Genomic DNA, 57,671 nt, shown 5'->3' with positions numbered 1-57,671 from the left:
TGCTCTATCTCATTCCAGCAAAACGTATTTGCCTGCCTTCACAGGTGTACGGGCCCTGGCCGCGTACCTAGTATTTCTGCATCACTTTAATCCCTTCCACGATGACCCTGAGTGGCCCCGGCTTCACGCCTGGATTCTGGAGTTTCACGTGGGAGTGCCGCTATTTTTCGTCTTAAGTGGCTTTCTAATTACCCTGCGCTATGGCCAGCAGGACTTAACCAAGTTGGGAGGATGGGCCCAGTACATGCGCCGCCGTCTTGCACGCATTTATCCGCTGTACTTTTTGCTGACCCTGGCTACCTATTATGCCTTCTGGCGGGCGCAGCACTTCCTGCCACATCACTTTTTCTTTAGCCTCACGCTCACGCAAGCGTTTTTTTCCGATGCCAAGTACGCTGGCATTGCGCAAGCGTGGTCCCTGACCGTGGAGGAGAGCTTTTACCTAGCTGCTCCGCTTGCGTTTTGGCTGTTACGCCGACGCGTGCCGTTATGGGTGCAGCCGTTTGCATTATTAGCCCTAGGTTGTGGCTTAGTGCTGGTGCTCAGCCCTATAACCAATCAGCTTTACGGCTTTTTTGGCTCATTTCGGCTGATGCTCCTCTTCTCCTTTTTTGGCAGATGTTTTGAGTTTTATGCCGGGATGCAGCTAGCGCGCTGGTACCAACAAGGACGCCTGCGCCGCCACCACGTACCGGGCTTGCTTACCCTAATAGGTAGCGCCGTGATGATAGCCGCCGTCAGTGGTATGGTCTGGACCAAAGGAGGTTACACTTATGGGCAGGAACATGCCTTTGGGGTGGCACTCAATAATGTTGCCTTGCCGGGAGGTATTATAATTTTCTTTGCCGGACTGCTCACAGAACGCACGTGGCTGCAGCGCCTACTCTCCACCCAACTTTTCAAGGTGCTGGGAAAAAGCTCTTATGCTTTCTACCTCATTCATTTGGGCTCCGTGCGTGATTGGCTAGCCCTGCACCTCACCCCACACAATGGAATCTTGTTTATTGGGTTGAACCTGCTGGCTATTGTGCTACATTATGCAGTAGAAGAACCATTGAATCGTTTTTTCCGACCTGCGCCTATAGTTGCTCCAGGCCGTTGACATCTCTCGTCTTTTTCATTTTCCACGCCATGTTGATTCCCCGTTTACCTTTTCTGTTCTGTTCGGGGCTGTTAGTATCGGCGTGCACACTCGCCCCACACTCGTACCGGGGCCGCACTCTAAATCCCGACCGGGAAATGGCCGCGCCAGCAACCCGCGCTACTGACTCGCTAACGATGCCAGCTGATTCCTTGCCTAGTCCTCGTCCCTAAAACAAACGGCCGCCCCATTTCTGAGGCGGCCGTTGTAATAAAAATGACTGCTTACTTAGTCCACGTTGTCGTGCAAGAAGCGGTTGTCGCCCAGCAGTTCATTGTCGTCCGAAAGGTTAAACCGGCTGATATTTTCCTCCGACGAAGGCACCACGTTCTCCAGCTTTACCTGGCGACGCAGGTAAGCAGGCGTTTCTAACTGGTCCTTAATGGCATCATTGGTCAGCCCATTGCTGAGCGCCTGCAGGCGCTGACGGCGCTCCTCAGCTCGTGCATCCAGCGAGGGGCGCGGTAGCGCATGGTGCGTTACCGCTGACGGAGAAGTCGGAGCTGGCGCCGTAGCCTGCTGCTGGTAGAGCACCGGTTCGGGCGCCGGAGCCGAGGGAGCAGCCACAACCGGCGGTACGTAGCCCACAGGCGCCGGCGAGGTTTCCAGGTCAAACTTTACCGGCTGAGGTTCGGGAATAACTGGCACGGGCGAGCCGAACGTGGGTACTACCGGCGCTTCCTGACGATCTTTATCAAAGATGTTGATTTGTGGGTCTGGCTGCGTACTAGCGGCGGATTCTGACTCGCCACCGCTACGTGCTATTACGTTGGTAATGTTGTGCGCGTCGCGGGCGAAGCCGGTAGCAATAACCGTTACCCGAATGCTCTGACCCAGGGTAGGATCAATGCCATGCCCGAAAATTACTTCGGCGTTCTGACCAGCCTTATCCTGAATGTACTCCGTGATTTCCGTGAGTTCATCCATTTCCAGCTCGGCCTGGTCACCAGACATGATGCTGAGCAGAATTTTCTGAGCTCCGTGAATATCGGTGTTGTTAAGCAGCGGCGAGGCCAGCGCTTCTTCGGCCGAACGCTTGGCGCGGTTCTCTCCTTCGGTAATGCTGCTACCCATTACGGCGGCACCCGAGTCCTTCATGACGGTCTTCACGTCTTCAAAGTCCACGTTTACATCGGCCGTAACGGTAATGATTTCCGCAATGGATTTGGCTGCTGTGCTCAGCACGTTATCCGCCTTGGCAAAAGCCGAGCGGATGGGCAGGTTGCCGTAAATCTCCCGAAGCTTGTCGTTGAGAATCACCAGCACCGTATCACAGTTGTCGCTCAGCTCCTTGATGCCGTGCTCCGCCTGCTGGCGCTTCTTTTTCCCCTCGAACATGAAGGGCGCCGTTACGATGCCAACCGTGAGAATGCCTAGCTCCTTGGCTACTTTAGCAATAACCGGGGCCGCACCGGTACCCGTACCGCCACCCATACCTGCTGTGATAAACACCATTTTGGTGCCGTTGCTCAGCAGTTCCCGGATTTGCTCCCGGCTTTCAATAGCAGCTTGCTTGCCCCGCTCCGGGTTGGCACCAGCGCCAAGCCCTTCGGTCAAGTCGGCCCCGATTTGCAGCCGGTTGGGCACCGTAGAGGAAGCCAAAGCCTGCTTGTCGGTGTTGCAGATGACGAACTCCACGTCTTTGATGCCCTGGCTGAACATGTGGTTCACGGCGTTAGAACCGCCTCCCCCACACCAATCACCTTAATGATGGACTTAGACTGGGCCGGAATATCGAAAGTAAAATTCATGAGTGAAGGTCTTAGGGACTTGGGGACTTGGGGTCTTGGTATTGGGCACTTGCAGCCTGGTTACTCTTCATGCGGAAGAAAACCAAGACCTCAAATCCCCGAGACCCCCATCACCTAATATTGCTTGTCGTCGAAGTCATCAATGAGCAGCCCTTTGGTGCGGCTGATGATCTTCTGGAAAAAGTCGCCGGCACCCGACGATTTTTTGGCTTGCTCCGGCGTAGGCTGCGGAGCGGGTTGAGGCGCCGGCTGCTGGGCAACTGGCTGGGGCGCTGGGGCCGGCGTAGGGCGAACCTCCGGCGCCGGCGTCCGGTAGTAATTCTGCTCGGGCTCTTCGTAGCCGCGCTGGGCTACCCGGTCATCGATGGAGCGGTAGCCGGCCAGCACGAGGCCCACCGTGGTAGCGTACATCGGCGACTTAACGGCCTCAATCTTGCTCTTGCCCAGATGCTCGTTGGGGTAGCCGATGCGAGTGTCCATACCCGTTACGTACTCCGCCAGCTGCACTAGATTCTGAAGCTGGGAGCCGCCGCCGGTTAGCACGATGCCCGCAGCCAGCTTGTCCTGGAAGCCCAGGCGCTGAATTTCGGCGTACACTAGCTCAATGATTTCCTCCATTCGGGCCTCAATAATGTAGGCTAGGTTTTTCAGGGAAATTTCCTTGGGCGCCCGGTCACGCAGACCAGGGATGCTTACGATTTCGTACTCCGAGGCTTCTTCGGCAATAGCTTTGCCGAACTTCACCTTCAGCTGCTCGGCCTGGTTTTGCATAACCAAGCAACCCTGTTTGATGTCAGAAGTGATGATGTTGCCACCGAAGGGCAGCACGGCCGCGTGCCGAATGATGCCATCCTTAAAGATAGCCAGGTCCGTAGTGCCGCCACCGATGTCAATCAGGGCCACACCAGCTTCCTTTTCCTCGTCGCTCAGCACAGACATGCTGGATGCCAGCGGCTCTAAGATGAGGTTATCGATTTCCAGGCCCGCCTTCGTGACGCACTTGTTGATGTTATTGATAGCCGTGCTTTGCGCCGTGATGATGTGGAAGTTACCCTCCAGCCGCACGCCCGACATGCCCACCGGATCCAAAATGCCCTCCTCGTAATCCACCTTGTAGTCCTGGGCATTACGTGAATGATCTCGGAGCCGGGAGGGGTTACCAGCCGGTACATATCGTTGGTCAGTCGGTTGACGTCGTCCAGCGTAATTTCATTGTCGGCCGAAGCCCGGGTGATGCTACCGTTGTGCTGCAGGCTCTTGATGTGCTGGCCCGCAATGCCCACGTTTACTACCCCAATATTGATACCCGACTGTTCCTCCGCCTGGCGGATTGCCTTTTTAATGGCATCTACCGTCTTGTCAATGTTCGATACGATACCCCGCACAACGCCCTCCGACACGGCTTTACCCATGCCCAAAATTTCGAGCTTGCCAAACTCGTTCTTGCGCCCCACGAGGGCGCAGATTTTGGTAGTGCCGATGTCGAGGCCGACTACAATCTTATCGTGTTGCATGGGAGGGAAAGCGAGAGAGTTGCGGTTGGTTGCAGGTAAGTGGCCGCCTAATGCGCTATAAGGTAGCGTTTTAGGCGAATAATTTTATTCGCAGATGATCTGATCCTTGAACTCGACATTGACCCGATGGTAGGTATCCCAGCCGAGGACAGGTGGAATTTGACGGTAAAATACCATCAGTTTCGCAAATTTTTCTGAAATATTCTCAGGAAAGCCAAATTCAATACGTTGGTCGCCTACTTGCTGGGTAAAGGAGAGCTTTCCGTTAGCTCCCACAAATACCTCCGCTACTTGGGCGCGCCAGAACGGTTTTTCATCGATGTAGCGCAGAAATTCTAGGTAGCGCTGGCCCGTACTATCCTGGAAAAAGCTAGCGGCCAGCGGCTGGCCGTTCAACCGCGAAATGGGTACTACCCGCGCCGTAAACAACGGGGACAGGGGTAGGCGGTGACCATCGGCATCCAAGTAGCTGTCCTGCCGGGAGTCGCTGTGCACGAGGCGAGCAATCGGGCGGTTCTGGCGCACATCGGCGTGCAGATTGCCGGCTAGGTCGCGGTACACCTGGGCTTCCTTAACGAAGCTGTGCGCTTTCAAGCGGGCTTCTAGGTCTTTCAAGTCAACGTCGGCGGGGTCAGCACCTTCCAGTTGGTCCTCGCCGTGCCGGGAAAGCAAACTGGCTACTTCTCGCTCACTGATAAAGAAGTTGTTAAACTCGTTGCTAATGGACACGATAATCCCGCCCACGGGCCGGTGGGCCTGCCGCACGGCGGCAAACGCACCCAGGCCAACCAGCAGTAGTAGGCAGGCTGTGGCAAATAGCAGGTTATTGGCTTTACGCTTCAGCTCCATTCCAACGAATATTCAAAATATTCTTTAATCTAGGCACCAACTGATCAATATCTCCGGCCCCGACTGTGGCTAATACGTCAAAATTGGCATTGGTTTCGGCGTTCCGCAAAATTTCTTCTTTGGTCTGCAGCGATTTTTCGGTTGCAGTAATTTGGGATAATATCAACTCCGACGTAACGCCGGGCATAGGCAACTCCCGGGCCGGGTAGATGTCGAGCAGTACTACCTGATCGGCAAGGCTCAGACTCTCAGCGAATCCGGGGGCGAAGTCGCGGGTACGACTGAACAGGTGGGGCTGGAATACTACCCGCAGCCTACGGCCGGGGTACAGGGTTCGGAGGGAACGAAGAAAGGCCTCGATTTCGCGTGGGTGGTGGGCGTAATCGTCCACGTACACGTGGGGTTGCTCGGGGCTGCCGGCCGTCACGATGAACTCAAAGCGGCGTTTCACGCCCCGGTAGGCCGCTACGGCCGCGCGTAACTGCTCCGAAGTAAGACCATACGCTTGCGCTACACAGGCGGCAGCCAGCATATTCTCGACGTTGTGGTGCCCTGGTACGGCCAGCTCCAGCGCGTCAACGGCTCCTTGCGGACCGTGCAGGGCAAAGCGAAACGTGTGGCCTTGCGCCGTGATATGGCTGGCGTACAGCTCCGGGCCTTGCTCGGGCGAAAGACCGTAGCGGACTACCCGCACGCCGGCTGGAGCCGCCGCCGCTACACTCGGGTCGGCAGTATGGTTGATAATCAGGGTCCCACCGGGCTGAATCTGTCCCACAAACTGCCGAAACGACTCTATCAAGGCTTCTTGGTGCCCATAAATATCGAGGTGGTCGGCATCGGTGCTCGTGATGATGGCCACCGTGGGAATAGGGTCAGGAAGCTCCGGTCGTACTCATCGGCTTCCACCACTACGGGCGTCGTTTCGGCCGGCGCGGTGGCTGGGGCAGTAGTAGGTTAGAACCCAAGTTCACGGCAATACCGCCCAGGAAAGCTGCGCAAGGCACCCCAGCGTGGTGAAGCAAGTGGGCCACCATGCTGCTAGTTGTCGTTTTGCCGTGCGTGCCTGCTACGGCAATGGTGGGGCGCCCCTGAGTGAGAAGCCCTAGCACTTGGCTGCGCTTGCGGATATCGTAGTCCTGTTCCCGAAGCCAGGCCCATTCCTGATGATCTTTGGGAATAGCGGGGGTAAGAATTACGAGCACCTGCGCGCGGTTTTCCCGCACCTGAGCGGGAATATTGGCCACGGCATCCTCGTAATGCACCGCAATGCCTTCCGCAGTCAGGGCTTCGGTTAGGGGCGTTACGGTTTTGTCGTAGCCGCTTACGGAGTGGCCATTGGCTTTAAACCAGCGGGCCAGGGCCGACATACCAATGCCACCGATGCCGAGGAAGAAGACGTGGGGAAATGCTGCTACCGGATTCACAACGGCCGTAGGTTAAAGCGTACTTAGTTAGGAGTTTTTGCGCGGATGGATCAGCGTCAGCAATTCATCTACAATAGTAGTGGTAGCGCGGGGGTAGGCCATCTGGTGGGCGTTCCGGCTTAGCTCAGCTAAGCGGTTGGGGTCGGCTAGCAGCGCGAAGGCTTCGTCATAGAGCCGCACTGGAGCTTCCGCGTCGGTTACCAGCAGAGCCGCGTTGCGCTGCACCAGGGCCAGCGCGTTCTTGGTCTGGTGGTCCTCGGCCACGTTGGGCGAAGGAACCAAGATGCTAGGCTTGCCCGTGAGGCACAGCTCCGACACGGAAAGCGCCCCAGCTCGGCTAATTACCACATCGGCTGCGGCGTAAGCCAAGTCCATGCGGCGCACAAACTCCAGGGCCTGCAGGTTGTGACTGGCAAAAGGGGCGGCCTGCTGCTGGGCCTCTGGAAAGTACGCCTTGCCGGTTTGCCAGAGCAGTTGCACGCCAGCTTCCCGGAGCCGTGGCAACGCTGCGGCCGTGGCCTGGTTGAGCGTACGGGCGCCTAAGCTCCCTCCTATGACCAGCACCACGGGCCGGTCGGGAGCCAGGCCAAAAAACGATAGGGCCTCGGCCCGTTGCCCGTCCGCAATTTCGGTGCGCACGGGGTTGCCGGTTAGCACCAGTTTTTCAGCTGGAAAGAACTTCTCCATGCCCGGATACGCCACGCAAATACGCTCTACCCGCCGGGCCAGCAGTTTATTGACAAGGCCCGCGTACGAATTTTGCTCCTGAATAAGGGCAGGGATGCCGCGGGAAGTAGCAGCCAGCAGCACTGGGGCCGAGGCGTAGCCCCCTACCCCTACCACGGCATCGGGCAGAAACTTTTCAATCAGCTTGCCGGCTTTGCGCACGGCGCGCATTACCCGGATGGGAAATAGCAGATTCTGGGGCGAGAGGCGCCGCTGCAAGCCGGTAATGTCCAGCCCCACGATTTCATAGCCGGCCTCGGGCACCCGCGTCATTTCCATGCGGCCGTTGGCGCCCACAAACAGAATTTCTGCTTCCGGATGCCGACGGCGCACTTCGTTGGCAATGGCTACGGCCGGAAAAATGTGGCCGCCAGTACCGCCGCCGCTGATAATTAACTTCATGAGTAAGCTCTTAGCTACTGGGCCGCACCGCCGTTATGCGTATTGAGATACCCGGGGGATGCGGGCAGTATCTTCGGGCTCGCCCACCATCGGGCGGATTTCCCGCTCCCCGCGGCTTACGGCCAGAATAATCCCGATGCTGATACCGGTGAAAATTAGGGAGGTGCCGCCCATGCTTAGCAGGGGTAGGGGCAGGCCGGTAATGGGGCCCAGCCCCACGGCCACGCCCATATTCACCATGGCCTGCAACACTAGGCTAAAACTTAGCCCCGCCGATAGCAGCCCACCGAAGGCGCCGTAGCTGTTTATCACCGTTTTCAGCCCGCGGTACAGAAAGGCGAGGTAAAGAAACAGCACAATGGCCCCGCCAAATAGCCCGTACTCTTCAATGATGATGGCATAGATAAAGTCGGAGTACGGGTGGGGCATGATGTTGCGCTCCGTGCTCTTGCCGGGGCCTTTGCCAAACAGGCCGCCCGTGGCTTCGGCAATGTAGGCGTGCTCTAGCTGGAACGGCACCGGCTTGCTCTTATCGGTGAAGTTCTCGATGCGAGAAATAACCGTTTTGTAGCGCTGTCCGGCCGTTAGCCCTACTCCACCGACTACAATGCCAATAACTACCATTACTGCCATTTGCTTAAGCGGCACCCGGCCAATGAACATCAGCAGCAGGCAGGTAGCAAACAAGAGCAGGGCCGTAGAGGCATTCGACATAATAATTAGACCGCAGATAGCTCCTACCCAGAGCATTACGGGCAATAGCGTCGTCTTAAAGTCATCGACGTGCTGCTGGCGGCGACTGAGCATTGACGCCAAGTGCGAAATCAGGGCTAGCTTGGCTAAGTCGGAGGGCTGGAAGGTTTGATTAATAATGGGAATCGTGAGCCAGCGCGAGGCATCGTTGAAGGTGGTGCCGCCGAAGAAGTAGGTAAACAACAGCAGCGGTACCGAAATGAGCAGGGCGTAGAGCGACAGGCGCGAATAGTAGCGGTAATCAATGCGGTGCGCGAGCCACATGAAAAACAGGCCCACAAAAATCAGGCTGGTGTGCTTAAATAGAAAATACTCCGTGTTGCCACCCATTTTCTTGTAGGCCAGCGTACCCGTAGCCGAGTACACCACCGCAATAGAAATAAAGGAGAACAGCAACACGATGCCCCACAGCACGGGGTCACCCTTCAAGTTTTGCCGAAGCCAATTGGTAATAGGTTCCATGGCGGTGAAATGGTGAAATAGTGAAGTGTGAGTTGATAGGCAGACTACTCAATGGCTTCTGGGGCAGATTGCGCGTGTTGCAGCTCGCTTACGGCCGCCGCGAACTGCCGCCCCGGTCCTCATAGTTGCGGAACAGGTCGAAGGAGGCACAGGCCGGGGACAGTAGCACCACGTCGCCAGGAGCAGCCAGCGCGGCAGCCCGCCGGACCGCCGTGACGACGCTCTGCGTTTCTTCCACGTGTGGCACTACTTCGCCGAAGCTGGTTTTCAACTTTTCATTATTAACTCCTAAGCACACCAGGGCTTTCACGCGGGAAGCAGCCAGCGGAATTAAGCTGGAGTAATCGTTGCCTTTGTCGGTACCACCGGCAATCCAGATGATGGGCTGCCGGATGCCGTCGAGGGCGTACCAGGCGGCTTCGACGTTGGTGGCCTTGCTGTCGTTGATGAACTTGACACCACCTATTTCGCCCACGGGCTGCAGGCGGTGGTCGGCATTCCGGAACGTTCCCAGGCCAGCTTCAATCTGCTCCGCCGTTAGCCCGGCAATACGGGCGCAGAGCACGGCGGCTAGCATGTTCTGGCGGTTATGCTGCCCAATCAGGGGTGAGCTGGCCACGCTTACTTCTTCCCCATCCAAGCCCATGCCGGGTACCAGGTTTGTGCAGAGGCAGTCTTCGCGGGTGTAGTAGCCAGCCAGTTGAAAATCGGGGCGGCGGTGCAGGCTGAAGGGCAACTGAATAACGGGACGAAGCGCCGCCGGGAAGTAGCGCTGAATATTCTCGTCGTCGGCGTTATAGATAAAGTACTGCTCACTGTCCTGGCTTTGGGTGATGCGCAGCTTGGCTTGGGCGTAGCTTTCCAGGGAGTAACCGTACCGGTCGAGGTGGTCGGGGGTAATATTGAGCAGCACCGAAACCCAAGGCTGAAACTCGTAGGTATCATCGAGCTGAAAGGAGCTGAGCTCTACCACGTAGTAGTCGTGGGCATCGTCCATTACCTGCTCGGCCAGGGAGTAGCCCACGTTGCCCGCCAGCCCCACATTCAGGCCCGCTTCCTTAAGCAAATGATAGGTTAGCAGGGTGGTCGTCGTCTTGCCGTTGGTGCCAGTAATGCAAATGCATTTAGCCTGCGTGTAGCGCCCAGCCAGCTCGATTTCCGAAATGATGGGCGTGCCTTGGGCGCGCAACGCCTGAATAACGGGGGCTTTTTCAGGGATGCCGGGGCTTTTCACCACCTCATCAGCTTTCAAGACCTGCTCTAGCGTGTGCTGATTTTCTTCGAACGGAATACCGGCCTGGCTTAGCTTCTGCTGGTAGCGCGGCTGAATGGCACCTCGATCCGACACAAATACGGTGTGGCCTTTGGCTTGAGCCAGCAGCGCAGCCCCTACCCCACTTTCCGCAGCGCCGAGAATAACATAGTGCATGGTATGGGTCAGGTTATGGGGTGAAGGATGGGGTAGGAAGTAGCGGCACAGAAGGCAGGCGGCTTAGCGCAGCTTCAGGGTAACCAGCGTCAAGACGGCCAGCATGATGCTCACAATCCAGAAGCGCGACACAATTTTGGATTCGTGGTAGCCTAGCTTCTGGTAGTGGTGGTGCAGGGGCGACATGCGCAGCAGCCGGCGGCCTTCGCCGTATTTGCGCTTGGTGTACTTAAAATAGCTCACCTGCACCATAACCGAAAGATTTTCAATTAGAAACACGCCACATAACACCGGAATTAGCAGTTCCTTACGCACGATGATGGCCAGCACGGCAATGATGCCGCCAATGGCCAGCGAGCCGGTGTCGCCCATGAATACCTGAGCCGGGTAGGAGTTGTACCACAAGAAGCCCACGCAGGCCCCCACGAAAGCGGTGCAGAAAATTACCAGCTCCCCCGAGTTCGGGATGAACATTACATCCAGATAATCAGCCAACAGGGCGTTACCGCTCACAAAGCAGAAGATAGCCAGCGTGATGCCAATGATGGCCGAGGTGCCGGCCGCCAGCCCATCGAGGCCGTCGGTGATGTTGGCCCCGTTGCTGACGGCCGTGATAATCAGGATGACAATGGGGATGTAGAAGAAGGCGTAGTACTCGTTGAAAAAGTCGCCGGCGGTGGCAAACAGGTCACCGTAGTTGAGCTCGTTGTTTTTCAGGAAGGGCACCGTGGTAATCATCAGCTTCACATCCTGGTACACGGTGCTGGCGTCCACAGCCGAAAAGGCCCCGTTGGGCAGGGCGTACTGGCGCACGGTCACGTCGTTGGAGAAGAACAGCACCCAGCCCACCGTAATGCCGAGGCCTACCTGGCCTAGCACCTTGAAGCGGCCAGCTAGGCCTTCCTTGTCCTTCTTAACTACTTTAATGTAGTCATCCACGAAGCCGATGAGGCCCAGCCACACGGTGCTCAGCAGCATGAGCACGATGTAGATATTATCGAGTTTGGCAAACAGCAGCACTGGCACCAGAATAGCCAGCAGAATAATCAGGCCGCCCATGGTAGGCGTCCCTTTCTTCTCGATCTGTCCCTGCAGGCCCAGGTCGCGCACTGTTTCCCCAATTTGCCGCCGCTGCAAGGCCCGGATTAGTGGGGCCCCGAAGAATTGCGCAATAATCAGGGAGGTTACTACCGCCAGCGCCGCCCGGAACGAAATGTACTGGAAAACACCCGTGCCCGGCAGGTGATGCACTTTGTAGAGGTAGTTGAAGAAGTAATACAGCATGGGCGCGGGGGTCAGCAGTTGGGGTTCAGAGGTAGTCCAAGCTGCAAAGGTTCAGTTTTTTGGATTGGGGTCAAACGTTGCGTTTGTGCAGATTTTGGATTATTCAGCGCTATTTACCCAGCAGGCTAAACATGTCGGTGAGTACCCGCTTATCATCGAAGTCGGTTTTCACGCCCTTGATTTCCTGGTAGGTTTCGTGGCCTTTGCCGGCTACCAGCACAATGTCACCGGGCTGGGCCAGGGCTACGGCTGTTTTAATGGCTTCCCGGCGGTCGGCAATGGTCAGGACTTTTCCCTGATCCTCGGTGGGCACGCCGGCCTGCATTTGGCTCAGGATATCGTTGGGGTCCTCGAAACGGGGGTTATCGGAGGTCAGCACGGCCCGGTTGGAAAGTTGAGCGGCCAAGCGGGCCATAACGGGGCGCTTGGCTCCGTCGCGGTTGCCCCCGCAGCCTACTACTGTAATCACCTGCTGGCTGGGCTGGCGAATGTCGGCAATGGTTTGCAGTACGTTTTCCAGCGCGTCGGGCGTGTGAGCGTAGTCCACGATGCCGGTAATGCGCACCCGCTCCGATACCACCGGCTCAAACCGCCCCGGCGCCGAGGTCAAGCCCGACAGCACCGTCAGCACCTCGGTAGGCTCCTCACCAAGTAATACAGCCGTACCGTAAATAGCCAGCAGGTTGTAGGCATTGAACACGCCGATCAGCCGGAACTGCACTTCCCTACCGTCTACTTCCAGGTGCAAACCGTGCACGGCGTTTTCGATCAGGCGGCCCCGGAAGGTAGCGGCGTTGCGCAAGGAGTAGGTTTCTCGCCGCCCGACTACGTTCTGTAACATCACCGGGCCGCGCTTGTCGTCCTGGTTGGTAAGGGCAAAGGCCGACTTGGGCAGCATATCGAAAAAGCCCTTTTTAGCTTTTAAGTAGGCGTCGAAGGTACCGTGGTAGTCGAGGTGGTCGTGGGTGAGGTTGGTGAACACGCCCCCGGCAAAGTGCAGGCCCGTAATGCGGTGCTGCACCACCGAGTGAGAGCTGACTTCCATGAAGACGTGGGTGCAGCCAGCCTTCAGCATACGGGCCAGCAACTCGTTCAGCCGGATGGCGTCGGGTGTGGTGTGAGTGGCCGGAATAACCTGCTCGTCAATTTGATTTTGCACCGTGCTCAGCAGGCCACAGTGGTAGCCCAGCTCCCGGAAGAGCTTGTGCAGCATGGTAGCGCAGGTGGTTTTGCCGTTGGTGCCGGTAATGCCCACCAATTGCAGCTGGCGCGAAGGGTGACCGTAAAACTCGGCGGCCATGCGGGCCATGGCTTCCGCACTGTCCGGCACCTGCACGTAGGTGGTTCCGGGGTTCAGCTCGGCGGGCAGGTCCTCAACTACTACTACCGTTACGCCTTGCTCCACTGCTTTCGGCACAAACTGATGCCCATCGGTGGCAGTGCCGCGCAGGGCAAAGAACACGGCGCCTGGCCCAGCCTGGCGCGAGTCCAGCGTTAGGCTATTAACGGCTACGTCCGCGGGACCATGCTGGGCCCGGACGGTAACGGCGGTCAGAAGAGCAGAAAGGGCGAGTTCGGTATTCAACTTATGGGGGCGGTAAGAGGCTTGCACCTCAGGTTAGGGCTCCTGAATGATGGTGGCCACAGCCTAGACTTTTGCTTTAGGCTTGGCCTTGCCTGCGGCGGCAGGGCCTTGCGGCGCAGTAGTTTTGCTGCTGGCAGTTTCTCGAGAAGGCTTGGCTTGCGCTGACTTGGCAGGGGTAGTGGCCGGGGTCGGGCGGGCGACCTTACCGCCGTTGCGGCTGGTGCTGCCCGTAGCCTCTACTTTCGGCACCCGACCATCGGCCAGGGTAGCCAGGCCGGGGGTGGGCGGAGCAGCCGGCACGGGCGGCGCCAACCGCCCGCCGATGGGCTCCAGCTGCAGCACCACGGTAGTACCGCGCCGCGCCGCCGTGCCCGCCGCCACCGACTGCGTTTTCACCCTACCCGTGCCCAGGGCCCGTACCCGTAGGCCACGGTTTTCGAGTAGGAACAGGGCATCACGCAGGGTGAGGCCCTGCACGTTAGGTACTCGGCCGGGACGCACGGCCATGGGTTTCAGGCTCAGACTTTCCCCTTCGGCATCAGCGGGCGCGGTGCGCACCCAGTCCTCGGCGCCGGTGCCCCGTTGTGAGTGACGCCCAGCTTAGAAAATACCATCGACAACTCATCCTGCATGCCCGCCTGCACTTCTGGCACCCGCGAGCGGCGCACCGGGGCCCGGGCCAGCAAGGGACGCTGGCTGGCTACGTCGCGGGCCATGGCCTTGTCAGCCAGCTCTCGGAACACCGGAGCTGCTACATCGGCACCATAGATGCGGCCGTTCTTGGGCGAATCGACCACTACGATGCAGCTGTATTTGGGATTATCGGCGGGGAAGTAGCCGCAGAAGCTCGTGGAGTACGTGCGGGTATAGGCACCGTTCTTGAACTTCCAGGCCGTGCCGGTTTTGCCCGCAATGAGGTAGTCGTTGGTGCGGATGCCGCGGGCGGTGCCGTGCTCCACTACCCCTTCCATCATGGCCCGTACTTTCTGCAGAGTTTCATCTGAGCAGATTTTGGGGTTGAGCACCTGGGTTTCAAACCGCTCCAATACCTTATCGGCCTGCTTGATTTCCTTGACAATCATGGGCTGCACCTTCACGCCGCCGTTGGCCACGGCGTTATAAAAGGCTAGCGTTTGCAGCGGGGCTAGCTTCAGCTCGTAGCCGATGCTCATGGTAGTGAGCGAGGTGCGGCTCCAGCTCCGGTCGCGCGGGTCCTTAATATAGGGGCGCGCCTCGCCGGCCATCTGGAAGCCCAAGGGCTTGTCTAGCCCGAAGCGCTTGAGGTAGTCGGTATACTTCTCCGGGTTTTTGTTGAACACTCGGTCGGCCAGGATGGCTACTCCAATATTCGAGGACTTCTCAAATACCTGCTGAATCGTAATGCGGCCGTAGGGGTGGGAATCGGTTTTGACGGCCCCGCCTATCTTCTTGGAGCCCGTGTTGCCGGTATTAATGGTGTCGGTTAGCTGCAGGTCGGGGTCTTCCTCGAAGGCGGCCATCATAGAGGCCAGCTTGAAGGTAGAGCCCGGCTCGGTACGGCCCTGGTCGGCAATAGCGTAGTTGTAATCCTCGCGGTACACACCCTCGTCTACCTTGCCCAGGTTGGCTACGGCCTTGATTTCGCCGGTCTTCACCTCCATTAGAATGACGGTGCCGTACTGGGCGTTGTTTTCTACCAGGGACTTGTACAGGGCATTTTCGGCCACGTCCTGGAGGTTGATATCCAGGGTAGTCTTTACGTCGTAGCCGGGCTGGGGCTTGACCTCGGTACCGTCGTAGATGGGCTTGTTGCCGCCGGGTAGGCGCTCAAATAGGGCCTCGCCATCTTTACCGGCCAGGTGACGGTTGAAGGTGAACTCCAGGCCCGCGCCGTTTTTGTCTTCGTTCACGAAGCCAATGGTGCGCTGGGCCAGCCCACCAAAGGGCCGGAACCGCTTATCCACCTTCTCGAAGATGGCACCGCCCTTGTTTTTGCCTTCCCGAAAGATGGGCCAGTTGGTCAGCTCCTTCTTCTCCTGAAAGTTGATTTGCCGGGAATTTAGCCGCAGGTAGCGCACCGATGGCCGGGCATTCTTAGCATCGCGCAGCTTGCGGGCATATTCCCCAGGCGTCCGGTCGCCGAAAAAGCGGGACAGCAACAGCGCCAGCGAATCTACCTTCGCCTTGAACAGCTCCTTGTCGACCACGCTCGGGTCCCAGGCTACCCGGTAGAAGGGCAGCGAGGTAGCCATAATGCTTTCGTTGTCGGAGTAGATGTTGCCACGGGTGGCGAATACAGGCTGGTACACGATGCGGCGCTCCTGCTCCAGGGCGCTCCACTTGGCGCCTTCCGTAAACTGCACGTGGGTCACGCGCCAGATAATGGCGCAGGAGAACAGGCACACGCCCAGAAAGGCTAGCCGAACGCGGGTAACAATGCTTTTTTTAACGTTTCCTTTCATTGCGGCGGGCGGGGGCTGAACGATTGGAAGATGCGGGGTCAGCCGTAGCCGGCTCCCCGTTAATATCAGTACCGATGGGAACGGGCGGAGCGCCAACCTCCACCGAGTCGCCGAGGGAGGGGCCGCCGGCCCGGCGCAGGGAGTCGGCCTTGGCTCGGGCCGTCATGGCGGCCACGGAGTCGGCGGTCAGAATGGGCAGCATGTCCAGTTCGGCCTCGTCGAGGCGGCCGGCGGGCACACTGATGCGGAAGGGCGGCGAGGAGCTTTCAACCAGACCATAGGCGGCTACCTTGCGGGCTACCTCGCTCTGCTTGCTGGCCTCCATATAATCCGATTTTAAGGTGGTGTAGTCGGCCCGCAAATCTTCCGTTTCTACTTTCAGCTTCTGAATGCTGCGGTTCATGCGGGTGGCATAGTGCGTGTTACCGATGTACACCAGCGTCAGGAACATTACGAACAGCAGGTGAGGTAGGAAACGCACCGGCAACCCTTCCCGAAACAACCCATCAACCGGCGTGGCTCGCTCCAGCAGCGAGAATACGCTCCAAGTGCTGCGCTTGGGCGTGGTGAGGCGCGGCTCCTTGGGCTCCCGCGGGGCCTTGGTGGGGCGTACGGGCGCAGGCGTCGGTTCCGGTTCGGGAGGGCGCACCGGCTCCGGCGCTATGGGCGCTACCTGCCGCGGAGCATTCACGCGGGGTGTGGGGGCAGATTTTACGGTATTGACGGCCACGAGTGGTACTGGTTGGGGTAGCGTGCGGTTCTATTCTTTGCGAATGGCAATGCGGAGCTTGGCGCTTCGGGCCCGGCTGTTCAGGGCTATTTCCTCCGCGGAGGCTTCCACGGGCTTGCGGGTCAGGGCCTCGAAGGGCACGTTGGTGCGGCCAAACAAATCCTTTTCCACTTCGCCGAAGAATTTACCCTTGGCAATGAAGTTCTTCACCAGCCGGTCTTCCAAGGAGTGGTAGCTCATCACTACCAAGCGACCGCCGGGGCGCAATACTTGTGCCGTTTGTTCCAGCATTTCCTGCAAAGCCGTCATTTCATCGTTGGCCTCGATACGCAGGGCCTGGAAAACCTGGGCCAGGTACTTGTTTTCCTTGCCCCGGGGCGTGCAGGGCGCAATGGCTTTTTTCAGGCCCGCAATGGTGCTGATGCTCTGCCCACGCCGGGCCGCTACCACCGTAGCCGCCAGGGTGCGGGCATTCGTTACCTCCCCGTACATCCCGAAAATGCGGTGCAAATCGGCCTCGGAGTACTCGTTGATAATATCGGCGGCCGAGGCATCGTCGCCGTCGGGATTCATGCGCATGTCCAGGGGCCGTCGAAGCGGGTGCTAAAGCCTCGCTCCGGGGTATCAAACTGGTGGGATGACACGCCTAAATCGGCCAGTAGGCCATCCACGGGCAGGGCGCCGTGGCGCTGCAGCTCCCGAAACAAGTGGCGGAAATTACTGCGAATGAAGGTGAACTGGGGTCGCGCCAGCTTCTGAGCCTCCCGCTCGGCGTCGGCGTCCTGGTCGAAACTGTAGAGGTGGCCGGTACCCGTGAGGTGCTCCAGAATGCGGGCCGAGTGGCCGCCTCCGCCAAACGTGACGTCCACGTAGCGGCCCGTGGGCTGCAGATCAAGGCCTTCGAGGCACTCGCGCAGCATCACGGGGCGGTGGTAGGCGGTATCGTTGTCGTAGTCGTTCAAGGCGTTGCTCATGCGGCCAGGGGGCCGCCGGGGCCGGTTTCGGTGGTCAAAAATTTCTGAGCCAGCTTCGAAAAGCTCTGCTGGTCTTTGATGAGGAAATCCTCGTAGCGCTCCGGGTCCCAAATTTCGCAGCGGTTACCCAGGCCTACGATGATGGCTTCCTTCTCAATGCCCGAGTAGCGCAGCATGGTGCGGGGTAGCATAAAGCGCCCAATCGAGTCCAACTCTACCTCCGTCATGCCCGGAAGAAGTTACGCTGAAACTGCCGGTATTCCTCGTTGAACTCGTCTAGGGCCATGACCTTCTCGTGAATTACGCGCCAGGCGGCCCGCGGGTAAAGCACCAGGCAGGGCTCGAAGCCGCGGACCAGCACCAACTGGTTACCCGAGGCTTCCGGCAGGTTGGCCTTCACCTTCGCCGGCAGCACCAGCCGACCTTTGGGGTCGAGCTTGCACTCGTATTCGCCGGAGAGCAGCAGGGTCATGGTGCGTGGTTGAAGTGGGCATGGGAACGGGATATAGCAAAAGTACGGAACCCGCTGGAAAAGGTCACCACGATTTACCATTTTCTACCACTTCAGAAAAGCGCCTTTTTGAGCTATTTGAAGGCTTTTACGGAACTCCAGTGGCGTAGTAATTCCAGCTTTGCCATAATGGCAGACATGAATTTCTAACAAATACGGAGGTGATGAGGCGGCGTAGTTTCATTATCTGGCGGTGGAATTCTGTACTTACCGGGCCGTATCCTGCATGTGTTTCGCTGGCCCGAAAGCCGTATCTTTGTGGTCGATATGAAACGCCCGCTGCTTCATCGGCTCTTCAGCACTTGGCTGGCCTTGCTCGTCCTCACTACCTCGGTGGGCCTGACGGTGCAGCAGCACACCTGTCGGCAAAGCGGAAGCCGCACGGCCAGCGTCATTTTCAGTCCGGCCCAGCACACGTGTCCAGCTCCTAAACCCGCTACCCAGCAACACGCTGCCAAGGCCCGGCTTTCCAAATCGTGCTGCGAATTCGGCGCCCATTTTCACAAGCTGGACACGCCCTCCGCGGAGTTGGCCTGGGTGAAAGTGTTGCCGCCAGCTTTGGCACCGGCGTGGCCCGCTGCCACCGTGTGGCCCGTTGCACCAACCGCGCCGTTGTGCCAGGTAGCTGCTCGCTGGCACGCTACGGATTCATCGCCCCCGCCCCGGGCTGGCCGTACCTTGCTTACTTTCGTGGGCGTTCTGATCGTCTAAAGGCTTCTCTTAGTTAGTCCCGCATTTCCTACCGCCCGTGTACCGGCGGCTAGGGTCACGGAAGAGAAACCTTAATTTACTGACGATATGAACTCCTTAACCGGTCCGGCCCGTCTGCTGACGGCAGCCAGCTTCGTGCTGGGTAGCACCCTACCTGCTACGGCCCAAACTCCCGATGCTTCTACTGCCCCCGTACGCGGGCAGGTGCTCGATGGCACTACGAACTCGCCCGTTCCCGGCGCGGTAGTCCGCTGGCTTAGCGCCCCTACCGAGGCGGCTACTACCACTGCCCAAGGCACTTTTTCCCTGGTGCGCCCCGCCGGCTCTGATGCTCGGCTCATTATCAACTTTCTGGGCTACCAGGCCGACACCGTACAGGCCGGCGGCACCAGCTACCTCCGGATTCCGCTGCGCCGCTCGGCGGAGTTGGGTGAGGTGACCGTGGAAGGCCGAGCCCCCTCCTACTCCGGCCTCACGCCCACCAACACCCAGGTTATCACCAGCCGCGACCTAACCAAATCGGCCTGCTGCAACCTGGCCGAAAGCTTTGAAACCAACGCTTCCGTGGAGGTCTCTACTACGGATGCTGTGTCGGGGGCCAAGCAAATTCAGCTGCTGGGCCTGGATGGGGCCTACTCCCTGCTTACCATCGACAACCTACCGGCCCTGCGCGGCCTGGCTTCGCCCTACCGCCTGGGCTACCTGGCCGGCCCCTGGATTGAGAGCATTGACATCATCAAGGGCATGGGCTCGGTGGTAAATGGCTACGAAAGCATTTCGGGCCAGGTAAACGTGCGCCTCAAGGAGCCCGATAAGGCCGAGCGTTTGCTGTTTAATGCCTACGCCAACGACTTGGGCAAGTTCGACCTGAACCTGAACCTAGCTACCCCGATCGGCAAGAAGATCAGCACGGCCCTGCTGCTGCACACCGACCATCTGGGCCAGCGCGTGGACCGCAACCAGGACGGCTTTCTGGACCTGCCGCTGGCTACCCAGTACAACGTGTTCAACAAGTGGAAGTACCTCTCGGGTAAGGGCTTGGTGACGGAGGTAGGCCTGGGTGCCCTGCGCGAAACCCGCCAGGGCGGGCAGATGGGTTACCGCCCGGAAAGCCCCGCGGGTTTCTACGGCACTACCCAGGAAACCAACCGCTCCACCGGCTACGCCAAAACCAGCTACACCTGGCCCGGCCGGCCCTACCAAAGCTTGGGGCTCTTGCTTAGCGGCACCAACCACGACTTCACCTCCCGCTACGGCCTGCGCACTTACGACGGCACCCAGCGCACGGGCCTGGCTACGTTACTGTTCCAGAGCATTCTGGGCACCACGGCCCACACCTACCGGGCTGGCCTGAGCTTCCTGCACGACGACTACCACGAGGTATACAAAACCGGCTTCACCTACCCTACCGAAACGCCGGCCCAGCGCTACGCCCGGGAGCACCGCAACCGCTTGGAGCAGGTGCCCGGCGCCTTTGCTGAGTACACCTACCAGAATGCCCGCAACCTCACGTTGGTAGGCGGCTTGCGCCTAGACCGCCACAACCTGTACGGGTGGTACCTGACGCCTCGCCTGAATGTGAAGTACGACGCCGCCAAAAACACGGTGCTACGCCTGGCGGCGGGTCGCGGGTTCCGGACGGCCAACCCGATTGCTGAAAATGTGGGCATGTTGGTCAGCTCCCGGGAGTTTGTCATCAGCCCGGTGCTGCGGCCCGAAACGGCCTGGAACGTAGGTGGCTCGTTCACGCAGTATTTCAACGCCTTCGGCCGCCCGGCCACTTTCATCACTGATTACTACCACACCGAGTTTGACAACCAGGTAGTGGCGGACCCCTACACCAACCCCGAGCGGCTTATTATCACGAATCTGGCGGTAGGCGGCCGGTCCTACTCGCGCAGTTTGCAGGCCGAAGTGCAAGTAGAGCCCGTGAAAGGGTTGCAGGCCAAAGCTGCCTACAAGTACTTGGATGTGAAAACCACCTACGACGGGCAGTTGCTACCCAAGGTGCTTACCCCACGGCACCGGCTGTTCCTGAACCTGGGCTATGCCACAGCTTTCGATAAGTGGCGGGCCGATTTCACGGTGCAGGGCTTTGGTCGCCGGCCGCTGGCTCATGCTCCGGGCAGCGGCGGCCACCTCCACGGCACCGGCGAATCGACCCTACCCTATGCGCCCCGCTACGCCTTGCTCAACACCCAAGTAACCCGCGCTTTCAAGCGGTTTGAAGTGTACGCCGGGGTTGAAAATCTCACGAATTACCGCCAAGCCAACCCCATCCAGGGCGCCTACGCCCCTTCGGACCCGATTTTGATGCGGCCATGATCTGGGGGCCTATCTACGGGCGCCTCACGTACGCCGGCCTGCGCATCACGGTTAAGTAATACCCAGGTAATTTCTGGTCTGACGGGCCTGAGCCGCATACTCTGGCACGTTTCTTTCATTGGTGCCACCGGCACTTTCCTTACCCCTTTTCTTGTTTTTCCTTTATGAAGCTGTTCTCATCTTTCCTGCTTGTTTTTGCCTTCTTGCTTTATTCGGTGGCCTCGTTTGCCCAAACCGCCAAGCCCAAAGCCAAAAGCCCCGCTACCGAAACCCTGCAGCTGAAGACCTCGGCCGTTTGCGACATGTGCAAAGCACGCCTGGAAAAGGCCCTGGCCTACGAGAAAGGGGTGCAGGCGGCCCTGCTCGACGTACCCAGCCAGATGCTCACGGTTACTTATCGGCCCGACAAAACCACGCCGGCCGCCCTGCGCGCCGCTGTACAGGAAACCGGCTACGACGCCGACGACCAAACAGCCAACGCCCGCGCTTACAGCCAACTGCCGGATTGCTGCAAGAAAACCAATGCTACTCACTAAAGACGTGGACAGGTAGCAGTACAAGCTACTTGGCTTGACTCTGCAGAGACCTTACCTTATACTTCAGGCACGTAGCCGAATAAAAAAGACCAACCGCTTCCGGTTGGTCTTTTTTATTCGGCTACGTGCCCCTTATTAGGCAGCAACGAGGCTCGGCGCCATGCGCACCTCAAATTGCAGGCTCACTTGAAACGTGAGGGGCCGGGTAAGGCGGCGGCGGTTCGTGCCGGATATTTCCAGCGTAAACCAGTCGGAGCGCAGAAACTCCAGTAAGTTCGGCTGCCCTTGCAGTTCCATGTCAATGTGGGCAGAGTGAATCTGGCGCGGCCCGAAGGTGGCAATTGGCACCTTCCGGCTGTTAGCCGTCAGGAAGCAGCTGCCGCTCTCCAGCGCGCCCAGCGTTGGGGTGCCGCGGCCAATGGCTTGGCCCGGCGGCTGGTGCCACATCAGGCGGGCCTCCCGGAGAGTTACGGTCAGGATACCCGGGTGGGTTAACGCGGCCAAGCACGGTAGGGTGCCAGGCAGCGTAGTTTCGCACAGAAAGATTAAATCCATTCCGGGGTCAATTCGCAAATTAATGGCCCGGGTGCTCAGGCCAAACGCGGTGCGCAAGGAACGCCGCAGGCCTTCGTGCTGAGCAATGGTCAGGTCTACGCCTAGCACAACGGGCGGCGCAGCCGAGGAGGCGAATGCAGGGGTAGGTTTCATAGCCGATGAAGGTGCGGATAGGCGCGGTCATTCAATGAACTCGAACCAGAACAGATAGAGGCGTAAACGCGGCAGTATTTCCTTTTTACGCAAGAAGGTATGTAATGCGCTAATTATGACAGGGTTAAAGTATAGCAACTCGTGATACAAGTAGACCAGCAGCCCCAGGCGTACGCCTAAAATTGTTTTCTTTCAATAATTTATAAGACGATTCGATTTTATCTGTCTATATTGACCCTACCATCCGGAATGAGTTATTTGTATGAAAATTTCCTGCGTACTTCTAGATGACGACCCTCTTGTGCTGGACTTGCTCCAAGCATACGTGGTGATGACCGACATCCTAGACGTAAAAGCTGCCTTCACCGACCCGCTCGATGCACACCGGTACCTGATGGAAAATCAGGTGCAGGTGCTGTTTTCCGACGTTACCATGCCCCACTTGAGCGGCCTAGACTTAGTACGCTCCCTGCAGCAGCCCCCGCTGGTAGTCCTGATGACGGCCTACCCCCAGTATGCCATGGAGGGTTTTAATCTGGACGTTATTGATTTTTTGCTGAAGCCAATTTCCTTGGACCGTTTTCTACGGGCGGTAAACAAAGTAGCTGGCATTCTGCGGGTTAACACCTTGGGTTCCGATGCCCAAGCCGATGCCCTGACCGGCTGGGGCTCCTTCTTTATTCGCACCGACGCTCAATTTGTGCGCCTGCACTACCGGGAAGTGCTCTACATCGAGGCTCTGAAAGACTTCACGAAAATCAATACCGCTGACGGCCGTACCCACCTGACGCTCGTGAACCTGAAAAACCTGGAGGAGCAATTGCCCCCGGGCTTGTTTGTGCGCACCCACCGCTCCTACCTCGTTAATGCTGCTCGCATTGACTCCGTGAGCAACTTGGAGGTGAAGGTAGGCGGCCACGCCCTGCCACTGGGCCAGACGTACCGGGAAAGGGTAACAGAGCGCATCGTAAACCGCTCCCTTATTCGTCGCCAGAATTGATTTTAGCCTAATGGCTGGCTTGCTTCGCCACTAACTTTTGGCCTGCCACAAGCGCCACCAGGGCAGGTAGGGCTGGTCGTGGTGTTCGTAGTGGTACCCGAAAAAGTAGCAGCTCAGGAATGCCCACACGTGGTGCCGGAACTGACTGCGCGACTTGTGCGGATTATCAGGCTGGTGTTCCCCACGGTGCGGCAGATACGTGCCGAAGTAGAATAGTTGCAGAGTAGCCAGCACGGCCGGCACCATCCAAAAGGCAATAACATTGGCCTGCGGAAAGAACAGCTTCAACACGTTGTAGGTCAGGGCCATCAGGGCTACTTGCACCCACGTCACGTAGTTCCAAGCGAAGCGCGCAAACCAAAGCAGAAAGCTGGTGTGGTGCCCATCGTGGAAATCAGGGTCGTGCTCGGTGGCCACGTGCCGGTGGTGGGCGTGGTGCTTGGCCAGCATGCCCGGAAACCAGTTAAAGGCAAAAAGCCCCGCTGTTAGGGTGCCGATGAAATTGTTCAGGCGCTTGTTAGCGCTAACTACCCCGTGCATGGCATCGTGGGCCGTAATAAAGAGGCCAGTATACAGGTGCATTTGCCCCAGTGCCAGCAGGTAGGGCCACGGCGTCCGCCAGTTGGGCTGGTAGAAAGCCAGCAGATACGTCAGCAATGCGGTCCAGGCTACCAGAATCAGAGCTGCCATGCCTACTCCTTTATAGCCTAACGGAGTGGGGCGCACCCGCTGGGCGGGCAAAGCAGCACGAGGTACCACGGGAGAAGAAACCATAACTAACTAGGCAAGCAGCCAATCAACAACTAGTATTCGCCGGGAGAGCCTGTAAAGCTGCCCCGTTTACAGCGCCAGCAACGCCTCCCGCACCTGCTCCATCTGCCACATGGGGGTACTGGTGGCTCCGCAAATACCCACCGACTGGCCCGGCTGAAACCACGAGGGACACAATTCTTCTACCTTGGAAATGAAGTGGGTGGCGGGGTTCGTTTCTTTACATACCTGGTAGAGAACCTTGCCGTTAGAGCTTTTGGTACCCGATACAAACACTACCTGGTCAAACTGGGCCGCGAACCGGCGCAAATCTTTGTCGCGGTTACTGACCTGCCGACAGATGGTATCGTTGGCGTTTACCTGGTAGCCGCGCTGCTCCAGCTCGTCCTTGATGCGGTAAAACGAGTTTGTGCTCTTCGTAGTCTGGCTATAGAGGGTGATGTTGGCGGGCAACTCATGCCGTAACAGCTCCTCCAAGTTCTCAAACACCACCGCTTCTCCGCTCGTTTGTCCCAGTAGGCCGCGCACCTCGGCGTGGCCGTGTTTGCCATAGATGAAGATGCGGTCCTGGCGGTCGTAGCTGGTTTTGATGCGGTTTTGCAGCTTGAGTACTACGGGGCAAGAAGCGTCGATGAGGGTCAGGTTGTTTTCCATGGCCATCTGATAAGTGCTCGGCGGCTCACCGTGCGCCCGAATCAGCACGGCCTCGTTACGCAACTGGGCCAACTGCTGATAGTCAATGATGCGCAAGCCCCGTTGCTCTAGGCGCTCAACTTCCTCATCGTTGTGCACAATGTCGCCGAGGCAATACAAGTAACCTTGCTCATCCAACAGGTCTTCGGCCATCTGAATGGCATAGATTACGCCGAAGCAAAAACCAGAATTGGGGTCAATACGGACGCTCAGGTGGTGCGGCATAGCTAACTGAGTAACTGTCGAGGTGACCAGAAGGTTACAGGGGGCAGAAGATACAAGGTGTTTATCATTTCTTCTTGCGCTGATTCAGTGTAGCGTATTCATAACAAGCGCCACCCGCATAAAGTTAACCCTCTGGTAATCCTCTGGTTGCTCAGAACACTAATCCTAGAGCTCAGGTATTACGGAGGAGCTTGCTAAACCGCACTTTTGAAGGAGCAGATACGTATAGCTGCCCCTAGCTAGAGCCGGTAGCGTCAGGCAGCCCTGCTTGAGGGCAGGTACCTACGAGGAAAACGTCCCGGGCAGTTTTGCGGAACCTAGGGCTACACTTCGGGGCGGCCATCCTTACGGCTGCCCGCCCCGAAGCACGTGCTTAATAATCTAGCCCCAACCTCGTCCGGACAAGATTCTCTACCCTAGAAAGAGCCGAAGGCTTTGCGCTGCTCCAGGTCCCGGATTACTTTTTCCTCTACCGGGCTAGCGCGTAAAATCTCCCGGTCGCGCCAGAACTTGGCGTTGTAGTTCTGCTTCATGGCCTGCTTGAGGTCGTTGTAATTCACCCCCGTCGACTTGTAGCCCTTGGCAGCGGGCTTCGTAGTGTTCTGGTAGAAAAACAGATTACCGCTGATTTCAGTGCTGTCGGGCTTGCCCTGGTAGCTGAGCACAATCGTCTGCTCGGCGCGCACGGCCTGCAAGCGGCTCAGAGAATCGGCTACCGGGCTAAACTCCGTCACCATCCGGAAGGTCTGGGAGGTGAGGGTAGTGCCTTCTGAAAACTGCAACGACATTAGGTTGCCGATGGGCACGTTGCTTTCCAGGCGCCGAATGGCCGCCGTTTTGAAATCCACATACAAGGTGCCGAAGGCGGCCGGCTGGTTCAGATCTAGCCGCGGAGTAAAGTCGATAACGGCAGTTTCCTGGCCCTTGTCCTGCAGCACTTCCCGCAGATGAAACTTGAACTGCTTGTCGGCCAAGGGGCTCAGCGGCACGGCCAGGGTACGGCGGCTGGGCTTGGGTTCAAACACCGGAATCAAACGTACGGCCGCCGAAAAATTGGTCATGTCCACGCCGGTTTCCTCGGCGGCCGTAGCATAGCGGGCCTGCTCTAGCTGCCAGCCACCTACCCCCTGGTTGGTAAACCGAACGTCGTAGAAAGCGTCCAGAAACTCGGAATATTTGCCGTTGTGCTCTTGCTTTTGGCGGTAGAAAGCTTTGCCATACTGTTCCTGGCGCTGGTGGCGGACCAGCTTAGCGTAAGCCCGTTTCACCAGTTCCGTGGCCACTTGCTCGGGGTTACGAACCCGCACTTCGGGCAGGGCTACGGTGCTGGCTTTCAACACAATCAGGAGGGGCTCCGTGGCGGACGTGGCGTCGACCGTAGTGGGAGCGTAGCCCAGGCTAATAACGGTAATTTTTCGGGGTAGGCTGGCTACGCGCAAACTAAACTCGCCGGCTTCGTTGGTGGCCGTTCCGGGCTCATTGCCGAGCTGGCCAACGTTAGCGTACGGTACGGGCTGGCGCTTTTCATCTACTACCCGGCCTTTGAGCGTGATTTGTTGAGCGTGGGCGAGGGAGGCCGTAGTTAGAGCCAGCGTCAGAATTAGCGGGTGTTTCATTAAGTTGAGCGGGAAGTTTCACTGAAGGGAGAGTCGCTGGGTGGCGAAGGTGCGCTAGAAACGTTGGAATAGGATTTTTGATGTGCTATTACACATAATTTACAGCGGCGGCCTGCGGCCCCGGCTGGCTCAAAGATATTTCCGTGGCCTCTTCCCTCCTACCTTACAACAGCACTGTTGGCAGCAGGCTTTACGCGAAAACAGCACAAGACTCAACCAGTGAAAGCCTAGCCGCTGGCTCCAAGCTCCAGTTACCAACAAAAAAGCTTCCGTTGCCGGAAGCTTTTTACACTAGCTTAGCCAGTCGGTAGGCGGCTACAATTGCGTCAGTTTCTGCGCCTCGGCCTCCGAAACGTGGCCCCTATCTACCAAGAAGTTACGCACCAGCCCAAACGATTCCTCATCGAGGCCGGAGCTAGGGTGTTTCAGCAGAGTGCTCACCAAAAACTGCCGGTCTTCTTCCACGTGGGGGCTCAGCCCCAGAAAACCGGGCAAGTTGCTTTCCACACTCAGGCGCAAAAAACGAATTTCCGCATTGTTGGAGTCAAGCTTTACGGCTTGGTCGAACAGCTTACTGGCGTTCTGCACGTAAGTCAGCTTGTTGAACATGGAGGCGTCGCGGGCTCGAATGGCCTCGGCGGCAGCTTTATAGGCCAGCACCACGGCGTCCTGCTTGTCGTAGGCGGCCATGAGCTGGTAGAATTTCTCGCCGGCTTCCTTGCTGGTAGCGGCTTGCTGGTACTGCCGGCGCAGGTGGGCGACGGAATACGGGTTGGCTTCAGTTGACACGAGGGTGGAGAAGGTCAGAAGGAAAGAAAGAAATAGGAATCGAATCAGCTTCACGCGGCGCAGAGTAAGTAGCCCAACAGAATAGCCAGCCGCTGCAAAGTTGCTCATAACATCCGGAGGTACGGGAGCAGCCCCTACACCCGCGCCAGTTGGTAGCGGAAGTAAGAACCGAGCAGCAGCAGCAGCTTGGTGTTGTTTGGTACGCGCACCCGCTCGCCAAGGATGCGTTCAGCCGGCAACTGCCGGATCTTGTGGAAGAGCTTGAGATAGTACACGTAGGCTAGATACACGCCCATGCGGGCCGCCCGCGGAAGCTGCACAATGCCGGCATAGCCAGCCTCAAAATCGGCCCGAATATCAGCTTCAATCGTTCGTTTCACGTCATCAGTGAATCGCTCGTACTGCACGCCGGGGAAGTATACCCGGCCCCGCTCCTGGTAGTCGGAGCGAATGTCGCGCAGGAAATTAATTTTTTGGAAGGCCGAGCCCAGCCGGCGCGCCGACTCGCGTAAGCGGGCAAACATGGCCTCGTCGCCTTCGCAGAAGATGCGCAAGCACATCAGCCCTACTACCTCCGCCGAGCCGTAGATATATTTTTCGTACAAGGACTGGTTGTAGCTTCGGTCGTCTAGGTCCATCTCCATGCTATAGAGAAAGGCCTCAATAAATTCTCGGTCGATGCCGTACTGGTGCACTACGTCCTGAAAGGCGTGCAGCACCGGGTTCAGGCTGATGCGCAGGTCTAGAGCCTCATAGGTCTGACGCTTAAAATCCTGAAACAGCGCCGCTTTATCGTGCTCATGAAATGTATCCACGATTTCGTCGGCCCAGCGCACAAAACCATACACGGAGTATACTGGCAAGTGAAACCGCCGGTCGAGCGTACGAATGCCCAGCGTAAAGGAGGTACTGTAGCGCTTGGTTATCAGCTTGCTACACGCCCGGCTGGTTTCGGTAAAGAGGGCAACGTGGTCCAACGCAGAGATGATGAGGAATGAAGAATGAGGAACGAAGAGCCGGGTTCAGAATTTACAACTGAGAAGTGCCGAATAAGCTACTATGCCACACGCACAGACTAGTACTTATTCCTCACTTCCTCAGTGAAAACTCTTTCTCCACTTCCTTGGCCACCACCTGACCCGAAATTAGGGAGGGCGGCACTCCCGGGCCCGGCACCGTAAGCTGGCCCGTAAAATACAGATTGCTGACCTTTTTACTTTTCAGGGCAGGCTTCAGAATAGCCGTCTGTCGCAGGGTGTTGGCCAGGCCGTAGGCGTTGCCTTTGTAGCTATTGTAGTCCTGCCCAAAATCCTGATGGGCGTAGCTGCGCTTAAACACCACCGCGTCGCGGATACTGGTGCCGCAGTGGCGCTCCAGGCGTTCCATAATCAGGTGGTAGTAGTGCTCCCGGGTGGCCTCAGGGTCGGGCAGGTTGGGGGCTACCGGAATCAGTAAAAACAAGTTCTCGCAGCCCTCTGGTGCCACCGAGGGGTCTGTTTGCGTGGGGGCCGACACGTAGAACAGCGGGCGGCTGGGCCACTTCGGGTCCTCGTAGATTTCCTCAGCGTGCAGGCTAAAGTCCTCGTCGAAAAACAAGTTGTGGTGGCGCAGCTTGGGTAGGCGCTTGCTTACGCCCACATAAAACAGCAACGAGGACGGAGCCATTGTGCGCGAGTCCCAGTACTTTTCGTCGTAGTGGCGCCACTCAGGGCTAGCAGGTGCTGCTCGGCGTGGTGGTAGTCGGCGCCGGCTACTACCACATCAGCCGGGCGGAAACCGGTGGCGGTTTGCACGCCAGTAGCCCGGCCGCGCTCCACTACAATTTGCTGCACCGGCACGTTGTACTCGATGCTGACGCCCTGCTCCTGGGCCAGTTGCACCATGCCTTCCACAATTTTGTGCATGCCGCCCAGAGGGTACCAGGTGCCCAGGGCCAAGTCGGCATAATTCATGAGCGAGTACAAGGCCGGGGTATTTTCAGAGGTGGCTCCCAGGAATAGCACCGGAAACTCTACCAACTCCAGCAGGCGCGGGTCTTTAAAAAACTTGCGCACGTGCTTGTGCATGCTTTGCAGCAGGTCCAGGCGCATGGCGTCCACTGCTAGGCGCGGGTCCATGAACTCCAGTAGGGAGCGGCCAGGCATGTGCACGAATTTGCCAATGCCAACCTCGTACTTATACGCTGCCTGCCGCAGAAACTTATCCAGGCGGACCGCGCTACCCGGTTCGTAGCGTTCAAATAAGGCCCGCAGCTCCGGCATCAGGGCCGGAATGTCCACGGCCTCCGCCCCTTTGAAGATGACCTGATAAGAAGGGTCCAGGCGCACGAGTTGGTAGTAGTCAGACACTTTTTTGCCGAAGCGGGCAAAGTACTGCTCAAAAATATCGGGCATCCAGTACCAGCTAGGCCCCATATCAAAGGTGAAACCCTGGGCCTGAAACACGCGCGCCCGGCCGCCCGGTCCCTCATTTTTTTCCAGCAGGGTAACCTGGTAGCCGCGCTGGGCCAAGGAAGTAGCCGCGGCCAGCCCGGCAAAGCCCGCCCCAATAACAAGAACGTGTTTGGTGGAAGTAGCAGTAGTCAAATGAGCAGAGTTGGGTAGGGTGAAGCGCGAGGATAACGAGGCGGGCGGCACCAAGCGGCGCCCCAAGGTACATACTGCCGAGCGAGGCTGATGTTTCAGCGAGTGGCCATAAAACAGACGGGCCGCGAACCACGCCGCCAAAAGCTAACGTCGTCCGCGGCCCGCGATACGCCCGGGCGGGTCTGTACTCTCTCCCTATTCCCTACACGCCGGGGCGTATGTCTTCAACGCCTGCTTCAGTTCTTTGCGGGCGATGTGAATACGGTTTTTAACGGTTCCAATCGGAATCTGCAGCTTTTCCGCAATTTCCAGGTACTTGTAACCGATGTAATACATCATGAACGGAGTCCGGTAATCGGCGGAAAGACCGGCAATAGCTTCGTTGATATCTGTTACTACGAAATCGGAGGTGGCTCCGTTGTGCGTAATGTAGTTTTCGTCGGTATTAAAGTACTGGAAGTACTCTGTGCTGTCAATATTGCTATTGCGCTTGGTAATCTTGTTGTAGTTGTTGATGAAGGTGTTGCGCATGATGGTGTACAACCAGGCCTTCAAGTTGGTGCCCGCTTTGAACTTGTCCTTGTTCAGCAGCGCTTTGAGCAAAGTTTCCTGCACTAGGTCTTTGGCATCATCGGCGTCGCGGGTCAGGTTCATCGCCACGGGCTTTAGAGAGTAAGAAATCTTCTGTACTTGGTTGGTGAATTCCAAAGAGGTCATACTGTTTAGCTTTTCGTGGCAAAAAGTTAAACAAATATACGAGTGGATCGGAAAGTAGTCCGTACCTACATAGATTTATTTTTCCTGCTACCCCGGCTCTGCTGCAAAAACGCTTAATTCAAACTACAACATATTGATTATAAATATATTATAGCCAAAATTATTTCCGTTAACCTTAAGATTTTCTCTACCCGGCCCTCCTCTAAAAACCTACGAAAAACGCCCGGCCGCCGGATGCTATTCCTACGGCCGGGCGAGGGCTTTGTTGAACAAGTGTACGTTACGCTTTTATGAAGCCTGGACGGGTAGCTGCACCTCTTTGTCGCAGGCGCAGGCACATATTCCTTCGGCCAGCGCCATGAAATCAGTGATTAGGCGCAGCCGCACGGCATTCGTTGGCATATGGAAGGGCAGCTGCGCCAACGGGCCGTACAGAAATAGGGTAATATCTGGGCAGGTTCGGCTTAGCTCATTCACAAAATCCTGTACCTCATCTCGTTCCGGCACGGCGGTCAGCACCGTGAGGGCTGCGTACGGCTGGTAGGAGTTACACACAGCCTTGAGTTCCTGCACGGGCAAGTTTTGCCCCAGATACAACACGTGGTGCCCTCGGGCCCGCAGGATATAGTTCATGAACAGCAGGGCCAGCTCGTGCATTTCCCCTTCCGGCAGAAACAGTATCCACCGCCGCGCGGCAGCTGGCTGCACGGGCGCTAGCCCGTCGGTAGCCGCCAGCAGCTTCTGGCGCAACAGGTTGGTTACCAAGTGCTCCTGGGCCGGATTTACTGTGCCCGTTTGCCACATCACGCCAATGCGCTGCAGAAAGGGATAGGCGACGTGCAAAATGGCCTGCTCGAAGCCACTGCGCTTAATAGCCTCATTAAGTAGCCGGGTGAGCTGGAGCTCGTTCATTTCCAGCATGGCCGCCAGCAGCCCATTTACCTGCTGACAGTAGTTGTGCGAGGCGTCGTCGCAGGAAATAACGGCCTTGGCCAGCTCCGACTCCGTCATTTTGGCCACCTGCGAAATGCGGTAGCCTCGGTTGCATAACGTGGCAACATTAAGCAGGCGCCGTAGGTCGTCGTCGCAGTACGTACGGATATTGGTAGCGGTACGCACCGGCCGCAGAATGCCGTAGCGCTGCTCCCAAATGCGGATGGTGTGCGCCTTGACGCCGGATAGCTGCTCTAGGTCGCTGATTGAAAAATGTGCCACGGTACGGTTCTCCCTCTCAACTAATTATTTAGACCGCCGCGTCGGGCCGCTGTCGCAGCACCCGCGTGGGAGCTGGTTTGCGCAGGGCTAAAGCAAAATATTTCGGCGACACCCACAGCAGACCAAACTCCTCGGAGCCAGTACGGCCCGTGGTTTTATGATGAATTTTGTGGGCCATGTTCAGGGCCCGCAGGTAGGTATTGCGCGATTTGCGCCAGAACCGCAGCCGCCCGTGGATGAGCACATCGTGCACGAAAAAGTACAGGGTGCCGTAAGCTGCGATACCTACCCCCATCCAAAAGCGAAAATCCTTGGCATCGGAGCCGTAGATAATCAGCAGCATGGAAAGGGAACCATAAAAAAGAAAAAAGAAGTCGTTGCGCTCAAACCGGTGCGGGTGGCGCACGTGGTGGGAGCGGTGCAAAAACCAGAGCGGCCCATGCAGCACAAAGCGGTGCATGAACCACGCAACGAATTCCATTCCTAAAAAGGTAGCCGTCGTGACGGCTACGGCTGCCAGCGTTGTCATAGGGCTCAAACCGCCGGGATGTTGAGAAGTTTGAAAAACTAGAAAGAAGAAAGTTACTACTCTTCCCTGACTCTGCTGGTTTGCCGCCGCCGGAAAAAACCAGTTCCCCGAAAACAGCACCAGCCGCGCCCACGGGCGCAGCTGGTATGGTTAGGTAGCATGGGGGTAGTAACCGGCAGGGCTTTAATTATCCCAGCTGATTTTTTCTTTGGCTAGAAAGGCGGCAATGCCGCGGCGGCAGTCGTCGGAGCCGCGGGCCTCGGCGTTCAGGCGGGCGGCGTAACGGAGGCTGTCTTCCAGGGGCATTTCCGGAATGCGGGCCAGCATTTCCTTGGTAGTTTCCATGCTCTGGGTTGAATTCTCAACGCACAAGCGACGGGCAAAACGGTAGACGTTATCGGCTAGCTCTGTTTTGGGCACCAGGAAGTTGACTAGGCCAAACTCTAGGGCTACCTGGGCCGTGATGACGTCGCCGGTGAGCAGGAGTTGCTTGGTGCGAGCCTCCCCTATTTTGCGCAGCAGAAACACGCTTACAATGGCGGGCAGAAAGCCGATTTTCACCTCGGTGTAGCCAAACTTCGCTTCGGGTACGGTAAAAGCAAAGTCGCAGATGGTAGCCAGCCCGCAGCCCCCAGCCAAAGCGTGACCCTGCACCTGCCCGATTATCACCTTTTTGAGGGTGTACATCTGGTGGAACAGCTGCATGAGGTGGGTAGAGTCGGCCAGGTTGTCGGTGTAGCCGAAACCCTGTAGCTCCTGAATGTAAGCCAAGTCGGCCCCGGCGCAGAATACGTCGCCTTCCGCCCGCAGCACAATGACCTTGCAGGCTTCGTCGTCCTCGGCAAACTCAAAGGCCTGCTTGAGCTCCGTAACCATGTCGGCGCTGAGGGCATTGCGCTTTTCCGGACGGTTGAGCGTGATGTAGCCAATGGAATCCTGAGCTTCGTACCGAATAAAGCGCAGGTCTTCCAATTCCTGAGTGGGCATGTTTTCCATATTCAGGGACGTTGCAGAGCAGTGAGAAGAAAACTGAGGCAGGCTGCCAGGGCTTACCAGCAGAACCAAGAGAGTAAAGGCGCCAGGGCCAAACGTAGCGAAAATGCTGCTACGAATACATGCTATAGCGCAAGGAGCACCCCACAAGTTGCGGCCTACCTGGCAGCTGCCCCCACCTAGTCCCGGACCCGAACGGTAAACGCACCGCGCGCAGTTACATCATAGGTCTGAAAACCAGCACGATGCAGCATTGAATCTTGCTGAGCCACGTACCAACTTTTGCACGAGGAATCGAATATAATTGGCGCAGCCGTTCCAAATATACTGGCCAGGGTAGCAGGCGTTACGCGGGCATTGCGGCGGAGCACAATAGCCTCCAGTCCCGGCAGGGGCGCCCGGGCTTCACTGAGGCGGCCACTTACGAAGGCCACTTGCACCCCACGCCAGGCCGTCAGGGTTAGGCCCGGCTCCAACACCCGTGCGGGCACGGGACAGCCCCGCCAGCCGGGGCGGTGGTGTACCTGTTGGGCCTCGCGCTGAATGCTGCCGGGCACAATGCGGTAGGTGCGCTCCGTTTCCGTAAGCGGCACCGAGTCGAGGGTTACTACCTCGGCGGCTGCGCCCTGCCAGAAACCCACTACCGAGCGGCGCGGAATGCTGTACACAATCAGGCGCGCATCGGGTGCCAGCTGGTAGGCGGCCCACACCCGGCTGCTTTCCAGCACCCCGAGCAGGGTGCAGGCCACGCCCAGCCAAGGCAGGCGGCGCAACTGAAGGAACAGCAGCGCGGCTAGGATGATGGCAAACATCAGCCACGCCTGCGGGGCCGTCACGTGAATACCAGAAATTAGGGCGCCCGGCAGCAAACGGCCAATGCCGAAAATGTACTCGTTGAAAAGCCAGATCATCTCTTCAAACACCGCCGCCACTAGCCGCGGCAGCCAGTCCAGCACGGCCGCGGCCTGCACTGAGCCTACCCCTACCAGGGCCACAACCCCTTTCAGCGCCAGCAGCACCAAGCCCACGTACACGGCCCCGCTTGAAATAGGCACGGCCACCAGATTGGAGGCCAAAAAGCTGAGTGGGAACTGGTGAAAATAGAACAGCCCCAGCGGCAACGTGGCCACCTGCGCCGCCAACGACAAAGCCGTGGCCTGCCAACCGTATTCCAGTCCCACGCCCAGCCACTTCCAGCCTTTCCGCACGACTGTTGGCTGCCAGGGCCGCTGCTTTCCGAGGAAAAAGGCCTTGGGGTGCAGTAGCCGGCCGATGCGCGGCTGCAGGTACACAATGCTGAGCACGGCCAGAAACGAAAGCTGAAAGCCAACGTCGCACAGCAAGTAGGGGTCATAGCACAACAGGCAGAAAGCTGCCACGGCCAGCAGATTGTACATGGACGTTTGCCGGCCGCTGGCTCGCCCCAGAATCAGAAAGGAAAACATAACCGCCGCCCGCAGCACCGACGCCGATAGCCCCGTCAGAAACGCGTAGCTCCAGATAATGGCCAGCCCCAGCATGGCACTCACTACTCGAAACCAGGGGCCCCGCCGCCCCGGCAATCGGCCCAGCAGCCACGTAACAGCCCCAAACAGTAGCCCCACCTGCAACCCCGACACGGCCATGATGTGGGTAGTGCCAGTGTTGGCGTAGGCTTGCTTGGTCTGCTGATCTACCTCGTCTTTAATCCCGAGCACCAGCGCCGAGGCCAGGGCATATTCCCGCTTGGCGTGCACGTACTGCCGAAATACTCCGTCCAGCACCCGGGCGGCGCGCATGGCAATAGCCCGCAACCAGTTCGGCGGAGCGGTGGCAATCTGCTGATACTGATCAGCATGGATAAACTGCTGATGGTATACCTGATGATACTCCAGGTAGCGGCGGTAGTCAAACTCGCCTGGGTTCAGGGCGGCTTGCTGGGCGCCGGCGCTCCGCGCACTAGCCATACGTCGCCGTACTGCGGGGCCGTTACGGCGGCTTCGCGCGGCACACTCACCCGGATGCCTCCGCGGGCCGGGCGCCACTGCCCGCCCACACGCACCGCCGAAACGCGCACGGTGGTAGCATAAGTAGCGGGCCGTACCACGGTATAGTCATCAACCACCCCTCGGTAAAACTCTATGCCGCTCCCGAACCGGTACAGGTGGTCGGGGGCCCGGCTTTCTGTGGCCTGCTGGGTGAGGGCCGCTCCGGCTACATACACGGCCAGTACAGCCAGCAAGCCGGCGGCATCTGTAGCCGTAGCCTCTCTCTGGCGGGTGGCCCACGCTTGCACTACCCCGAACAATACCACCAGCAACCCCACAAAGGGCAGCAGCTCCGGCAGGGTTTCGCCCCAATATAAGTAGGTTAGAATACCCGCCATTAAGGGCAGGGTTAGCCGTACGAAGGCGTTGGGCGCCCATTTGATTTCCATAAAGCACGCGAAATACTGGTAATTGCTAATGTGGTAGTACCTCAGCACTACGGGGGCCAAAATGAGGAAAATAAGCTAGACAGCAAAAGCCCCTTGCTTTCCAGTGGAAGGCAAGGGCTACGTAAGGGGTAGCGTGCTGTAGGCTACGTCAGCTTCATTTTATAATGCTCAATGTCGGCCTCCACAAACTTCTCTCCTACCTTCTCAAACCCGTGCCGTTCGTAGAAGCGCACGGCAGGAAGTTGGGCGTTCAGGTACACCAGCGCCTCCGGATGGCTGGCGCGCACATCCCGAACCACGGCGGCCAACAGCGCGGCTCCTACCTGCTGGTTGCGGTAGGCCTCCAGCACCGCAAAGCGCTCCAGCTTCACTCCTACCTCCGTGACGCGCCACCGGGCGGCCCCGCAGGGCGTGCCTTCGGCCGTGCGGGCCAGGTAGTGCGTGGCGTCGGTGCGGTCATGGGAGTCGTGCTCTAGCTCAGCGGGCACGTTCTGCCCCAGCACAAACACCGTATGACGAATGGCCAGCGCGTCGTTGAGGCTGGGGTCTTGCGGGGAGGCAATGCGGGCTACCTGTATCACGGGAAAGCAGATTGATGGGAAATGCAGCGTACGGAGCACAACTGCTTACGGGCGCGAAAATACGAAACCACTGGTGCCTTTGCCCCTACCCGACCTAAAACAGAAGGGCCGCCCAGTGGGCGGCCCTTCTGTTTTCTGGTTTCCTAGGCCGCGTGCCGGCCTAGCAGGTTGCTTACTGCTCCTGGTTTACCGGTAGCTCGCGGGTGCCGTCGTCTTCGCGGCGGGCGTCGGGGTGCTTACCCGGGTCCTGGTGGGCAACTTCGTCTTGACGCCGACGGTAGGACGGCTGGTACTCGCGCACCGGGCGGTTGGCCTGGTCCTTCTGCTGCTGCACATCAAACTTGTCGTAAGCCTGCACAATTTGCTTCACCAGCCGGTGGCGCACCACGTCTTCCGAAGTCATTTCCACGAAGCCAATGTCGCGCACATCGCGCAGGATGTCCAGGGCCTGAATCAGCCCAGACTTCTGCTTGGTAGGCAAGTCAATTTGGCTCCGGTCACCGTTCACCATCACTTTAGCGTTCGGGCCCATGCGGGTCAGAAACATCTTGAGCTGGCTGGGGTAGTGTTCTGGGCCTCATCCAGGAGCACAAAGGCATTGTTCAGCGTCCGGCCGCGCATGTAGGCCAGGGGCGCAATTTCAATGGTTTTGTTTTCGAGGTAGAACTTAAACTTCTCGGGCGGCAGCATGTCCTCCAGTGCGTCATAAATCGGGCGCAGGTAGGGGTCTACCTTCTCCTTCATATCACCGGGCAAGAAGCCCAGGCTCTCGCCAGCTTCTACCACCGGGCGGGAAATGATAATTTTCTTGACCTCTTTGTTTTTAAGCGCCCGCACGGCCAGCGCCACCGAAATATAGGTTTTACCCGTTCCGGCCGGCCCTAGCGCAAACACTAAGTCGTTCTTGAGTACGGCATCTACAAGGCGCTGCTGGTTGGCGGTCTTGGCTTTGATGACGCCGCCCTTGGCCCCAAACAGAATCACGTCGGGAGAAGCGGCCAGCATCCGGTCCTGCTGGTCCTCGTCGGCCGAGGTCAGGTACTGGCTGACGGTTTTGTCGGTAATCTGGCCGTACTGGTGGTAGTGCTCCAGCAGGGCCGACAGGATTTCGTTGATGCGGCTGATTACGGCCGTTTGGCCCTGAATCTTGATTTCGTTGCCGCGTGAGATGATTTTACTGCCAGGAAAGGCCGCGGCCAGCTGACGGATATTTTGGTTATCGGGTCCGAGGAACTCAACCAGGGACACATTTTCGAGCGTGATGACTTTCTCGACCAATCTGGAGGGAATTTAAGGGCGGAAGGAGAAGAAAAGAGCGGGTGGGCGGGGCCCACGAAGCCTTCTGCAAGGGGTAACAGCAAAAACCTATGAATCGTTGCTGCTCCCGATTCGCGGCAAAACGCCTACTTTTGCCGCCCCCGCAGGGGGCCTGGCAATAGTACGAATAACTCCGAATTTCCGGTCATGGGCTTGATTACGTTTCTGTCTGACTTTGGATACCGCGACCATTACGTGGCCGCCGTCAAGGCGCGGATTCTACAGTTGGCCCCCGAGGTGCCGGTGCTGGACATCACGCACGGCATTGAGCCCTTCAATATTGCCCACGCCATGCACGTGCTCAGCTCTGTGTACCAGGATTTTCCGGTGGGCACAGTGCACCTGGTGGGCGTCAACGACATTGGCTCGCCCCGCGCCGCCTGGCACGCCGCCCGCTTCCGGGGTCACTATTTCGTGTCGGCCAATAACGGACTGCTACCCCTGCTCTGCGATGGGCAGCCCGAAGAGCTGGTAGCCTTGGGCGTGGGTCACCCCATCACGGCCTCCCCACCCGCGACCTGCTGGCTCCCGCGGCCGTGCGGCTGGCTCAAGGCGAAGCGCTCGGCTCCCTGGGCCCAGCCGCTACCGACGTGTACCAGCTCCTGAACCGGCAGCTGCGCCTGCAAGACAACCGCATTACCGGGCACGTGGTGCACGTGGATCATTACGGCAACCTTGTCACGGACATCACGCGCACGGCAGTGGAGGTTATTGGGCGCAACCGCTCGTTTACCATCCATTTCGCCCGCGAAACCGTGCGCGAAATTGCCCCGCACTTCCAGGCCATTGCTCCGGGTGAAGCGGTCTGCATTTTCAACAGCTGCGACCAGCTCTGCATTGGCATTAACCAAGGCAACGCCTCGGAGCTGCTGGGGTTGCACTTCGATTCGCAGGTAGATATTCGTTTCCCTCTCGACACCGTCTAGCCCGCCGAAGGTGCACAAATACTACTCGTAAAGCCTAGAAACAAAGATTATATTCTTATTTATTTATTATGTTAAGTTATTACTGCCACAATGACACCGGCTTTGTTTCTTTTCATTTTGCTACCTAACGGCCTTCTTTCCCTATGCTGATTCGTATTGTGCGCATGACTTTCACGCCGGAAGCAGTGCCGGAATTTCTGCAGATTTTTCGGGACTCAGAGCTCTTGATTCGGCAGATGCCTGGGTGCCGGTTTCTGGAGTTGTGGCAGGACGCGGAGCAGCCGAACGTCTTCTGCACGCATAGTCACTGGGATTCTGCCGATGCGCTAAATGCCTACCGAGGCTCCGAACTATTTGGCCAGGTATGGCCGGCCACCAAGCGCCTTTTTGCCGCCGCGCCCGTCGCCTTTTCGGTACACCGCGTAGATACGGACAGCTTACCCATGGACATGGCATAGAAAGCGGACTACTTCCTGTGTAGCCCTACCCCACCGGGGCAATATAAAAGTGCGTCGCTGTTTATGTTCCTGATTCTGCTTGTTGGCGTACGATAAGCGTACCCTTGCTGCAAGCCTGACCCTTTTCCGACGATGACTCCCAACTACTTCGAGTTTTACGAGCTGCCAGAAACCTTTCAGCCCGATGAGGCCGCGCTCAAGCGCCGCTACTACGCGCTCAGCCGCGAATATCACCCTGACTTCCACGCCACCGAGAGCCCGAGCGCCAACAGGAAATTCTGCAACTGGCCACGCTCAACACCAACGCCTACCGCACCCTCGCCGATCCTGACCAGCGAATGGCCTACATTTTAAGCCAGCACAACCTGTTAGAAGAGGGAAAACAAGAGCTACCCCAGATTTTTTAATGGAAGTAATGGAGCTTAATGAACAGCTCATGGAGCTGGAATTTGAGCCCGATCCAGCCGTTGTGGAACACGTCACCCGCGAAGTCAACGCCCTGACGGACACGCTGGAAGCAGGCATTGAACCGGTACTAGCCGGCTACCCCGGTCTGCCCGCAGATGCCCGCCCTCGGGCCCTAGAACAAGTGCGAACCTATTACTTGAAAAAGCGCTACCTGTTGCGCATTCGCGAAAGTCTGGCTAAGTTTGCTACCCGTTCATGAATTACCGACATGAGCGGCACGGAATGCCCAGATGGCGGAATCGGTAGACGCGTCGGTCTCAAACACCGATATCGAAAGATGTGCCGGTTCGACCCCGGCTCTGGGTACAAAAACGAAGAAGCCTCCTTGCAAGCAAGGAGGCTTCTTCGTTTTTGTACTTGGCCTAAACGAAACCCAGTGCGAGTTGCCTCGTTACGCTTTAGGAGAGCAGGCCAGCCTGCTTGGCGGCGCCAATTAGGTGAGGAGCGTTTTTAAGGGTAGCCAGCACGAAGCGTTTGGCTGATTCTTTTACCTCGTCCTTGCTGACCTCGCGGGTTTCTTCCAGCACAAACTCACTCAATGTTTTAAAGGCTTCCGTAAGAGCTTGGCGCTTGGGCTGGTCGGCGCGGAGCTGCTCATAGGCTAAGGCTATTTGGGCGTCGATTTTGTGGCGGCGGGTGCTGAATACGGTGTTCTGGCCCACGTGCGGCTTAATCCGGTCGAGCAGCTCTACCAATGGCACCAGCCGGGTAGCGGCAGAAAGCAGGAGCTTGTCGCGCTTGGCGGTATGGGTGGGGACGGGAGCTATTTGTGCAGAAGCCAGCGGGAGTAGCGGCTCGGGAGCGGTAACGGAGTGCTGTCCTGCGGGCGGCGCCGGGTTTGGGGGCGGGTTCAACATACGGTAGCTCAAGGGTAACGCACCAAGGAATACAGCCAAAATAGGCATAATCTGATGGAGTAAAAAGCGCCGAGGCGCACAAAGCCCCAGCGGTTGCCGGGGCTTTGTGCGCCTCAGCACACTACCTTTTTGCCCGGCCGACTAAGCCCAATGCTCCTCAATAAAGCTGGCGTGGTGCTCAAACTGCTGCATCCAGTGCGGCTCGGCGTAAAAATTGGTCCATATCCGCTTGAAGGCAACGGTGCTGATCGGCACGTCCTTGGCATTTCGGAAAACGAAGCCGCGGGCAGGGTTGAAAAAGACGTAAGCAAAGTAGGAAGGGCCCGTGGGTCCCTGCTGGGTGTACACCTGCACAATGTCGGTTTCGTAGATTTCCTGCCCGTCCATATCGAGCATGCCACTGGCCAGCATAATGCGGTTTTCGCGCTTGAACTCGGTTTCCTTCAGGTCTTGCAGGGTCACAGGGCGTTCTTGTCCGTCTCCCACTGCTATGGTATCTCCCACTTTCAGGCCCGTGAGCATACGGCCTTTGGTTGAGGTAGGAAGCCATTGCCGGAAACGAGTAGGATGCTTCATAGGTAAGTATATACTCCGCGAGAGTTTAGGAAAAACGATCAGACAAGACACCATATTTTCCCTAAAGCTGCATCTCGGCATACCACCCCTACCTTATTGAATAAAGCCCGGGCGAATCAGGTTCTCAAACGTGAAGATTTCGTCCCACTTGGCCTGGGTCAGCAGCTGCCGGTCCGTAACGGCAATGTCGTACACGGTTTTGCCAGTTTTCAGGGCTTCCTTCGCAATTTCCGCCGACGTTTCGTAGCCCAATACCGGGTTGAGTTGCGTGACGATGCCAATGCTGTTGCGCACCATATTTTCGGCGTGGTGGGCATTGGCCGTGATGCCCACCACACACTTCTCGCGCAGGGTATGGCAGGCGTTGGTTAGGTAGGAAATCGACGTAAACAGGGCAAAGGATATTACCGGCTCCATCACGTTTAGCTGTAGCTGGCCAGCCTCGGCGGCCATGGTCACGGTCAAATCGGCCCCGATAACGTAAAAGGCCGTCTGGTTGACTACCTCGGGCACTACGGGGTTTACCTTGCCGGGCATGATGCTGGAGCCGGGCTGCAGGGGCGGCAGATTAATCTCAAACAGACCCGTGCGCGGGCCAGAGGATAGCAGGCGCAAATCGTTACAGATTTTGGAGAGTTTCACGGCCGTGCGCTTCAGTACGCCGGAAAGCTGTACGTAGGCACCGGTATCGTAGGTAGCCTCAATCAAGTCGCCGGCCAGGCTCAGGTCCAGGCCAGTTACGTCGCGCAGGTGCTTGGTTACCAGCTCTGCGTAGCCGGGAGGCGCGTTTACGCCGGTACCAATGGCGGTAGCGCCCATGTTTATTTCACTGATAAGCCGGCGGCTGTCCTCAATGCGCAGCAATTCCTCGCGCAGGTTGGTGGCAAAGGCCTTGAACTCGTCGCCCATGCTCATGGGCACCGCATCTTGGAGCTGGGTGCGGCCCATTTTCAGCACATTTCGGAACTCCTGCCCCTTGGCCGCAAAGGCATCGGCCAGCTCGCCCAGGGCCTGGCTGTAGCCCACGAGCTTGTTGCTGAGGGCAATGCGGAAGGCCGTGGGGTAGGCGTCGTTGGTCGATTGCGAGCAGTTGACGTGGTTGTTGGGGTGGCAGAACTCGTACTGGCCCTTTTGCTTGCCCATGAGTTCCAGGGCGGCGTTGGCTAGCACCTCATTGGCGTTCATATTCACGGACGTGCCGGCGCCGCCCTGAATCATATCGGTTAGAAACTGATCGTCGAGTTCCCCGCTGGCTACCCGCTCGCAGGCTTTGATAATGCACTCGGCAATGGCCGAATCTAGCACGCCTAGGTCGCGGTTGGCCATGGCGGCGGCTTTTTTTACGTAGGCCAGGGCCTGCACAAACAAGGGTTCCGACTTCAGCGGAATTCCGGTGATGCGGAAGTTTTCCAGGGCCCGCAACGTCTGGATACCATAGTATACTTCGTTAGGAATAGCTCGTTCGCCAAGGAAATCGTGCTCAAGCCGGGTGGTAGTTTGCATAACAGGAGGAAAAGGAAACAGAACAGAAACCTAAAGACGGAAAACAAGAGCCGGGTTGCGGCTTTTAGCTAAGTCAAGGGTAAGGAAAGGCGGCGAAGGTAGTGGGCGGGGCCGAAAACGGCGCCATTGGCCAGGGTTGCCCAACTGCTAGCGTTCTACTCTATCTACCAGCCTGAGGTTGAGCTTACCCATCTGCCCTAAACTTCATTCGGTCGTGGATTTAGGTCAGAGCTCTTCGCCCAGGTAAGCAGAGCCGGTCCACTCCCACCTTATGATTGTCAACGTTGAGATTAACCGGGCACCAATAGTCACTGTCTAGCTTTCTCACGATGAACCGCTTATAGACTAAGTGCTTTTGTGCAATGCTAGAGGAATGGTGTATAGCTAGGTTTATACTTCCGTGTTTACTCTTTGCCTAACTCGACATCTTCTTCACTATATACCATTTTACGAAATATTCGTAGAAATACGAATATTTCGTATATTAGCCTGATACCGATACTACTGCCTTTGATACAGGTGTCGGTTTGCTATTTACTTTACTTGCATGCTTACCTGTTGCCGTTTGCTCTGCTGCTGCCGTACGTTGCTGGTTGTGCTAGTGGCATGTCTGACCCTGCCCACTGCGGGCTGGGGCAGGCCCGGCTCAGCGGCGTGGTGCTGGACTCCCTAACCCGGCAGCCGCTGCCCTTTAGCACGGTATTTCTGGCCAATACTACCCTAGGCGTTACCACGGATGAGGCGGGGCGGTTTGTGTTTGAGCGGGTGCCGCCGGGCAGCTATGAAGCAGTAGCTTCCTTTTTGGGCTACCGCCTACGCCGCCAGCCGGTGCTGATAGCTACCAGTGCCCAGCACCTCACCTTCCGGCTCCCACCGGCGGCCACAGCCCTGGGTGAGGTGGTGGTATGCCCTACCCCCAACAACCCGGACGATTACCGCAAGTTCGTAGAGTCGTTTCTGGGAGCCACCAGCTTCTCGCGCCAGTGCCGCATCCGCGACCCAGAGGCGGTGCGCGTGCACTACGACCCGGAAGCCAACGAACTACACGCCACTTGTTCGGATTACGTGACGGTAGAAAACCGGGCGCTAGGCTACCGTATCAAGTACTACGGCCTGGATTTTCGCCTGAACTTCCGGCAGCAGTGGGTGGCGTTTTACGGCTGGCCGATTATGGAGGACCTCACGACCACATCGGAGCGGCAGCGCCGCCGCTGGCAGGAAAACCGCCGCCAGGCCTACGTTGGGTCGCTCACCCATTTTCTGCGTAGCGTGTACGATAACCGCGTAACTGAGGAAGGCTTTGTAGTGCAGCGCTTGCGCCGGGTAGTGAATCCGGCCCGCGCCCAGGCCGATAGTTTGCTGGCCCTTATGCGCCAGCAAACTACCACGCGCCGCCTACTGAACCCGGCCCGCTTCGACGATTCCCTGCAAGCCCTGGCCGCGGTGCCGCGCCAGCCGGAGTACCTGTACACGCGCCCCCTGGCTACTGAGGCATATCGGCAGCAACTCCCAGACGCGGAGCGCGTGGCCCTGCAGTTCCCCGACTTACTTCAAGTCAGCTACGGCCGCGAGAAGCCCGACCCAACGTATGCCGCCCATCTAGCCCGCACGGCGCCCCTGGGCCGACCGGCTCCAGCGGCGCCCACTACGCAGGTCTCCGTGCTACACCTGCTACTGCCGCAAGTGCTGGTGCAGGCCAATGGCCAAGCCACCAACCCGTTAGGAGTGCTGACAGAAGGGTACTGGGGCTTCGAGAAGCTTGGGGAGTTTCTGCCCGTGAACTACCAGTTTGAGCCGCTCACAAGCACACGCAAAGCGCGTATTCAGTAAGGCACTAGCTCGTCAGATCGAGCTTCTACTGTAACAATACGATAACAGGCCACCACTCACGGCGCTAGACATTGAAACCATTAACAAAGCCACCCGGCTAAGAGAAACTGTTGTTACGACAGCTTTTCTTAGCCGGGTGGCTTTATAACTACTGCTCCGAGCTTCTATTTCGCCGGAAGGAAATCCTAGCTTAAGCTGCCTGAGCCAGGGGGCGCACCACTTCGGCATCCACAATTTCTACCACAAAGCCATTTTCGGGAGAGTAGGTTTTGCGGTAGTACACCACCAACTGCCGGCCGCGGGGCGAAGTGACTTGCGTGGTGCACACGTCGCCGTAGGCTTTTTCCTTTTCCAGGAAAGGCTGTAAGGCTTGGATGGTTTGCAGAAACTCCGCCGGCAGCAACCCGTGCTGCTCCTGCAACTTCACGGCGCTAACGGGGTACAAAAAACGAGTGTTGAAGAGAATCATGAAGGCAGAAAACAAGTCAGATTGGCTACTTGCTTTTAACACCTTGGACTCATCCTTAATTCCTACCCACCAACGAATTGCGTTCCTTTCTTTACTGGTTGAAGCTGACCTGATGCGCACTTGCAGGCTCGCCCATTTACCCGCCGTACTGCCGCAGAATTCCGGCCAGCGCAGTAGCTCGGGCCGCATCGTTGGTGTCGGCGGCGGCCAGGTACAGGTGCTGGAGCGTGAAGAGCTGCATTCCGATTTCCCGCTCAAACAGGGCGGCATCGGGGCGGGCGGCGTAGTAGGCTAGGTGTTGGGTGGTGCGGGTTGTGAGTGTGTCCATGATTTCGCGGGCCCGGTGGGTTTCGCCCACTGCCACCAAGGAAGGCACTAGGTCAGGGGTGTAGGCGTCGTAGGGCAGGGCCGTGTCGGGTAGCACCGTCAGGCACTTTTGCAGCACTTTGCGGGCGCGAGGGTGGTTGCCGGCCTCCACGTAGGCGCGAGCCAGGCGGGCAAACTGCTCCCGGTAGCCGCTTAGGGTGAAGCGCTGATTTTCATCATAGTACACCTTGGGGTTGTTGAGGTTGCGGTAGCTGTACTTGCGCATCAGGGAGTCATAGAGCAAGTCTTTTGCTACTTCTCCTTCCTCTGGCAAGCGCAACTCTGGCCGGAGCGCGGCTGGGGCGCGGCACGGCAACACCCGACAGGCCAGCCCCTCCAGCTGCAGGTAGGGCTCCAGGCCCATGCGGGTGGCTGGGCTTACGGTATTGGCAAAGTACACCGGCCGCTGCCAGTTGTTGGTAGCCAGCACATCGAGTAAGGCCAGTTCCCGCTTTTCCAGCGCCCCCGGCTCACGTCCCATTCCAGGCGCGAAACTATCTGGGCTAGCCGCTCCGGGGGCACCATGCCGCTGCGCCGCACCGCGGCCGTATCAACGGGTAGCACCAGGTGGGTAGCGGGGTAAGAAAGCAGGGTTCGGGAACCGTCGCCGTAGCTAACCTGCAGCAGGGGGCTGTTTTGCTCCACCAGTTGCACAAACTCGCGCACGTTCAGCTCGCGCACGGCGGGATTTTCTACGAAGGGCAGGTAATCATTGGTGCCCTGGCGGTAGCGGGCCGGGCTAATGGACAGGGGTAGCGGAGCCGACTGGTAACTGCGCTGGCGCATCTGCTCCACGTACCAATCGGTGTTTAAATAGCTGGATACCAGCACGCGCACATCGGGGCGCACGCCTTCCACCTCCTGGGCGTACCAGAGCGGGAAGGTGTCGTTGTCGCCCTCCGTAACCAGAATGGCATTGGGGCCAGGGTGTTGAGCACGTTTTTGGCGTAGTCGACGGAGCTGAAGCGTCCGGTCCGGTCGTGGTCGTCCCAGCCTTCCGTGGCCATGAGGGTTGGTACGAGCAATCCTAGTGCCGAAGCCAGCAGCACCCGCGGCCGGCTAGCCGAAAGCAGGCGACCCAGGGCGGCGTGCAAAGCCGGCACGCCCAGCCCAATCCAGATGCAGAAGGCCAGGGTAGCGCCGGCAAAGGTGTAGTCCCGCTCCCGAGGCTCCTGGGGCGGCTGGTTGAGATAGAACACAATGGCCAGGCCGGTCAGCAGAAACAGCAGCCCCACCACCAGAGCCTGCCGCCCGTTGCGGCGCAGCTGCCACACCAAGCCGGCTACCCCCAACAGGAATGGCAAGGCGAGCAGGGCGTTACGGCCCCGGTTTTCGGCCACGCTGGCCGGCACCGCCTGGGTAGTAGCCCAGGGCCAGAGTACGCCCGCGTGCTGCACGTCGCTTTCCCGCCCGATGAAGTTCCAGCCGAAATAGCGCCAGAACATGTGCCCGAACTGGTACTGCCACAGGAAGCTCAGGTTCTGCGTCATGGTAGGCTTGCGGCCTTCTTCCAGGTCAGTAACCCACTTGCGGTACTGGCGCACCAGCTCAGGGCTAGTCCCGGCCGGGCCGGCGTAGATGCGAGGCAGCAGCACTTTATCGGGGGCCTCATAGCGCAGCTCCGGACGGTGGTCCGTGATGATGTAACGGCCGTTTTGGCGGGTGTAGCGCGGCGCCCCGTCCTCCTGGGCTACGGCCTGGGCAAACAGGTGGGGCCCGTAGAGCAGGGGCCGGTCGCCGTACTGCTCGCGCTTCAGGTAGCTCACGAAGGAGAGGATTTCGTTGGGCGCGTTTTCGTTGATGGTAGGGCTGAAAGAGCTGCGGATGGGCACAATCAGGTAGCTGGAGTAGCCAATGAGCACGAATACCAGGGCCAGCAGGGCCGTGTGCAACCCGCGCCGACCCTGCTGGTAAGCCCACCGAAGCGCCAGCAGCAATGCCCCCAGCCCGGCCAGCAAAAACAGCAGGAGCCCCGAGTTATAAGGTAGCCCGAAGGTGTTCACGAAGAACACCTCACTGGCCCCAGCCAGGGTAGGCAAGCCCGGAATAATGCCTTCCAGCACCAATAGCACCAGCCCGCTACCCCCTAATAGTGCCAGTATAGTACCCCGTCTTGTGGGTTGCGCCGTGCGGCGGAAGTACCACACCACGCTCAGCACCGGAATGGCCAGCAGATTCAGCAGGTGCACCCCAATGCCCAGGCCAATGACGTAGGCAATGAGCACTAGCCACCGGTCCGAGTCGGCCTCGTCGGCGCGCTTTTCCCACTGTAGCATTAGCCATACCACCAGGGCCGTGCCCAGGGTAGAAAGGGCATACACTTCCGCTTCCACAGCGTTAAACCAGAACGAATCAGAGAAGGTAAGCGCCAGCGCCCCACTACCCCACTACCTAGCACCAGGGCAGTTGCCGTACCGGGCATGAGCTCCGCAGCCTGGGCCGGCCGCAGGAGCTTTGCTGCCAGATCCGTGATGATGCCGAACAGCAGGGTAACAGTAGCGGCACTAGCCGCTGCCGAAACCAGATTCACCAGCACCGGCACCCGGGTTGGCTCCCCAGCAGCTAACAGGGAAGCCAGCCGACCCAGCAGTAGGTAGAGTGGGGCGCCGGGCGGATGCGGCACCAGCAGCTTGTAGGCACTGGCGGTAAACTCGCCGCAGTCCCAGAAGGAGGCGGTAGGCTCCAGCGTGGCCCAGTACACGCCCAGTGCGAGCAGAAACAGGGCCCGCCAAACACGGGTTTAAGTCGGGAATACAGCATCTGGCAAGAAGGTAAGGGTGACGAAAAACCGCATCCGGCGGCCCGGAATGACTTCCAGAACGCCGGATGCGGTTTTTCGCTTAGCCGTTGCCTTTCTCCCGAAATTTGTAGGTGGTTTATAAACTCAGCTCCACCGTTACGGCCGTGGAGCCGCCCGCATCATCGTCGGTTACCAGCAGCAGCTCATAGTGTTCTGGGCCCAGGCGCCGACGCCCGGCCACGCTTTCCACTTTGCCTCGGTAGGCGCGGCCGCCGGGCAGCTCCAGCCGAGCCAGTTGCACGGGCAACACTTTTGCTGCCCGGTTGGCCAGCTGTAGCACGCCCACAAACGAGCCCAGCACGGCCCCGTCGAGCACGGCATCCTGGGTGTCTTCTACCGAGGCCGTGACAAATAGTCTATCCTCAAACCAGGTAGCCCCGGAAAAACCGGCGGGCTTCCCATCAATAACGGGCAGCTCAAACAGCTGGGCCTGCACCGACGGAACCTGCGGGCTACGGTGCTGCAAATACGCCAGCGCGGCCTCCAGGGGCAGACGAAACAATAGGTTACCGGCTGCCGTGCCCACGGTGCGCTGAAACAGCAGAAGCTCCGTAGTGGTAGCCGCCGCCGCCTCCAGGTTCAGAACCACGCCGGCGGGTAGCACTGCCCGCAAGGCCGCGTACAGTCCGCTCAAGGAAATGGGGTACACAGCGCCGGCACCACCGGTTTTGGGCAGCGGCACCCAAAAGCCCTGCTCGCGCGCGGCCGTGGCCCCCGAGCCCAGCACCAACAGGCCAGTCTCGCCGGTAGGGGTAGTCAGGGCAGTGAGGCACTCCAGATCCAGCTTCAGTTCCTTCGGAATTCGGCCGCTGCTGAAGTGAGCCGTTTCGAAAAGCCGGGTGGGCTCGCCCGCCGCCAAGGTAGCCGCATCCAGCTGATACAGGTAGGGCGCATCGTCGCCGATGATGTAGGCCACATTACCGACTACCTCCACTCCCGAAGCCGAGGGTAGCTTCGGCAACACTGCTTCGTGACGAATAAGAGCCTGCATCATTGAGGGTCTTGGGAGATTGATGATTGGGTATATGCGCTTAACTGCCTGAGGTTGGTAAACTCCTGGTTTTTTTGACACCGGTTGCCGTTGCTTTAAATCTGACAGTCAGTCATGGACAAAGAAGCGTTGTAACCAAGGCACTACATCCCTAAGACCCTACTTCACAATCGTAAACTCTACGCGCCGATTCAGCTTGCGGGTTTCCTCTTTTTCGTTGGATGCCCGGGGCGGCTGCCACCGTAGCCAATGGTGCTGATGCGAGTGGTGGGGATGCCGCGCGTCACGAGGTAGCGCTTCACCTCGGCCACACGCTCCTCGGAGAGCTTCACGTTCAGGTCGGGCCGGCCCTGGTTATCAGTGTGGCCCTCCAGGCGAATATTGACCGTGGGGTTGTCCTGCAGAGTGCGAGCCAGGCGGTTCAGTTCGGTGTAGGAAGCGGGCAGCAGGTTGTATTTGCCCTGCGCGAAGATTAGCGTTGGCAATTCCAGACTGGAGCCCACGGCGGCCGGCACCAGCAGCAACTCCAGGGCCCGGGAGCCGCTCATCGTAACCGTATCGGTAGCCGTGAGGTAGTCCGCGCGCGAAGCCAGCAGGCGGTAGCGGCCGGGCGGCAGCGTAAGCTGGTAATTGCCTCCCGCCACATCGGTGCGGGCCGTGGCGTTGAAAGCCAAGTCGTTACCCAGCCGAATGGCTTTCACCTCCGTGGCCAGGGGCTGCCGCGTTTTGGCATCCAGGGTCCGCCCCGTTAGCAGGGTACGAGCGGCCACGGCGGGAGCTACAGGCTCGGGCGGAGCGGGGCGGGCCGTGTCGCTCGGGGCTACCCCCGTCACCGTGCGGAACAAATCGGCGGGGCCATTGGCCGTGCGCGAGGCAGCATAATACGCCTGCTTGCCATCGGCGGAAAGGCTTAGGTAGGCATCGAAGCCGGGGCCATTCAGGGGGCGCCTACGTTGCGCGGCTCGCTCCAGCGGGTCCAGGAGTCGTCGAGGCGCTGGCTGACGAAGATATCGGCGCTGCCGTAGCCGGCGTGGCCGTAGGAGCTAAAGTATAGCGTTTTGCCATCGGGAGCCAGCCAGGGAGCAAAGTCGAAACCAGGAGAATTGATAACGGCGCCCAGGCTGACCGGGTCATTCCAGATGCCATCAGCCCCGGGCCGACTCAGGTACAGGTCGTTGCCGCCTTGGGAGTCGCCGCGCTCCAAGGAAAGCAACAGAATTTTCTCGTCGGGCGTCATGAAGAAGGACGTAGCGGGGGCCGCCGAGTAGTAGTTGGCAATGTCCAGGGGCACCGGATGCCCATTTTTTCCAGTGGCACCCCGCGCTACTTGGCTCAGACCCTCATCCCGGAACGAACCGTCCCGCTCGTAATGGCCCCGCAGCAGCAAGGTTTTGCCTGCGTTGGTAATGGCCATCACGCCATTGTGCTGGGTAGTATTTAGGGCATCGAGGCGAGTAGCAGGACCCCAGCTGCGGCCCTCGTCGGCGGAGGTGCTCACCCAGATGTCGCCGGATTCGGTTACGCCTTCCGTGTTGCCGGCGTAACGAGTGCGCACAAAGTACAGGGCGCGGCCATCGGGGGCTAGCACGGGTTGCAGCTCGTTGCCGCCGGGCGTGTTCAGGCTGGCCAATGGCTCGGGAGCCCCAAAACCGGGCTGGCTATTGTCCACGTTAAGCCGAAGCTTGAACAACTTCCATTGCTGGGTGGCGCGGTTTTGCACGCGCTGCCCTACCACGGGAGTGCCGTTAAACTTATCGGCCGCGGCCAGGGACGCGCATTTATCGTTGCCCCGACTCACCAGAATAAAGCTCCCGATGGGCCCCGAGGGCACTAGCTTCCACTGCTGGTAAAAGCTGCCCGTCCAGGGGCGCTGCACCAGGGAAGCGTTTTCATCGGGCTTTTCCAGGGTAAGGCACTTGCCGCTGTGCCGGGCCTCAATGCGGTAAAAGTCGCTGCCCGTGGCTGCCGGCACAAAGCGCCACTGCTGGCTGTTAGCGTGCGTAAACTCCCACTGAATACCCGTAGCGCCGGCCTCAGTGGAGGCGTTGCTGATGTCCAGGGAGCGGCCGCTACTGCGGGCAATAACGCCGTACCACGCGCGCTCATCAGGAACGAAGGTTGCCTGAGCGAAAAGGGAAGGCGAGGCAAGGAAAAGCAATGCCCACAACGGCACTACCAAGCGAAACAGCGGAGTTGTCATGCACGCAAAACGGATGAACCGGGGCGCAAGTTAGCCGAGAAATTTGCGCGGCCCCGGCAATAGCGCGAAAAGGCGCTGCTCTCCTCAACGGGAAAGCAGCGCCTTTTGGTGTGGAATTGTGCGATAGGGTTCTGCCGCTGGCGTCATGTGCGGCGGGCAGCAGAGGCTAGATTATTTGGGCTTGGGGCGGTAGGTACAACCGCCTAGTTGTTGTTGATGTACTTGAAGCGAACAAACCGGTCGTTTTCGTAGATGGCGGTGAAGTGCCCACCCCCAGCCTTGGTATCTGATTTGCGCTCCGCGGGCTTGTGGTTGTGGCTTGCCGAAGAACTGGTAGGAACGGCAGGGTAAGCGCCGGGAGCCATCCCGGGCACATGGCAGATAAAGGAGAGAATCTTGGACGGCATGGCTTGTTTTTCGTTAGCAGTTAGATGTTTAGACACGGGTCAATCTGTGGTTAAGTGAGAAAAAACTGCATTTAAGCGCGTTAAGGCGGCTTTTTGTCAGATCAAATATAAACATATTATCATTTGATTGAACGATGCTAAGGTATATTTTTTCTCCTTAAAATGTAAATCAGTAGCACCCCTGATTTTACCTCCGTACTAGTACGGATATTTCGCCTGCCTTCTTCCGTCCTATATTTTAATTGAAAACTGCCAGTCCCGTTCCTCTCTCATTACGCTCAATAAACGCATTGCAACAGCCTGAAGGCTGTTTTCGAAACTATTGCGCGTACTTATAGCTGCCTTTCCTACCCCGTTATCCGGGTTGAGCCCCACTGTGCTTACTGGCCGGTGAGCCCGCGCCAAATTTCCGCTCGTTTGCTAGCTTTTATTATCCAATTAAACCTGCTTATATCCCTATATACTCCTAACAGGATTATTGCACATTACCGCCTCTACGCGGTATTGGCCGCTATATTACGATATCAACTTGTGGCGCAGCGCGTACTGAATCAACCCCACCACCGACTTGGAATTGGTTTTGGTAAATAGATTGCGCCGGTGGGTTTCTACGGTACGCTCGCTGATAAACAAGGCCTCGGCAATGGCCTGGTTGGAATATTCCTGCGCAATTAGCTGTAAAATTTCCCGCTCCCTGCCAGTCAGTTCGGCTGGGCGGCTGCCCTCCAGCGCCGCCGGAATGTGCATGTTCTGGAGCAGGGTAGCCGCTACATCATGGCTGAAGTAGCTGCGGCCCAGGGCTACCTGGCGAATAGCTTCGCTTAATTCGGCGCGGTTGGCAGTTTTAAGCACGTAGCCCGAGCCGCCAGCTTCCAGCATTTCCGCTACCGTCGCGTGGTCGTGGAACATGCTCAGAATCAGCACCCGAATATGGGGCCAGCGCGAGCGAATAACCCGCGCCAACTCAATACCCGACATTTCGGGCATGTTCAAATCCAGAACGGCTACTTGAATAGTTGGGTGCTGGTCCGCCAGAATGCTTAGTGCTTCGATTCCGCTGTACGCCTGTGCTACCACTTGTAAGCCCGCTTCGGGCCGGAGCAGTCCTTTTATACCTTCTACCACCACCGGATGGTCATCCACCAGCAAAAGTGAGATTGTTTCTTCCGCAGGTAGGGGTTCAGGCATAGCGGCACAGTGGCAGTGCACTGTATTTTTTCGGGCGAAGTAAGGCCCATGAGGTACAAAGAAAGATACTATAATCCTCCTTGATCGTCAATATAAGAACAAGAATATATTATAATAGTTTGACGCCGCTAAACCGGCTTATAAGCATAGCGCGGAGCATACTGGCCCCAAGCCGCCTTACGGCCAACTTAGGCAAAACCACTACGCTCCGCGCCATACTAGGCAAGGAAGCTACTACCCTCTATTTCAGCCCGTACTTGTCCTTGAACTTGTCGCGCAGGTAGGTTTGCTTGGTATCGAGGCGGAAGGCGCGGCCGTCAATCCAGGCGCGGGTTACGTCGTTGGTGCGCATGTCGAGCAGGTCGCCGCGGCTGATGACCAGGGTAGCGCTCTTGCCCGCTTCCAGGGAGCCAAAGTCTTTGTCGATGCCCAGAATGCGGGCCGGGCTCAGGGTAATGGCCTCCAGAGCTTGTTCTTTCGTGAGGCCGTAGCCGGCGGCAGTACCCGCAATAAAGGCCAGGTTCCGGGACCCAGAGGTTTCCTGGGAGCCTTCATAATCAAGGCAATACCGAATACCGGCTTGCTGGAGCAGGCTAGGCAGGCGGTAGGGCTGGTCGTAGTCGTCGCCCTCGCGGCGGGGTAGGGCATGGATGCGGGACAGCACCACTGCCACGTTGTTCTGCTTGAGAAAGTCGAGCATCATCCAGGCGTCGCGGGCGCCTACTACCGTTACCTTCTGCACGCCCAGCCGCTTGGCAAAGCGCACTGCTTCTATCAGCTCCTTGCCATAGTCGGCGTGAATGAATAAAGTTTTGGAGCCGTCGAAGAGGCCGGCCAGGGACGTTAGGCGCAGGTTCTCTTTGCGGCCGGCAGGCTGCTGGCGGTAGGCGCTGGCTTCGGTGAGTAAGCTTTCCAGCTGGCGCAATTGCTCCTGCCGGGCTTTTTCGCGGCGCTCCAGCACCTGGGCGTCGTCGTTGGGATTAGTTTTGATAATCATTACCGGCCAGTTCAGGTGCAGCCCGTCATCGGCCTTTACCTGGGCATCTTGCCAGTTCCAGGCGTCCAGCTGCACCACGCTGCTCTGGCCCGAAAGAATGCCGCCGCGGGGCGTTACTTGCGCCAGCAACACCCCGTTGGTACGCACCGTCGGCAGAATATCGGAGTCGGTGTTGTAGGCAATGAGGCTGCGCACGTTGGGGTTGAACTCGCCTACCTCCCGCTCATCCACCGTAGCGCGAATGGCCTCTACTTCCGTGAGGCCCAGGGTGGAGTTGGGCAGAATCAGGCCGGGGTAAATCTGCTGGCCTTTCACGTCGATAACCTCGTAGGCGGCGCGGTCCTGGCTGAAACTGCCCTGGGCGCCGGCGTAGGTAATGCGGCCTTTATCAAAGGCCACGGCAGCATCGGGCACTACCGTGCCGTTGCCCACGTGCAGGGTGCCACCGAGCAGCAGTACCGGCTTGCTTTGGGCCGGCGCGGGGGCCGGTACCTGCGCCAGCGCGGGGGTAGCTGTTAGTAGAGCCAGGGAAAGAAGTATATGTTTCATGGAGTTGATGTTCTGATGGGTGCCTCACCCCTAGCCCCTCTCCGGGTGGAGAAGGGCTAGGGGTGAGGCACACGTTAGGCAATTCGTTTTTTACTGATCCAGCTCTTTTTCCTCGCCCATGGTATCGCAGTGGTAGTGCTTGTTGGGCTTGGCGGTGGGTAGCTGGGTAGCGGCGCCGCCTTTCTTGGCGTCCAGCATTTTCTGCACAATGCGCAGGCGCTCCTGCTGCATCTGCTGGCGTAGCTGCTGGTCGGTTTCCAGGCTGAACAGCTCGCGGCCATCCACAAAGGTGCGCTCAGCGCGGGCGTACACGCTCAGGGGGTTATCGGTCCAAAGCACTACGTCGGCGTCTTTACCTTCCTTGATGCTGCCCATGTTTTTATCCAGGTGCAGCATTTTGGCCGGGTTGATGGTCACCAGCTTCAGGGCCTCTTCCTCCGAGAGATTACTGTACTTCACCATTTTGGCCGCTTCCTGGTTGAGGCGGCGACTCATTTCGGCGTCGTCGGAGTTAATGGCCACGTTCAGGCCCACGTCGTGCATGATGCCGGCGTTGTAGGGAATGGCGTCGCGCACTTCGTTTTTGTAGGCCCACCAGTCGGAGAAAGTGCTGGCGTTGATGTTGCGCTGCTTCATTTTGTCGGCCACTTTGTAGCCTTCCAGGATGTGGGTGAAGGTATTCACCGGGAAGCCCATACGGTCCGACACGTTCATGAGCATGTTGATTTCGGACTGCACGTAGCTATGGCAAGTGATGAAGCGCTGGCGGTTCAGGATTTCTACCAGGGCCTCCAGCTCTAGGTCGCGGCGCGGGGCCTCGCCCTTCTTCTGCTTGCCCTTGCTGAGCTTGTTCCAAGCCTTCCACTCCTGCTCATACTCCTTGGCGCGGGTAAAGGCATCCACGAACACCTGCTCGGTACCCATGCGGGTTTGCGGGAAGCGCACCATGTTCAGCTCGCCCCAGTTGCTTTGCTTGACGTTCTCGCCGAGGGCGAACTTGATAAAGCCCGGTGCGCCGGCAATTTTCATTTGCTCCGGCGTCATGCCCCAGCGCATCTTAATCAGGGCCGACTGCCCCCCAATCGGGTTGGCCGAGCCGTGTAGGAGCTGAGCCGCCACTACCCCACCGGCCAGGTCGCGGTACACGTCCACGTCCTCGGGGTCCACCACGTCACTGATCCGCACCTCGGACGTTACCGACTGGGTGCCTTCATTCACGCCCTCGGAAATGGCAATGTGGGAGTGCTCATCAATAATGCCGGGCGTGAGGTGCTTGCCGGTGCCATCAATGCTGCGGCCTCCGCTGGGCACGGAGAGGTTGCGGCCAATCTTCGTGATTTTGCCGTTTTGCAGCAGCACATCGGTGTTTTCGAGCTTGCCGGCCGCTTCGCTGGTCCACACGGTAGTGTTCTTAATCAGAACGGTTTGCTGGGCGGGCACTTCCGCGCGGCCATAAGCCACGAAGGGATACTGCACCTGGCCCAACTGGGGCGGCACGGGCGCTTTCACGGAGTCGCGGCGGGCGGCACGGCTGGCTTCTTCTAGGCGGCGGGCCGTCCATTTCACGCTGGTAGCATCCGGGAGCTGGCCGTCGCCCTGGAAGGTGCGGCTCTCGGCGGTGTAGTAGCCGCTGAGGCGGATGGCGCCGCTGCCTTTGGTTTTGGGTGTGGGGTTGAAGACGAGGGTAGCCAGTTCCCCATTCACACTCAGGGAGCCTTTCACCGTGTCGCCGGGAGCTTTGGCAATTTTCAGTTCGGGCGCTTCGGGCTTGCCGGCCAGCAGCAGCTTCATTTCCGGCTGCGTGCCCACTTGCAGGGAGTACACGCCGCGGTAATCCGCCGGGACGGTGCTGAGCTGGTACCGTTCGCCCTGCACCCAGTTGTCCAGCAGCACGTTATCATCGGCGAGCAGGCGGCCGGAGCACACCAGGAAGTTGGCTTCCATGCCAGGGCGCAGGGCCCCTACCCTATCCTGCACCTTTACCAGCGCGGCGGGGGTAGCCGTGAGGGCCTGCAGGGCCTGCTCCTCCGTGAGGCCGTACTGCACGGCTTTGCGCAGGTTGGGCAGAAACTTCTTTTTGTCTTTGAGGTCGGCGGCGGAAATAGCGAAGGGCACGCCGGCCTTGGCCAGCATAGCCGCGTTGGCGGGCGCCATTTCCCAGTGCTTCAGCTCCTGCAGGCTTACCCGGGCGGCGTCGTACACGTCGTCGACCTGGTAGGCGTCGGGGAAGTTCAGGGTCAGGATGAGCGGGGCCTTGGTGGCCTTGAGGTCATTTACGCGCTGGTATTCGTCGCCGCGGCCTTTGATGATGTACTGCACCCCAAACTCGTCGCCGAGCTTATCGGCTCGCAGGGCGTTCAGCTTGTCGCGCACCTCAAAAATGGCCGGCAGACTGCGCTGCTGGTTTAGGGCCCGCAGCGAGAGGTTTTGCTCGCGGGCGGGGTTGCGCTGGTTCCAGTCCGCATCGAGGTAGCTCTGGCGCAGCAGGGCAATACTACCCATCAAGGACGAGGGTAGTCCTGGGTGCTACTGCCCTTGTCGAAGCTGAATGTAGCGGCGGCGCGGTCCTGGAGCAGCACCTCACTTTCGCGGCGGGTAGTGTTCAGGCTCACCAACGCGGCCGTGCCCCGCACTATGCCGTCGGGCTGGTGGGTGAGCACCGCCCCGAAGCCCAGGCGGCGGTAGGCGTCGGCCTGGTCGGCGTTGACTTTGAACAGTTCGGCGGCGTTTACTTCGGGGTGCACAGCTTGGTTCCAGTCGTAGGCTCCGGCTTTGGTGCTTTCTATCTGGGGACCGGCGCGGCGGCCCTGGCGCTCGGGGGCTTTCACCTCGGGTACCCCGTAGGAAGCGTACAAATCCACGAAACCGGGGTAGATGAAGCGGCCCTTTAGGTCCTGGACCACGGCCCCGGCCGGGATTTTCACTTTGGTACCCACGGCTTCTACTTTCCCGTCCCGAATGAGCAGGGTCGCATCTTGAAGGCGGGTTTTGTAATCGGTGAAAATAGTGGCGTGCGTGAAGGCGTACACGCCCGGACGCTGGTCGTAGACGCCGTTGCGCGGGAAGGTAGCGGGCTGCTGGGCCTGGGCCGCCGAGAGGCTGCCGGCCACGAGCCCGCCGGCTAGCCCCAGCCGGCGAAGATCAATGTGCATGGGTAGTAGAAGTAGGTGGAATAGGAAGAAATGAAAGCGTGTGAGGCAATGGCCCATCAAGTGCGGCCGCGGCTTGGTAGCTGACAGGCTAGGAAAGAAGCACCTGGAGCAACCAGAGTTGCACCGCGACAGTATGCCTGAATGACGACCTAACTACGCACCAAAACCCGACAAATCCACCATCTTATGCGCAAAGGCACCCAAGTAACCTGGAAATACGGCACGGGCACC

General features: G+C 58.5%; 50 protein-coding genes, 1 tRNA gene and 7 pseudogenes (2 of these 58 running past the window's edge). 13 read left to right on the top strand and 45 right to left on the bottom strand.

Annotated elements, in window-relative coordinates:
• Positions 1-1,102, top strand: partial view of an acyltransferase family protein gene (locus MUN84_RS18155; protein WP_244695385.1) — the 3' portion only. 23 nt of this gene lie to the left of the window's left edge; 1,102 of the gene's 1,125 nt are visible here — the last part of the coding sequence; its start codon lies beyond the left edge, outside the window; the stop codon is at positions 1,100-1,102.
• Between the two features lie 267 nt (positions 1,103-1,369).
• Here MUN84_RS18155 and ftsZ read toward each other — a convergent pair.
• From ftsZ to mraZ, 15 genes and pseudogenes are all read right to left on the bottom strand, one after another.
• Positions 1,370-2,892 (bottom strand): annotated as a pseudogene (gene ftsZ / locus MUN84_RS18150) (cell division protein FtsZ).
• A 114-nt stretch (positions 2,893-3,006) separates the two neighbouring features.
• A pseudogene (gene ftsA, locus MUN84_RS18145) lies at positions 3,007-4,406 on the bottom strand (cell division protein FtsA).
• An 84-nt stretch (positions 4,407-4,490) separates the two neighbouring features.
• Positions 4,491-5,255 (bottom strand): cell division protein FtsQ/DivIB, encoded by a 765-nt coding sequence (locus MUN84_RS18140; protein ID WP_244695384.1) that lies wholly within the window; start codon positions 5,253-5,255, stop codon positions 4,491-4,493.
• The gene (locus MUN84_RS24155) at positions 5,239-6,114 is read right to left on the bottom strand and encodes a Mur ligase family protein (protein WP_317239004.1); all 876 of its coding nucleotides are present in this window, start codon (positions 6,112-6,114) and stop codon (positions 5,239-5,241) included. Before MUN84_RS24155 ends, MUN84_RS18140 begins: the two co-directional genes overlap by 17 nt.
• A gap of 49 nt (positions 6,115-6,163) precedes the next feature.
• Complete coding sequence (locus tag MUN84_RS24150) at positions 6,164-6,679, bottom strand: Mur ligase domain-containing protein (protein ID WP_317239003.1); 516 nt, start codon at positions 6,677-6,679, stop codon at positions 6,164-6,166.
• Between the two features lie 27 nt (positions 6,680-6,706).
• Positions 6,707-7,807, bottom strand: a complete 1,101-nt coding sequence (murG, locus tag MUN84_RS18130) for an undecaprenyldiphospho-muramoylpentapeptide beta-N-acetylglucosaminyltransferase (RefSeq protein WP_244695383.1) — start codon at positions 7,805-7,807, stop codon at positions 6,707-6,709.
• A 33-nt stretch (positions 7,808-7,840) separates the two neighbouring features.
• On the bottom strand, positions 7,841-9,022 hold the full coding sequence (locus tag MUN84_RS18125; RefSeq protein ID WP_244695382.1) for an FtsW/RodA/SpoVE family cell cycle protein: 1,182 nt from the start codon (positions 9,020-9,022) through the stop codon (positions 7,841-7,843).
• Positions 9,023-9,110: 88 nt separating this feature from the next.
• On the bottom strand, positions 9,111-10,451 hold the full coding sequence (murD, locus tag MUN84_RS18120) for a UDP-N-acetylmuramoyl-L-alanine--D-glutamate ligase (RefSeq protein ID WP_244695381.1): 1,341 nt from the start codon (positions 10,449-10,451) through the stop codon (positions 9,111-9,113).
• A 63-nt stretch (positions 10,452-10,514) separates the two neighbouring features.
• The gene (gene mraY, locus MUN84_RS18115; RefSeq protein WP_244695380.1) at positions 10,515-11,735 is read right to left on the bottom strand and encodes a phospho-N-acetylmuramoyl-pentapeptide-transferase; all 1,221 of its coding nucleotides are present in this window, start codon (positions 11,733-11,735) and stop codon (positions 10,515-10,517) included.
• A gap of 109 nt (positions 11,736-11,844) precedes the next feature.
• Entirely contained in the window at positions 11,845-13,320 is a 1,476-nt protein-coding gene (locus MUN84_RS18110; protein ID WP_410780057.1) for a UDP-N-acetylmuramoyl-L-alanyl-D-glutamate--2,6-diaminopimelate ligase, read from the bottom strand.
• 63 nt (positions 13,321-13,383) lie between these two features.
• Positions 13,384-13,878: a PASTA domain-containing protein gene (locus tag MUN84_RS24145; RefSeq protein ID WP_317239002.1), complete on the bottom strand. Its 495-nt coding sequence runs from the start codon at positions 13,876-13,878 to the stop codon at positions 13,384-13,386.
• Entirely contained in the window at positions 13,839-15,761 is a 1,923-nt protein-coding gene (locus MUN84_RS18105; protein WP_317239001.1) for a penicillin-binding protein 2, read from the bottom strand. Before MUN84_RS18105 ends, MUN84_RS24145 begins: the two co-directional genes overlap by 40 nt.
• Complete coding sequence (locus MUN84_RS18100; RefSeq protein WP_244695379.1) at positions 15,745-16,491, bottom strand: FtsL-like putative cell division protein; 747 nt, start codon at positions 16,489-16,491, stop codon at positions 15,745-15,747. Before MUN84_RS18100 ends, MUN84_RS18105 begins: the two co-directional genes overlap by 17 nt.
• A gap of 30 nt (positions 16,492-16,521) precedes the next feature.
• Positions 16,522-17,465 (bottom strand): annotated as a pseudogene (gene rsmH / locus MUN84_RS18095) (16S rRNA (cytosine(1402)-N(4))-methyltransferase RsmH).
• A pseudogene (mraZ, locus tag MUN84_RS18090) lies at positions 17,462-17,937 on the bottom strand (division/cell wall cluster transcriptional repressor MraZ). Before mraZ ends, rsmH begins: the two co-directional pseudogenes overlap by 4 nt.
• A gap of 306 nt (positions 17,938-18,243) precedes the next feature.
• On the opposite strand from mraZ, the gene MUN84_RS18085 reads away from it, so the two are divergent.
• The 3 genes from MUN84_RS18085 to MUN84_RS18075 all read left to right on the top strand — a co-directional run bounded on the left by MUN84_RS18085 (position 18,244) and on the right by MUN84_RS18075 (position 21,548).
• Entirely contained in the window at positions 18,244-18,687 is a 444-nt protein-coding gene (locus tag MUN84_RS18085) for an HYC_CC_PP family protein (RefSeq protein WP_244695378.1), read from the top strand.
• 87 nt (positions 18,688-18,774) lie between these two features.
• Positions 18,775-21,012, top strand: a complete 2,238-nt coding sequence (locus tag MUN84_RS18080) for a TonB-dependent receptor domain-containing protein (protein ID WP_244695377.1) — start codon at positions 18,775-18,777, stop codon at positions 21,010-21,012.
• A gap of 164 nt (positions 21,013-21,176) precedes the next feature.
• Positions 21,177-21,548 (top strand): heavy-metal-associated domain-containing protein, encoded by a 372-nt coding sequence (locus MUN84_RS18075; protein WP_244695376.1) that lies wholly within the window; start codon positions 21,177-21,179, stop codon positions 21,546-21,548.
• 135 nt (positions 21,549-21,683) lie between these two features.
• Here MUN84_RS18075 and MUN84_RS18070 read toward each other — a convergent pair whose 3' ends face one another.
• Positions 21,684-22,256, bottom strand: a complete 573-nt coding sequence (locus MUN84_RS18070; protein WP_244695375.1) for a hypothetical protein — start codon at positions 22,254-22,256, stop codon at positions 21,684-21,686.
• 262 nt (positions 22,257-22,518) lie between these two features.
• On the opposite strand from MUN84_RS18070, the gene MUN84_RS18065 reads away from it, so the two are divergent.
• Positions 22,519-23,256 carry a LytR/AlgR family response regulator transcription factor gene (locus MUN84_RS18065; RefSeq protein WP_262920571.1) on the top strand — a complete coding sequence of 246 codons (738 nt, stop codon included), beginning with the start codon at positions 22,519-22,521 and terminating at the stop codon, positions 23,254-23,256.
• 30 nt (positions 23,257-23,286) lie between these two features.
• Here the strand turns inward: MUN84_RS18065 and MUN84_RS18060 are convergent, their stop codons facing one another.
• The 14 genes and pseudogenes from MUN84_RS18060 to MUN84_RS17995 form a co-directional block, all read right to left on the bottom strand.
• Complete coding sequence (locus tag MUN84_RS18060) at positions 23,287-24,030, bottom strand: fatty acid desaturase (RefSeq protein WP_375374031.1); 744 nt, start codon at positions 24,028-24,030, stop codon at positions 23,287-23,289.
• Between the two features lie 66 nt (positions 24,031-24,096).
• Positions 24,097-24,945, bottom strand: a complete 849-nt coding sequence (locus MUN84_RS18055) for a 4-hydroxy-3-methylbut-2-enyl diphosphate reductase (RefSeq protein ID WP_244695373.1) — start codon at positions 24,943-24,945, stop codon at positions 24,097-24,099.
• A 416-nt stretch (positions 24,946-25,361) separates the two neighbouring features.
• Positions 25,362-26,561, bottom strand: coding sequence for a carboxypeptidase-like regulatory domain-containing protein (locus tag MUN84_RS18050; RefSeq protein ID WP_244695372.1), 1,200 nt, complete (start codon positions 26,559-26,561; stop codon positions 25,362-25,364).
• Positions 26,562-26,876: 315 nt separating this feature from the next.
• Positions 26,877-27,458, bottom strand: coding sequence for a hypothetical protein (locus MUN84_RS18045; RefSeq protein ID WP_244695371.1), 582 nt, complete (start codon positions 27,456-27,458; stop codon positions 26,877-26,879).
• A 26-nt stretch (positions 27,459-27,484) separates the two neighbouring features.
• Positions 27,485-28,327, bottom strand: a complete 843-nt coding sequence (locus MUN84_RS18040) for a phytoene/squalene synthase family protein (protein WP_244695370.1) — start codon at positions 28,325-28,327, stop codon at positions 27,485-27,487.
• Positions 28,328-28,439: 112 nt separating this feature from the next.
• Positions 28,440-29,935, bottom strand: a pseudogene (locus MUN84_RS18035) (phytoene desaturase family protein).
• Positions 29,936-30,130: 195 nt separating this feature from the next.
• On the bottom strand, positions 30,131-30,652 hold the full coding sequence (locus MUN84_RS18030) for an RNA polymerase sigma factor (RefSeq protein WP_244695369.1): 522 nt from the start codon (positions 30,650-30,652) through the stop codon (positions 30,131-30,133).
• Between the two features lie 288 nt (positions 30,653-30,940).
• Positions 30,941-31,867, bottom strand: a complete 927-nt coding sequence (locus tag MUN84_RS18025) for a MerR family transcriptional regulator (RefSeq protein WP_244695368.1) — start codon at positions 31,865-31,867, stop codon at positions 30,941-30,943.
• A gap of 28 nt (positions 31,868-31,895) precedes the next feature.
• The gene (locus MUN84_RS18020) at positions 31,896-32,396 is read right to left on the bottom strand and encodes a sterol desaturase family protein (RefSeq protein ID WP_244695367.1); all 501 of its coding nucleotides are present in this window, start codon (positions 32,394-32,396) and stop codon (positions 31,896-31,898) included.
• 183 nt (positions 32,397-32,579) lie between these two features.
• Positions 32,580-33,392 carry an enoyl-CoA hydratase/isomerase family protein gene (locus MUN84_RS18015; RefSeq protein WP_244695366.1) on the bottom strand — a complete coding sequence of 271 codons (813 nt, stop codon included), beginning with the start codon at positions 33,390-33,392 and terminating at the stop codon, positions 32,580-32,582.
• A 176-nt stretch (positions 33,393-33,568) separates the two neighbouring features.
• A complete protein-coding gene (locus tag MUN84_RS18010) occupies positions 33,569-35,335 on the bottom strand; it encodes a ComEC/Rec2 family competence protein (RefSeq protein WP_244695365.1) in 1,767 nt (588 codons plus the stop codon).
• Positions 35,293-35,865, bottom strand: a complete 573-nt coding sequence (locus MUN84_RS18005; RefSeq protein ID WP_244695364.1) for a DUF4131 domain-containing protein — start codon at positions 35,863-35,865, stop codon at positions 35,293-35,295. Before MUN84_RS18005 ends, MUN84_RS18010 begins: the two co-directional genes overlap by 43 nt.
• Before the next feature lie 83 nt (positions 35,866-35,948).
• On the bottom strand, positions 35,949-36,386 hold the full coding sequence (locus tag MUN84_RS18000) for a GNAT family N-acetyltransferase (protein WP_311136880.1): 438 nt from the start codon (positions 36,384-36,386) through the stop codon (positions 35,949-35,951).
• 172 nt (positions 36,387-36,558) lie between these two features.
• Positions 36,559-37,664 (bottom strand): annotated as a pseudogene (locus MUN84_RS17995) (PhoH family protein).
• Between the two features lie 192 nt (positions 37,665-37,856).
• Between MUN84_RS17995 and MUN84_RS23210 the strand changes: the two are divergent.
• The 6 genes from MUN84_RS23210 (at position 37,857) to MUN84_RS17970 (ending at position 39,861) form a co-directional block, all read left to right on the top strand.
• Positions 37,857-38,309: an SAM-dependent chlorinase/fluorinase gene (locus MUN84_RS23210; protein WP_262920569.1), complete on the top strand. Its 453-nt coding sequence runs from the start codon at positions 37,857-37,859 to the stop codon at positions 38,307-38,309.
• Complete coding sequence (locus MUN84_RS23205; protein ID WP_317239000.1) at positions 38,294-38,629, top strand: SAM hydroxide adenosyltransferase; 336 nt, start codon at positions 38,294-38,296, stop codon at positions 38,627-38,629. Before MUN84_RS23210 ends, MUN84_RS23205 begins: the two co-directional genes overlap by 16 nt.
• 143 nt (positions 38,630-38,772) lie before the next feature.
• Complete coding sequence (locus MUN84_RS17985) at positions 38,773-39,087, top strand: putative quinol monooxygenase (protein WP_244695363.1); 315 nt, start codon at positions 38,773-38,775, stop codon at positions 39,085-39,087.
• 132 nt (positions 39,088-39,219) lie between these two features.
• Positions 39,220-39,441 carry a J domain-containing protein gene (locus MUN84_RS17980; protein WP_244695362.1) on the top strand — a complete coding sequence of 74 codons (222 nt, stop codon included), beginning with the start codon at positions 39,220-39,222 and terminating at the stop codon, positions 39,439-39,441.
• Positions 39,442-39,493: 52 nt separating this feature from the next.
• Positions 39,494-39,754 (top strand): iron-sulfur cluster co-chaperone HscB C-terminal domain-containing protein, encoded by a 261-nt coding sequence (locus tag MUN84_RS17975; protein WP_244695361.1) that lies wholly within the window; start codon positions 39,494-39,496, stop codon positions 39,752-39,754.
• 25 nt (positions 39,755-39,779) lie between these two features.
• A tRNA-Leu gene (locus tag MUN84_RS17970) sits at positions 39,780-39,861 on the top strand.
• Between the two features lie 92 nt (positions 39,862-39,953).
• On the opposite strand, the gene MUN84_RS17965 is transcribed toward MUN84_RS17970, so the two are convergent.
• The 3 genes from MUN84_RS17965 to aspA form a co-directional block, all read right to left on the bottom strand.
• The gene (locus MUN84_RS17965) at positions 39,954-40,412 is read right to left on the bottom strand and encodes a hypothetical protein (protein ID WP_244695360.1); all 459 of its coding nucleotides are present in this window, start codon (positions 40,410-40,412) and stop codon (positions 39,954-39,956) included.
• Positions 40,413-40,553: 141 nt separating this feature from the next.
• Positions 40,554-40,988 carry a hypothetical protein gene (locus tag MUN84_RS17960; protein ID WP_244695359.1) on the bottom strand — a complete coding sequence of 145 codons (435 nt, stop codon included), beginning with the start codon at positions 40,986-40,988 and terminating at the stop codon, positions 40,554-40,556.
• Positions 40,989-41,081: 93 nt separating this feature from the next.
• On the bottom strand, positions 41,082-42,491 hold the full coding sequence (gene aspA, locus MUN84_RS17955; protein WP_244695358.1) for an aspartate ammonia-lyase: 1,410 nt from the start codon (positions 42,489-42,491) through the stop codon (positions 41,082-41,084).
• Positions 42,492-43,097: 606 nt separating this feature from the next.
• On the opposite strand from aspA, the gene MUN84_RS17950 reads away from it, so the two are divergent.
• Positions 43,098-44,321 (top strand): carboxypeptidase-like regulatory domain-containing protein, encoded by a 1,224-nt coding sequence (locus tag MUN84_RS17950; RefSeq protein ID WP_244695357.1) that lies wholly within the window; start codon positions 43,098-43,100, stop codon positions 44,319-44,321.
• A gap of 190 nt (positions 44,322-44,511) precedes the next feature.
• On the opposite strand, the gene MUN84_RS17945 is transcribed toward MUN84_RS17950, so the two are convergent.
• From MUN84_RS17945 to MUN84_RS17890, 12 genes and pseudogenes are all read right to left on the bottom strand, one after another.
• Positions 44,512-44,790, bottom strand: a complete 279-nt coding sequence (locus MUN84_RS17945; RefSeq protein ID WP_244695356.1) for a hypothetical protein — start codon at positions 44,788-44,790, stop codon at positions 44,512-44,514.
• Positions 44,791-44,926: 136 nt separating this feature from the next.
• Positions 44,927-45,586, bottom strand: a complete 660-nt coding sequence (locus tag MUN84_RS17940; RefSeq protein WP_244695355.1) for a hypothetical protein — start codon at positions 45,584-45,586, stop codon at positions 44,927-44,929.
• Positions 45,535-46,014 carry a hypothetical protein gene (locus MUN84_RS17935; protein WP_244695354.1) on the bottom strand — a complete coding sequence of 160 codons (480 nt, stop codon included), beginning with the start codon at positions 46,012-46,014 and terminating at the stop codon, positions 45,535-45,537. Before MUN84_RS17935 ends, MUN84_RS17940 begins: the two co-directional genes overlap by 52 nt.
• A pseudogene (locus MUN84_RS17930) lies at positions 45,966-47,779 on the bottom strand (DUF2723 domain-containing protein). Before MUN84_RS17930 ends, MUN84_RS17935 begins: the two are co-directional and overlap by 49 nt.
• 253 nt (positions 47,780-48,032) lie before the next feature.
• Complete coding sequence (locus MUN84_RS17925; protein ID WP_244695353.1) at positions 48,033-48,950, bottom strand: DUF6929 family protein; 918 nt, start codon at positions 48,948-48,950, stop codon at positions 48,033-48,035.
• 188 nt (positions 48,951-49,138) lie between these two features.
• Positions 49,139-49,792 (bottom strand): OmpA family protein, encoded by a 654-nt coding sequence (locus tag MUN84_RS17920; protein WP_244695352.1) that lies wholly within the window; start codon positions 49,790-49,792, stop codon positions 49,139-49,141.
• Positions 49,793-49,884: 92 nt separating this feature from the next.
• Positions 49,885-51,147, bottom strand: coding sequence for an RICIN domain-containing protein (locus MUN84_RS17915; protein ID WP_244695351.1), 1,263 nt, complete (start codon positions 51,145-51,147; stop codon positions 49,885-49,887).
• A gap of 203 nt (positions 51,148-51,350) precedes the next feature.
• On the bottom strand, positions 51,351-51,590 hold the full coding sequence (locus MUN84_RS17910) for a hypothetical protein (RefSeq protein WP_244695350.1): 240 nt from the start codon (positions 51,588-51,590) through the stop codon (positions 51,351-51,353).
• A 480-nt stretch (positions 51,591-52,070) separates the two neighbouring features.
• Positions 52,071-52,697 (bottom strand): response regulator, encoded by a 627-nt coding sequence (locus MUN84_RS17905; protein WP_244695349.1) that lies wholly within the window; start codon positions 52,695-52,697, stop codon positions 52,071-52,073.
• A 286-nt stretch (positions 52,698-52,983) separates the two neighbouring features.
• A complete protein-coding gene (locus tag MUN84_RS17900) occupies positions 52,984-54,288 on the bottom strand; it encodes an amidohydrolase family protein (protein ID WP_244695348.1) in 1,305 nt (434 codons plus the stop codon).
• A 90-nt stretch (positions 54,289-54,378) separates the two neighbouring features.
• Positions 54,379-56,790, bottom strand: coding sequence for an amidohydrolase family protein (locus tag MUN84_RS17895; protein WP_244695347.1), 2,412 nt, complete (start codon positions 56,788-56,790; stop codon positions 54,379-54,381).
• Entirely contained in the window at positions 56,790-57,440 is a 651-nt protein-coding gene (locus tag MUN84_RS17890; RefSeq protein WP_244695346.1) for a hypothetical protein, read from the bottom strand. Before MUN84_RS17890 ends, MUN84_RS17895 begins: the two co-directional genes overlap by 1 nt.
• A gap of 186 nt (positions 57,441-57,626) precedes the next feature.
• Here MUN84_RS17890 and MUN84_RS17885 point away from each other — a divergent pair, with 186 nt between their 5' ends.
• On the top strand, positions 57,627-57,671 hold the start of the coding sequence (locus tag MUN84_RS17885) for a DUF2945 domain-containing protein (protein WP_244695345.1). It continues 165 nt past the right edge of the window; the window shows 45 of its 210 coding nt (coding positions 1-45); its start codon is at positions 57,627-57,629; the stop codon falls past the right edge of the window.

The sequence above is a fragment of the Hymenobacter sp. 5516J-16 genome, assembly GCF_022919335.1.
Classification (GTDB): Bacteria; Bacteroidota; Bacteroidia; order Cytophagales; family Hymenobacteraceae; genus Hymenobacter; species Hymenobacter sublimis.
The sequence above is the reverse complement of the archived record's forward strand: the minus strand, read 5'-3'. Positions and strand labels throughout refer to the sequence as shown.

Bases quoted from the DNA above. Each gene is read 5' to 3' on its own strand.
- MUN84_RS17925 (WP_244695353.1), bottom strand. From the start codon at position 48,950: ATGATGCAGGCTCTTATTCGTCACGAAGCAGTGTTGCCGAAGCTACCC.
- MUN84_RS18140 (WP_244695384.1), bottom strand. From the start codon at position 5,255: ATGGAGCTGAAGCGTAAAGCCAATAACCTGCTATTTGCCACAGCCTGC.
- MUN84_RS18055 (WP_244695373.1), bottom strand. From the start codon at position 24,945: ATGCCGCACCACCTGAGCGTCCGTATTGACCCCAATTCTGGTTTTTGC.
- MUN84_RS18105 (WP_317239001.1), bottom strand. From the start codon at position 15,761: ATGAAAGGAAACGTTAAAAAAAGCATTGTTACCCGCGTTCGGCTAGCC.
- murG (WP_244695383.1), bottom strand. From the start codon at position 7,807: ATGAAGTTAATTATCAGCGGCGGCGGTACTGGCGGCCACATTTTTCCG.
- aspA (WP_244695358.1), bottom strand. From the start codon at position 42,491: ATGCAAACTACCACCCGGCTTGAGCACGATTTCCTTGGCGAACGAGCT.
- MUN84_RS17975 (WP_244695361.1), top strand. From the start codon at position 39,494: ATGGAAGTAATGGAGCTTAATGAACAGCTCATGGAGCTGGAATTTGAG.
- MUN84_RS17985 (WP_244695363.1), top strand. From the start codon at position 38,773: ATGCTGATTCGTATTGTGCGCATGACTTTCACGCCGGAAGCAGTGCCG.
- MUN84_RS18020 (WP_244695367.1), bottom strand. From the start codon at position 32,396: ATGACAACGCTGGCAGCCGTAGCCGTCACGACGGCTACCTTTTTAGGA.
- MUN84_RS17900 (WP_244695348.1), bottom strand. From the start codon at position 54,288: ATGAAACATATACTTCTTTCCCTGGCTCTACTAACAGCTACCCCCGCG.
- MUN84_RS18030 (WP_244695369.1), bottom strand. From the start codon at position 30,652: ATGACCTCTTTGGAATTCACCAACCAAGTACAGAAGATTTCTTACTCT.
- MUN84_RS17945 (WP_244695356.1), bottom strand. From the start codon at position 44,790: ATGATTCTCTTCAACACTCGTTTTTTGTACCCCGTTAGCGCCGTGAAG.
- MUN84_RS17980 (WP_244695362.1), top strand. From the start codon at position 39,220: ATGACTCCCAACTACTTCGAGTTTTACGAGCTGCCAGAAACCTTTCAG.
- MUN84_RS17915 (WP_244695351.1), bottom strand. From the start codon at position 51,147: ATGACAACTCCGCTGTTTCGCTTGGTAGTGCCGTTGTGGGCATTGCTT.
- MUN84_RS18015 (WP_244695366.1), bottom strand. From the start codon at position 33,392: ATGGAAAACATGCCCACTCAGGAATTGGAAGACCTGCGCTTTATTCGG.
- MUN84_RS18125 (WP_244695382.1), bottom strand. From the start codon at position 9,022: ATGGAACCTATTACCAATTGGCTTCGGCAAAACTTGAAGGGTGACCCC.
- MUN84_RS17890 (WP_244695346.1), bottom strand. From the start codon at position 57,440: ATGCACATTGATCTTCGCCGGCTGGGGCTAGCCGGCGGGCTCGTGGCC.
- MUN84_RS18070 (WP_244695375.1), bottom strand. From the start codon at position 22,256: ATGAAACCTACCCCTGCATTCGCCTCCTCGGCTGCGCCGCCCGTTGTG.
- MUN84_RS18060 (WP_375374031.1), bottom strand. From the start codon at position 24,030: ATGGTTTCTTCTCCCGTGGTACCTCGTGCTGCTTTGCCCGCCCAGCGG.
- MUN84_RS17950 (WP_244695357.1), top strand. From the start codon at position 43,098: ATGTCTGACCCTGCCCACTGCGGGCTGGGGCAGGCCCGGCTCAGCGGC.
- murD (WP_244695381.1), bottom strand. From the start codon at position 10,451: ATGCACTATGTTATTCTCGGCGCTGCGGAAAGTGGGGTAGGGGCTGCG.
- MUN84_RS18050 (WP_244695372.1), bottom strand. From the start codon at position 26,561: ATGAAACACCCGCTAATTCTGACGCTGGCTCTAACTACGGCCTCCCTC.
- MUN84_RS18045 (WP_244695371.1), bottom strand. From the start codon at position 27,458: ATGAGCAACTTTGCAGCGGCTGGCTATTCTGTTGGGCTACTTACTCTG.
- MUN84_RS18010 (WP_244695365.1), bottom strand. From the start codon at position 35,335: ATGGCTAGTGCGCGGAGCGCCGGCGCCCAGCAAGCCGCCCTGAACCCA.
- MUN84_RS18085 (WP_244695378.1), top strand. From the start codon at position 18,244: ATGAAACGCCCGCTGCTTCATCGGCTCTTCAGCACTTGGCTGGCCTTG.
- MUN84_RS18080 (WP_244695377.1), top strand. From the start codon at position 18,775: ATGAACTCCTTAACCGGTCCGGCCCGTCTGCTGACGGCAGCCAGCTTC.
- MUN84_RS17965 (WP_244695360.1), bottom strand. From the start codon at position 40,412: ATGTTGAACCCGCCCCCAAACCCGGCGCCGCCCGCAGGACAGCACTCC.
- MUN84_RS17960 (WP_244695359.1), bottom strand. From the start codon at position 40,988: ATGAAGCATCCTACTCGTTTCCGGCAATGGCTTCCTACCTCAACCAAA.
- mraY (WP_244695380.1), bottom strand. From the start codon at position 11,735: ATGCTGTATTACTTCTTCAACTACCTCTACAAAGTGCATCACCTGCCG.
- MUN84_RS18065 (WP_262920571.1), top strand. From the start codon at position 22,519: ATGAAAATTTCCTGCGTACTTCTAGATGACGACCCTCTTGTGCTGGAC.
- MUN84_RS17895 (WP_244695347.1), bottom strand. From the start codon at position 56,790: ATGGGTAGTATTGCCCTGCTGCGCCAGAGCTACCTCGATGCGGACTGG.
- MUN84_RS18075 (WP_244695376.1), top strand. From the start codon at position 21,177: ATGAAGCTGTTCTCATCTTTCCTGCTTGTTTTTGCCTTCTTGCTTTAT.